The 55,461-nt window shown below is 67.4% G+C and carries 62 protein-coding genes (2 of these 62 only partly in view); 31 read left to right on the forward strand and 31 right to left on the reverse strand.

What is annotated here, in order from left to right:
- The 9 genes in view from nuoI to G6N34_RS16440 are tightly spaced (at most 40 nt apart) and all read left to right on the forward strand, a layout consistent with a single transcriptional unit that may run on beyond the window.
- Window positions 1-179, forward strand: the 3' portion of a protein-coding gene (gene nuoI, locus G6N34_RS16400) for an NADH-quinone oxidoreductase subunit NuoI (protein ID WP_085148422.1). 328 nt of this gene lie to the left of the window's left edge; 179 of the gene's 507 nt are visible here — the last part of the coding sequence; its start codon lies beyond the left edge, outside the window; it ends in the stop codon at window positions 177-179.
- The gene (locus tag G6N34_RS16405; RefSeq protein WP_085148425.1) at window positions 176-892 is read left to right on the forward strand and encodes an NADH-quinone oxidoreductase subunit J; all 717 of its coding nucleotides are present in this window, start codon (window positions 176-178) and stop codon (window positions 890-892) included. Before nuoI ends, G6N34_RS16405 begins: the two co-directional genes overlap by 4 nt.
- Window positions 879-1,178, forward strand: a complete 300-nt coding sequence (gene nuoK, locus G6N34_RS16410) for an NADH-quinone oxidoreductase subunit NuoK (RefSeq protein WP_085148428.1) — start codon at window positions 879-881, stop codon at window positions 1,176-1,178. Before G6N34_RS16405 ends, nuoK begins: the two co-directional genes overlap by 14 nt.
- Window positions 1,178-3,055 carry an NADH-quinone oxidoreductase subunit L gene (nuoL, locus tag G6N34_RS16415; protein ID WP_085148431.1) on the forward strand — a complete coding sequence of 626 codons (1,878 nt, stop codon included), beginning with the start codon at window positions 1,178-1,180 and terminating at the stop codon, window positions 3,053-3,055. The genes nuoK and nuoL overlap by 1 nt, the downstream gene beginning before the upstream one ends.
- Window positions 3,049-4,617 (forward strand): NADH-quinone oxidoreductase subunit M, encoded by a 1,569-nt coding sequence (locus G6N34_RS16420; RefSeq protein ID WP_085149955.1) that lies wholly within the window; start codon window positions 3,049-3,051, stop codon window positions 4,615-4,617. The genes nuoL and G6N34_RS16420 overlap by 7 nt, the downstream gene beginning before the upstream one ends.
- Window positions 4,614-6,185 (forward strand): NADH-quinone oxidoreductase subunit NuoN, encoded by a 1,572-nt coding sequence (gene nuoN, locus G6N34_RS16425; protein WP_085148435.1) that lies wholly within the window; start codon window positions 4,614-4,616, stop codon window positions 6,183-6,185. Before G6N34_RS16420 ends, nuoN begins: the two co-directional genes overlap by 4 nt.
- Window positions 6,186-6,220: 35 nt before the next feature.
- A complete protein-coding gene (locus G6N34_RS16430) occupies window positions 6,221-6,628 on the forward strand; it encodes a nitroreductase/quinone reductase family protein (RefSeq protein WP_085148438.1) in 408 nt (135 codons plus the stop codon).
- Window positions 6,629-6,646: 18 nt separating this feature from the next.
- Entirely contained in the window at window positions 6,647-7,411 is a 765-nt protein-coding gene (locus G6N34_RS16435) for an enoyl-CoA hydratase (RefSeq protein ID WP_085148441.1), read from the forward strand.
- A gap of 40 nt (window positions 7,412-7,451) precedes the next feature.
- Entirely contained in the window at window positions 7,452-8,252 is an 801-nt protein-coding gene (locus G6N34_RS16440) for an acyl-CoA thioesterase domain-containing protein (RefSeq protein ID WP_085149957.1), read from the forward strand.
- A gap of 11 nt (window positions 8,253-8,263) precedes the next feature.
- Here G6N34_RS16440 and G6N34_RS16445 read toward each other — a convergent pair whose 3' ends face one another.
- Together G6N34_RS16445 and G6N34_RS16450 are read right to left on the reverse strand one after the other, a co-directional pair.
- On the reverse strand, window positions 8,264-9,142 hold the full coding sequence (locus tag G6N34_RS16445; RefSeq protein ID WP_407663236.1) for an SDR family NAD(P)-dependent oxidoreductase: 879 nt from the start codon (window positions 9,140-9,142) through the stop codon (window positions 8,264-8,266).
- A 2-nt stretch (window positions 9,143-9,144) separates the two neighbouring features.
- Entirely contained in the window at window positions 9,145-9,747 is a 603-nt protein-coding gene (locus G6N34_RS16450) for a TetR/AcrR family transcriptional regulator (protein WP_085148447.1), read from the reverse strand.
- A 45-nt stretch (window positions 9,748-9,792) separates the two neighbouring features.
- Here G6N34_RS16450 and G6N34_RS16455 point away from each other — a divergent pair, with 45 nt between their 5' ends.
- The 10 genes from G6N34_RS16455 (at window position 9,793) to G6N34_RS28305 (ending at window position 18,061) form a co-directional block, all read left to right on the forward strand.
- Complete coding sequence (locus G6N34_RS16455; protein WP_085148450.1) at window positions 9,793-10,935, forward strand: phosphotransferase family protein; 1,143 nt, start codon at window positions 9,793-9,795, stop codon at window positions 10,933-10,935.
- A complete protein-coding gene (locus G6N34_RS16460; protein ID WP_085148453.1) occupies window positions 10,935-12,050 on the forward strand; it encodes an Rv3169 family protein in 1,116 nt (371 codons plus the stop codon). The genes G6N34_RS16455 and G6N34_RS16460 overlap by 1 nt, the downstream gene beginning before the upstream one ends.
- Before the next feature lie 69 nt (window positions 12,051-12,119).
- Window positions 12,120-13,085: an NADPH:quinone oxidoreductase family protein gene (locus tag G6N34_RS16465; RefSeq protein WP_085148456.1), complete on the forward strand. Its 966-nt coding sequence runs from the start codon at window positions 12,120-12,122 to the stop codon at window positions 13,083-13,085.
- A 252-nt stretch (window positions 13,086-13,337) separates the two neighbouring features.
- The gene (locus G6N34_RS16470; RefSeq protein WP_234812723.1) at window positions 13,338-14,492 is read left to right on the forward strand and encodes a glycosyltransferase; all 1,155 of its coding nucleotides are present in this window, start codon (window positions 13,338-13,340) and stop codon (window positions 14,490-14,492) included.
- 16 nt (window positions 14,493-14,508) lie between these two features.
- Complete coding sequence (locus tag G6N34_RS16475; protein WP_085149959.1) at window positions 14,509-15,312, forward strand: transglutaminase-like domain-containing protein; 804 nt, start codon at window positions 14,509-14,511, stop codon at window positions 15,310-15,312.
- A complete protein-coding gene (locus G6N34_RS16480; RefSeq protein ID WP_085148462.1) occupies window positions 15,309-16,484 on the forward strand; it encodes a N(5)-(carboxyethyl)ornithine synthase in 1,176 nt (391 codons plus the stop codon). Before G6N34_RS16475 ends, G6N34_RS16480 begins: the two co-directional genes overlap by 4 nt.
- A 76-nt stretch (window positions 16,485-16,560) precedes the next feature.
- Window positions 16,561-16,719 carry a DUF6307 family protein gene (locus G6N34_RS27615; RefSeq protein ID WP_165763627.1) on the forward strand — a complete coding sequence of 53 codons (159 nt, stop codon included), beginning with the start codon at window positions 16,561-16,563 and terminating at the stop codon, window positions 16,717-16,719.
- Between the two features lie 28 nt (window positions 16,720-16,747).
- Entirely contained in the window at window positions 16,748-16,945 is a 198-nt protein-coding gene (locus G6N34_RS16485; RefSeq protein ID WP_085148465.1) for a hypothetical protein, read from the forward strand.
- Window positions 16,946-16,975: 30 nt separating this feature from the next.
- Window positions 16,976-17,839, forward strand: a complete 864-nt coding sequence (locus G6N34_RS16490; RefSeq protein WP_179965769.1) for an NYN domain-containing protein — start codon at window positions 16,976-16,978, stop codon at window positions 17,837-17,839.
- A gap of 87 nt (window positions 17,840-17,926) precedes the next feature.
- Window positions 17,927-18,061 carry a hypothetical protein gene (locus tag G6N34_RS28305; protein ID WP_264016588.1) on the forward strand — a complete coding sequence of 45 codons (135 nt, stop codon included), beginning with the start codon at window positions 17,927-17,929 and terminating at the stop codon, window positions 18,059-18,061.
- A gap of 6 nt (window positions 18,062-18,067) precedes the next feature.
- Here the strand turns inward: G6N34_RS28305 and G6N34_RS16495 are convergent, their stop codons facing one another.
- Entirely contained in the window at window positions 18,068-19,036 is a 969-nt protein-coding gene (locus tag G6N34_RS16495) for a TIGR03617 family F420-dependent LLM class oxidoreductase (RefSeq protein WP_085149961.1), read from the reverse strand.
- Window positions 19,037-19,077: 41 nt separating this feature from the next.
- Here G6N34_RS16495 and G6N34_RS16500 point away from each other — a divergent pair, with 41 nt between their 5' ends.
- Window positions 19,078-20,421, forward strand: a complete 1,344-nt coding sequence (locus G6N34_RS16500) for a flavin monoamine oxidase family protein (RefSeq protein ID WP_234812724.1) — start codon at window positions 19,078-19,080, stop codon at window positions 20,419-20,421.
- Here the strand turns inward: G6N34_RS16500 and G6N34_RS16505 are convergent.
- The 3 genes from G6N34_RS16505 to G6N34_RS16515 form a co-directional block, all read right to left on the reverse strand.
- On the reverse strand, window positions 20,418-21,332 hold the full coding sequence (locus G6N34_RS16505; protein ID WP_234812725.1) for an alpha/beta fold hydrolase: 915 nt from the start codon (window positions 21,330-21,332) through the stop codon (window positions 20,418-20,420). The two genes, G6N34_RS16500 and G6N34_RS16505, sit on opposite strands and share 4 nt — an antisense overlap.
- 94 nt (window positions 21,333-21,426) lie before the next feature.
- Complete coding sequence (locus G6N34_RS16510) at window positions 21,427-22,260, reverse strand: glycoside hydrolase family 16 protein (protein WP_085148477.1); 834 nt, start codon at window positions 22,258-22,260, stop codon at window positions 21,427-21,429.
- 74 nt (window positions 22,261-22,334) lie between these two features.
- Window positions 22,335-23,552: a cytochrome P450 gene (locus G6N34_RS16515; protein ID WP_085148480.1), complete on the reverse strand. Its 1,218-nt coding sequence runs from the start codon at window positions 23,550-23,552 to the stop codon at window positions 22,335-22,337.
- Between the two features lie 166 nt (window positions 23,553-23,718).
- Here G6N34_RS16515 and G6N34_RS16520 point away from each other — a divergent pair, with 166 nt between their 5' ends.
- Together G6N34_RS16520 and G6N34_RS16525 are read left to right on the forward strand one after the other, a co-directional pair.
- Window positions 23,719-24,273, forward strand: coding sequence for a TetR/AcrR family transcriptional regulator (locus G6N34_RS16520; protein ID WP_085148482.1), 555 nt, complete (start codon window positions 23,719-23,721; stop codon window positions 24,271-24,273).
- A gap of 18 nt (window positions 24,274-24,291) precedes the next feature.
- A complete protein-coding gene (locus tag G6N34_RS16525) occupies window positions 24,292-24,681 on the forward strand; it encodes a DUF2237 family protein (protein ID WP_085148484.1) in 390 nt (129 codons plus the stop codon).
- On the opposite strand, the gene G6N34_RS16530 is transcribed toward G6N34_RS16525, so the two are convergent.
- The 8 genes from G6N34_RS16530 to G6N34_RS16560 form a co-directional block, all read right to left on the reverse strand.
- Window positions 24,678-25,256: a YdcF family protein gene (locus G6N34_RS16530; RefSeq protein ID WP_085148487.1), complete on the reverse strand. Its 579-nt coding sequence runs from the start codon at window positions 25,254-25,256 to the stop codon at window positions 24,678-24,680. The two genes, G6N34_RS16525 and G6N34_RS16530, sit on opposite strands and share 4 nt — an antisense overlap.
- A 44-nt stretch (window positions 25,257-25,300) precedes the next feature.
- Window positions 25,301-25,714, reverse strand: coding sequence for a hypothetical protein (locus G6N34_RS16535; protein ID WP_109788279.1), 414 nt, complete (start codon window positions 25,712-25,714; stop codon window positions 25,301-25,303).
- A 17-nt stretch (window positions 25,715-25,731) separates the two neighbouring features.
- Complete coding sequence (locus G6N34_RS16540) at window positions 25,732-26,337, reverse strand: hypothetical protein (RefSeq protein WP_234812772.1); 606 nt, start codon at window positions 26,335-26,337, stop codon at window positions 25,732-25,734.
- Window positions 26,338-26,414: 77 nt separating this feature from the next.
- Window positions 26,415-26,546, reverse strand: coding sequence for a hypothetical protein (locus G6N34_RS28310; RefSeq protein WP_264016589.1), 132 nt, complete (start codon window positions 26,544-26,546; stop codon window positions 26,415-26,417).
- 15 nt (window positions 26,547-26,561) lie between these two features.
- The gene (locus G6N34_RS16545; RefSeq protein WP_085148493.1) at window positions 26,562-27,368 is read right to left on the reverse strand and encodes a CbbQ/NirQ/NorQ/GpvN family protein; all 807 of its coding nucleotides are present in this window, start codon (window positions 27,366-27,368) and stop codon (window positions 26,562-26,564) included.
- A gap of 16 nt (window positions 27,369-27,384) precedes the next feature.
- Window positions 27,385-28,914, reverse strand: a complete 1,530-nt coding sequence (locus G6N34_RS16550) for a nitric oxide reductase activation protein NorD (protein WP_085148496.1) — start codon at window positions 28,912-28,914, stop codon at window positions 27,385-27,387.
- 172 nt (window positions 28,915-29,086) lie between these two features.
- Window positions 29,087-29,800: a hypothetical protein gene (locus tag G6N34_RS16555; RefSeq protein WP_085148499.1), complete on the reverse strand. Its 714-nt coding sequence runs from the start codon at window positions 29,798-29,800 to the stop codon at window positions 29,087-29,089.
- 125 nt (window positions 29,801-29,925) lie between these two features.
- Window positions 29,926-30,531 carry a TetR/AcrR family transcriptional regulator gene (locus tag G6N34_RS16560; protein ID WP_085148502.1) on the reverse strand — a complete coding sequence of 202 codons (606 nt, stop codon included), beginning with the start codon at window positions 30,529-30,531 and terminating at the stop codon, window positions 29,926-29,928.
- Between the two features lie 135 nt (window positions 30,532-30,666).
- On the opposite strand from G6N34_RS16560, the gene G6N34_RS16565 reads away from it, so the two are divergent.
- Complete coding sequence (locus tag G6N34_RS16565) at window positions 30,667-31,464, forward strand: enoyl-CoA hydratase/isomerase family protein (protein ID WP_085148504.1); 798 nt, start codon at window positions 30,667-30,669, stop codon at window positions 31,462-31,464.
- Window positions 31,465-31,468: 4 nt separating this feature from the next.
- On the opposite strand, the gene G6N34_RS16570 is transcribed toward G6N34_RS16565, so the two are convergent.
- Both G6N34_RS16570 and G6N34_RS16575 read right to left on the reverse strand, forming a co-directional pair.
- On the reverse strand, window positions 31,469-31,816 hold the full coding sequence (locus G6N34_RS16570) for a DoxX family protein (RefSeq protein ID WP_234812774.1): 348 nt from the start codon (window positions 31,814-31,816) through the stop codon (window positions 31,469-31,471).
- Between the two features lie 68 nt (window positions 31,817-31,884).
- Complete coding sequence (locus G6N34_RS16575; RefSeq protein ID WP_085148510.1) at window positions 31,885-32,853, reverse strand: oxygenase MpaB family protein; 969 nt, start codon at window positions 32,851-32,853, stop codon at window positions 31,885-31,887.
- Between the two features lie 117 nt (window positions 32,854-32,970).
- Between G6N34_RS16575 and G6N34_RS16580 the strand changes: the two genes are divergently transcribed.
- From G6N34_RS16580 to G6N34_RS16600, 5 genes are all read left to right on the forward strand, one after another.
- On the forward strand, window positions 32,971-33,537 hold the full coding sequence (locus tag G6N34_RS16580) for a TetR/AcrR family transcriptional regulator (protein WP_085148513.1): 567 nt from the start codon (window positions 32,971-32,973) through the stop codon (window positions 33,535-33,537).
- Window positions 33,538-33,632: 95 nt separating this feature from the next.
- Complete coding sequence (gene gabT, locus G6N34_RS16585) at window positions 33,633-34,985, forward strand: 4-aminobutyrate--2-oxoglutarate transaminase (RefSeq protein ID WP_085148516.1); 1,353 nt, start codon at window positions 33,633-33,635, stop codon at window positions 34,983-34,985.
- An 18-nt stretch (window positions 34,986-35,003) separates the two neighbouring features.
- The gene (locus G6N34_RS16590; RefSeq protein WP_085148519.1) at window positions 35,004-36,197 is read left to right on the forward strand and encodes an acyl-CoA dehydrogenase family protein; all 1,194 of its coding nucleotides are present in this window, start codon (window positions 35,004-35,006) and stop codon (window positions 36,195-36,197) included.
- On the forward strand, window positions 36,197-37,657 hold the full coding sequence (locus tag G6N34_RS16595) for an aldehyde dehydrogenase family protein (protein ID WP_085148522.1): 1,461 nt from the start codon (window positions 36,197-36,199) through the stop codon (window positions 37,655-37,657). Before G6N34_RS16590 ends, G6N34_RS16595 begins: the two co-directional genes overlap by 1 nt.
- Complete coding sequence (locus G6N34_RS16600) at window positions 37,654-38,787, forward strand: CaiB/BaiF CoA transferase family protein (protein ID WP_085148525.1); 1,134 nt, start codon at window positions 37,654-37,656, stop codon at window positions 38,785-38,787. Before G6N34_RS16595 ends, G6N34_RS16600 begins: the two co-directional genes overlap by 4 nt.
- Here G6N34_RS16600 and G6N34_RS16605 read toward each other — a convergent pair.
- The 9 genes from G6N34_RS16605 to G6N34_RS16645 all read right to left on the reverse strand — a co-directional run bounded on the left by G6N34_RS16605 (window position 38,750) and on the right by G6N34_RS16645 (window position 46,865).
- Window positions 38,750-40,231 carry a PucR family transcriptional regulator gene (locus tag G6N34_RS16605; RefSeq protein WP_085148527.1) on the reverse strand — a complete coding sequence of 494 codons (1,482 nt, stop codon included), beginning with the start codon at window positions 40,229-40,231 and terminating at the stop codon, window positions 38,750-38,752. The genes G6N34_RS16600 and G6N34_RS16605 overlap by 38 nt on opposite strands.
- A 10-nt stretch (window positions 40,232-40,241) precedes the next feature.
- A complete protein-coding gene (locus G6N34_RS16610; protein WP_085148530.1) occupies window positions 40,242-41,051 on the reverse strand; it encodes a gamma-glutamyl-gamma-aminobutyrate hydrolase family protein in 810 nt (269 codons plus the stop codon).
- Complete coding sequence (locus G6N34_RS16615) at window positions 41,048-41,761, reverse strand: gamma-glutamyl-gamma-aminobutyrate hydrolase family protein (RefSeq protein WP_085148533.1); 714 nt, start codon at window positions 41,759-41,761, stop codon at window positions 41,048-41,050. Before G6N34_RS16615 ends, G6N34_RS16610 begins: the two co-directional genes overlap by 4 nt.
- Window positions 41,762-42,469 carry an ABC transporter substrate-binding protein gene (locus tag G6N34_RS16620; protein WP_085148536.1) on the reverse strand — a complete coding sequence of 236 codons (708 nt, stop codon included), beginning with the start codon at window positions 42,467-42,469 and terminating at the stop codon, window positions 41,762-41,764.
- Complete coding sequence (locus tag G6N34_RS16625) at window positions 42,466-43,854, reverse strand: glutamine synthetase family protein (protein ID WP_085148539.1); 1,389 nt, start codon at window positions 43,852-43,854, stop codon at window positions 42,466-42,468. Before G6N34_RS16625 ends, G6N34_RS16620 begins: the two co-directional genes overlap by 4 nt.
- A complete protein-coding gene (locus tag G6N34_RS16630; protein ID WP_085148542.1) occupies window positions 43,854-44,045 on the reverse strand; it encodes a ferredoxin in 192 nt (63 codons plus the stop codon). Before G6N34_RS16630 ends, G6N34_RS16625 begins: the two co-directional genes overlap by 1 nt.
- A 27-nt stretch (window positions 44,046-44,072) precedes the next feature.
- On the reverse strand, window positions 44,073-45,275 hold the full coding sequence (locus tag G6N34_RS16635; protein WP_085148545.1) for a cytochrome P450: 1,203 nt from the start codon (window positions 45,273-45,275) through the stop codon (window positions 44,073-44,075).
- A 109-nt stretch (window positions 45,276-45,384) separates the two neighbouring features.
- The gene (locus tag G6N34_RS16640; protein ID WP_085148548.1) at window positions 45,385-46,128 is read right to left on the reverse strand and encodes a PDC sensor domain-containing protein; all 744 of its coding nucleotides are present in this window, start codon (window positions 46,126-46,128) and stop codon (window positions 45,385-45,387) included.
- On the reverse strand, window positions 46,125-46,865 hold the full coding sequence (locus tag G6N34_RS16645) for a FadR/GntR family transcriptional regulator (protein WP_085148551.1): 741 nt from the start codon (window positions 46,863-46,865) through the stop codon (window positions 46,125-46,127). Before G6N34_RS16645 ends, G6N34_RS16640 begins: the two co-directional genes overlap by 4 nt.
- 149 nt (window positions 46,866-47,014) lie before the next feature.
- On the opposite strand from G6N34_RS16645, the gene G6N34_RS16650 reads away from it, so the two are divergent.
- Window positions 47,015-48,520, forward strand: coding sequence for an APC family permease (locus G6N34_RS16650; protein WP_085148554.1), 1,506 nt, complete (start codon window positions 47,015-47,017; stop codon window positions 48,518-48,520).
- 57 nt (window positions 48,521-48,577) lie between these two features.
- Here G6N34_RS16650 and G6N34_RS16655 read toward each other — a convergent pair whose 3' ends face one another.
- Entirely contained in the window at window positions 48,578-48,958 is a 381-nt protein-coding gene (locus G6N34_RS16655; protein WP_085148557.1) for a hypothetical protein, read from the reverse strand.
- 143 nt (window positions 48,959-49,101) lie between these two features.
- Here G6N34_RS16655 and G6N34_RS16660 point away from each other — a divergent pair, with 143 nt between their 5' ends.
- The gene (locus tag G6N34_RS16660; protein WP_085148559.1) at window positions 49,102-49,281 is read left to right on the forward strand and encodes a hypothetical protein; all 180 of its coding nucleotides are present in this window, start codon (window positions 49,102-49,104) and stop codon (window positions 49,279-49,281) included.
- Window positions 49,282-49,329: 48 nt separating this feature from the next.
- A complete protein-coding gene (locus G6N34_RS16665) occupies window positions 49,330-49,653 on the forward strand; it encodes a hypothetical protein (RefSeq protein WP_085148561.1) in 324 nt (107 codons plus the stop codon).
- Here G6N34_RS16665 and G6N34_RS16670 read toward each other — a convergent pair whose 3' ends face one another.
- From G6N34_RS16670 to G6N34_RS16690, 5 genes are all read right to left on the reverse strand, one after another.
- Window positions 49,654-50,775 (reverse strand): hypothetical protein, encoded by a 1,122-nt coding sequence (locus G6N34_RS16670; RefSeq protein ID WP_179965771.1) that lies wholly within the window; start codon window positions 50,773-50,775, stop codon window positions 49,654-49,656.
- Between the two features lie 32 nt (window positions 50,776-50,807).
- Window positions 50,808-52,850, reverse strand: coding sequence for an acyltransferase family protein (locus G6N34_RS16675; RefSeq protein WP_085148564.1), 2,043 nt, complete (start codon window positions 52,848-52,850; stop codon window positions 50,808-50,810).
- A gap of 54 nt (window positions 52,851-52,904) precedes the next feature.
- Complete coding sequence (locus G6N34_RS16680; protein WP_234812726.1) at window positions 52,905-53,738, reverse strand: cytochrome c oxidase assembly protein; 834 nt, start codon at window positions 53,736-53,738, stop codon at window positions 52,905-52,907.
- Window positions 53,735-54,292 carry a DUF2243 domain-containing protein gene (locus G6N34_RS16685; RefSeq protein WP_085148567.1) on the reverse strand — a complete coding sequence of 186 codons (558 nt, stop codon included), beginning with the start codon at window positions 54,290-54,292 and terminating at the stop codon, window positions 53,735-53,737. Before G6N34_RS16685 ends, G6N34_RS16680 begins: the two co-directional genes overlap by 4 nt.
- An 82-nt stretch (window positions 54,293-54,374) precedes the next feature.
- A protein-coding gene (locus G6N34_RS16690) for an acyl--CoA ligase family protein (RefSeq protein WP_085148570.1) crosses the window boundary here: on the reverse strand, window positions 54,375-55,461 show its 3' portion. It continues 458 nt past the right edge of the window; only the last 1,087 of its 1,545 coding nucleotides appear in the window; the start codon falls outside the window, past its right edge — the gene reads right to left on this strand; its stop codon occupies window positions 54,375-54,377.

Here is a 55,461-nt window from a genome sequence, read left to right on the forward strand (position 1 = left end):
CCACCCGGGCGCTGACCATGACCAACGACTACGAGATGGCCGACGACAACCGGTCAGACCTGATCTACGACAAGGACAAGCTGCTGGCCCCCCTGCAACCGGGAATGACGCGGCCGCCGCACGCGATGGCCGAAGGCACCACCGACGACGACTACTACCTCGGCAGGGTCACGCGATGACCGCCGAGGCCGTCGCGTTCTGGGTGCTGGCCGTCATCGCGGTGGCCGGCGCGATCGGCGTGGTCGCCGCACCCAAGGCCGTGTACTCGGCGATCTTCTTGGCCACCACGATGATCAGCCTCGCCGCCCTCTATGTCGCACAAGATGCCCTGTTCCTCGGTGTGGTGCAGGTCGTGGTTTACACGGGTGCGGTGATGATGCTCTTCCTGTTCGTGCTCATGCTGATCGGCGTGGACTCCTCGGAGGCGCTGACCGAGACCCTGCGCGGTCAACGCGTCGCCGCCGTCGTCGCCGGGGTGGGTTTCGGCGGCCTTCTGATTGCCGGCATCGGGACGATCTCGACGACGGGATGGACGGGACTGGCACAGGCCAACGCCGGCGGCAACGTCCAGGGTCTGGCCGCCCTGATCTTCGTGAAGTACCTGTGGGCCTTCGAACTCACCAGCGCGCTGCTGATCACCGCGGCCCTGGGGGCGATGGTGCTCGCGCACCGAGAACGCTTCGAGCACCGAAAGACTCAGCGGGAACTGTCCCAGGAACGCTTCCGTGGCCGGGGCCACCCGACCACCTGGACCAGTTCCGGGGTGTACGCCCGACACAACGCCGTCGATGTGCCCGCCCGCCTGCCGGACGGATCTGAGGCCGCCGTGTCGGTCAGCGGCACCCTGGTGCGGCGAGGATTTGAAGGGGGTGGGCTGGATGAACCCCGATAACTACCTGTATCTCTCGGCGGTGTTGTTCACGATCGGCGCCTCCGGGGTACTGCTGCGGCGCAACGCCATCGTGATGTTCATGTGTGTCGAACTCATGCTCAACGCCTGCAACCTCGCGTTCGTGTCGTTCTCCCGGATGCACGGCCACCTCGATGGTCAGGTGGTGGCGTTCTTCACCATGGTGGTCGCCGCATGTGAGGTGGTGGTGGGCCTCGCGATCATCATGACCATCCACCGCACCCGCCATTCGGCCAACGTCGACGACGCGCACCTGCTGAGGCATTGATGACAATCCTGCCGCTGATCGCGCTGCCCCTTGCCGGTGCCCTGGTGCTGCTGCTCGGCGGTCGCCGGACCAACTCCTGGGGGCACCTGCTGGGGTGTGCCACGGTACTGGCCTCCTTCGCCTGGGGCGTGGTGCTTTTCGCTGATCTGCTGGCACGCTCCGCCGACGACCGCGTCGTCGACGAGCGGCTGTTCTCCTGGGTGCCCGTCGCGCAGTTGCAGGTGGACTTCGGCCTGCGTCTGGACGCGCTGTCGGTGTGCTTCGTGCTGCTGATCACCGGCGTGGGCGCGCTGATCCACCTGTACTCGATCGGCTATATGGCGCACGACCCCGGTCGCCGAAGGTTCTTCGCCTACCTGAACCTGTTCGTCGCGGCGATGCTGCTGCTGGTGCTGGCCGACAACTACCTCGGCCTCTACGTCGGCTGGGAGGGTGTCGGCCTGGCGTCGTACCTGCTGATCGGTTTCTGGCACCACAAACCCAGCGCGGCGACCGCGGCCAAGAAGGCTTTCGTGGTCAACCGCGTCGGCGACCTCGGCCTGGCGGTGGCGCTCATGGTGATGTTCGCCGGATTCGGAACCGTCTCGTACACCGGCGTGTTCAACGGGGCCTCGCAGGCCTCCACGGGAACGCTGACCGCGATCGGCCTGCTGCTGCTGCTCGCGGCGTGCGGCAAGAGCGCGCAGGTGCCGCTGCAGTCCTGGCTCGGCGACGCCATGGAGGGCCCGACGCCGGTGTCGGCGCTCATCCATGCGGCCACCATGGTGACCGCGGGTGTGTACCTCATCGTCCGCTCCGGCCCGGTGTTCAACCTGGCCCCTGCCGCCCAGACCGGTGTGGTGATCGTCGGCGCGGTCACGCTGCTGTTCGGCGCGGTGATCGGGTGCGCCAAGGACGAAATCAAGAAGGCGCTGGCGGCCTCGACCATGTCGCAGATCGGCTACATGGTGCTGGCCGCGGGCCTGGGCCCAGCCGGCTACGCGGTCGCCATCATGCACCTGCTGACCCACGGGTTCTTCAAAGCGGGCCTGTTCCTCGGCGCGGGTTCGGTGATGCATGCGATGGATGACGAGACCGACATGCGGCGGTACGGCGGGCTGAGATCGCTGCTGCCGGTCACGTTCGTCACGTTCGGCCTCGGCTACCTCGCGATCATCGGCGTGCCGCCGTTCGCCGGGTTCTTCTCGAAGGATGCCATCATCGAAACCGCCTTCGCCGCAGGCGGACTCCGCGGCTGGCTGCTGGGCGGCGCGGCCCTGCTCGGCGCGGGCATCACGGCGTTCTACATGACCCGGGTCATGCTGATGACGTTCTTCGGTGAGAGGCGCTGGGCGCCGGACACCCACCCGCATGAGTCGCCGCCCGTCATGACGCTGCCGATGGTGGTACTGGCCCTTGGGTCGATCGGCGCCGGTGCCCTGCTCGCGCTCGGTGGCCGGTTGGCGCACTGGCTCGAACCGGTCGTCGGCAGCCATGAGGCCCACCACGTCGTCCCTGTCTGGGTCATGACGGTCATCACCTTGTCGGTGGTCGCCGTGGGCGTCGGCGTCGCCTACCGCATGTACGCGACCCGCGCGGTACCGGAGGTCGCGCCCGAGGAGGTGTCGGCGCTGACCGTGGCCGCCCGTCGGGACCTCTACGGTGACGCGGTCAACGAGGCCGTGTTCATGCGCCCCGGTGAGCAGCTCACCCGGGATCTTGTGGTGGTTGACGACAAGGGCGTCGAGGGCGTCTCCACCGGACTGGCCGCACTCGTCGGGCGCACCTCGGACGGACTGCGGCGACTGCAGACCGGATTCGCACGCTCGTATGCGCTCTCGATGTTCGCCGGCGCCGCGTTGGTCATCGGCCTGATGTGGGTGGTGAGCGTGTGGTGAGCGTGCCTTGGTTGACGGTGCTGTGGGCGATCCCGATGATCGGCGCGGCGGTGATCATCCTGCTGCCCGCCGGGGCACGGCACGTCGCGAAGTACGCCGCAGTCGCGGTGTCGATCGCGGTGCTGGCCGTCGCACTGCTTCTGGCCGCCCGGTTCGACACCGCCGGCGCGCAGTATCAGTTCGTCGAGGACCATCCCTGGATCCCGTCGTTCGGCACCGGCTACATCCTCGGGGTGGACGGCATCGCGCTGGCGCTCGTGCTGTTGACCGCGGTCCTGGTGCCGTTGCTGCTGATCGCGGGGTGGAACGACACCCCCGATCCGACCGCACTGTCCGGACGCGCCCCGCACGCCTACGTCGCGCTGGTCCTGGCCGTCGAGGGCATGGTGCTGATCTCGCTGGTCGCCCTCGACGTGCTGCTGTTCTACGTCTTCTTCGAGGCCATGCTCATTCCGATGTACTTCCTGATCGGCGGCTTCGGCGCGGGCACGGGACGGTCCCGGGCTGCCGTGAAGTTCCTGCTGTACAACCTGTTCGGCGGTCTGGTGATGCTCGCTGCGGTGATCGGCCTGTATGTCGTGACCGCAGGCAGTGCGGCGTTCGACGGTGGCACCTTCGACTTCCGGGCCATCGTCACCGCGGTCGCCGACGGTGATCTCGCGGTCAACCCCGCGATCATGCACGCCCTGTTCCTCGGCTTCATGTTCGCCTTCGCCGTCAAGGCGCCACTGTGGCCGTTCCACCGGTGGCTGCCCGACGCCGCGGTCGAGTCCACGCCTGCCACGGCCGTGCTCATGATGGCGGTCGTCGACAAGGTCGGCACATTCGGCATGCTGCGCTACTGCCTGCCACTGTTCCCCGACTCCGCGACACTGTTCCGACCCGTGATCATCACGCTCGCGGTGATCGGCATCGTCTACGGCGCGATCGTGGCGATCGGGCAGACCGACGTCATGCGCCTGATCGCCTACACGTCGATCTCCCACTTCGGTTTCATCATCCTGGGCATCTTCGTGATGACCAGCCAGGGTCAGTCCGGGTCGACCCTGTACATGGTCAACCACGGGATCTCGACGGCCGCGCTGTTCCTGATCGCGGGATTCCTGGTGTCGCGCAGGGGGTCCCGAATGATCGCGGACTACGGCGGAGTGCAGACTGTGGCCCCGGTGCTGGCCGGTACGTTCCTGGTGGCCGGGCTGGCCACGCTGTCGCTGCCGGGCCTAGCGCCGTTCGTCAGCGAATTCCTGGTCCTGATCGGGACATTCACGCGCTACCCGGTGCTCGCGGTGTTCGCCGCCACCGCATTGGTGCTCTCGGCCGTCTACGTGTTGTGGATGTACCAGCGAATGATGACCGGGCCGGTGGCAGAAGGCAACGAGAACCTGCGCGACCTGCACAGGCGGGAACTCGTCGTGGTCGCCCCCCTGGTGGCGCTGCTGCTGGTGTTGGGCATCTATCCCAAACCCGCGTTGGACGTGATCAATCCGGCCGTCGAGCACACGCTGACCACCATCGGCCAGACCGACCCTGGGCCGGCCGTCGCGGAAGGACCGGGCAAGTGACCCTGCAGGCACCGTCAGTCGAGTACGCCCAGCTGGCACCCATGCTGATCGTGTTCGGCGTGGCCGTGGCCGGCGTGCTGGCTGAGGCATTCCTGCCCCGAGGCCGCCGATTCGGAACGCAACTGGTGCTGAGCCTGGGGGGCCTGACCGCGGCCCTGATCGCGGTGATCGCCGTGGGACGGGGTCTGCACGGCGGGCTGGGCGACGCCACGGTGTCCGGCGCGGTGGCCGTCGACGCACCGGCACTGTTCCTGCAGGGCACCATCCTGCTGATCGCGATCCTCGGTGTGCTGTTGATCGCCGAACGCAGGCTCCCCGATCCCGAATCAGAGGAGACCGCAGGCGGTCTGGACGCCTTCACCCCCCAGGCCGCGGCGGTCGCGGGCAGTGTGGCCGAGAAGCTCGCGACCCGGGCGGGGATCGTGCAGACCGAGGTCTTCCCGTTGACGATGTTCGCCGTCGGCGGACTGCTGTTGTTCCCGGCGTCCAACGATCTGCTGACGATGTTCATCGCCCTCGAGGTGCTGTCGCTGCCGCTGTACCTGATGTGTGGGCTGGCGCGCCACCGTCGTCTGCTCTCGCAGGAGGCGGCGCTGAAATACTTTCTCCTCGGGGCGTTCTCGTCCGCGTTCTTCCTGTACGGCGTCGCCCTGCTGTACGGCGCGACCGGGACGTTCTCACTGACCGGCATCGGCACGGCACTGTCGGAGAACGACCACTCAACGCTGGCGCTGTTCGGCGTCGCCCTGGTCACGGTCGGCGTGCTGTTCAAGGTCGGCGCGGTGCCGTTCCACTCCTGGATCCCCGACGTCTACCAGGGCGCGCCGACGCCGATCACCGGATTCATGGCGGCCGCGACCAAGGTCGCCGCGTTCGGCGCCATGCTGCGCATCTTCTACGTCGCGGTCCCCGAGATGCGCGGAGAGTGGCGGCCCGTGCTGTGGGCGATCGCGATCCTGACCATGGTGGTGGGCACCGTCACCGCGATCCGCCAGACCGACGTCAAGCGCATGCTGGCGTACTCGGCCGTCGCGCATGCCGGGTTCCTGCTCACGGGCGTCATCGCGCTCACCGACAGCGGCGTGTCCGGCACGCTGTTCTACCTGTTCGCGTACGGCTTCTCGACGCTGGGAGCCTTTGCGGTGGTGAGCCTGGTGCGCGACCGCACCGGCGCCGAGGAGACCGACATGGCCCGCTGGGCCGGGCTGGGGCGGCGCTCTCCCGTTGTGGGCGCGGTGTTTTCGTTGTTCCTGCTCGCGTTCGCGGGCATCCCGCTGACCAGCGGCTTCGTCAGCAAGTTCGCGGTGTTCAAGGCCGCAGGTGAAGGTGGGGCCATCCCGTTGGTGATCGTCGGCGTGCTCGCCAGCGCCGCGGCCGCCTACTTCTACGTCCGGGTGATCGTGTTGATGTTCTTCACCGACCCGCCCGCCGACGGCCCGACGGTGATCCGGCCCAGTTGGACCAGCACGGCCACCGTCACCCTGACCGCGGCGATCACGCTGGCGTTGGGCGCACTGCCACAACCCCTGCTGGACCTGGCGAACAGTTCCGTGCTGTTTGTACGCTGAGCCTGTCGGGCGGGGGAACAACCGAAAGGACTGTCATGGCCGACAACTGGAACGAGAAGATCATCGAGGAGTTCCGCGCCAACGAGGGCCACGTCGGTGGCCCGTTCGAAGGCGCGACACTGCTGCTGCTTCACACCACCGGCGCCAAGTCCGGGAAGGAGCGCGTCAACCCCGTGATGGCGTTCGACTTCGACGGACGCCTGCTGGTCGTCGGGTCCTACGCGGGCGCCGACGTCGACCCGGCGTGGCTGCACAACCTGCGCGCCCACCCGCAGGCCCACATCGAAATCGGCACAGACGCCTACGATGTGCGGGCCACCGAACTCCCACGTTCCGAGCGAGATGCCGTGTACCCCCGAATCGCCGCTCAGGCACCGGGATTCGGGGAGTACGAGACCAAGACCGACCGCGTCATCCCGGTCATCGAGTTGCAGCGGATCTGACTGCGCTAGCGTCGATGCATGGCTGACGTCCTCACCACCGATCACGACGCCGTGCGCGTGATCGCACTGAATCGCCCGCAGGCCCGAAACGCGCTCAACCGCGCGCTGATCGAGGAACTCTTCGCCGCGATGTCGGTCGCCGACGAGGCCACCGAGGTGCGGGCGGTCGTCCTGACCGGCACCGACCCCGCGTTCTGCGCGGGCGTCGACCTCAAGGAGGCCCAGCAGTTCGGACGGGAGTACTTCGCAAAGTTCCAGTCACACAACTGCATCGCCAAACCCGCCGAGATGGCCACCCCGATCATCGGCGCGGTCAATGGGCCGGTGTTCACCGGAGGCCTCGAGATGGCGCTGGCCTGTGACTTCCTGATCGCCTCCGAGCGTGCGGCCTTCGCCGACACCCACGCCCGCGTGGGCATCCTCCCAGGCGGCGGCATGACGGCCCGGCTTCCGCAGCGAGTCGGTGCGGCGATGGCGCGGCGCCTGTCGATGACCGGCGAGGTCGTCGACGCCGCGCGCGCCGAACGCATCGGTCTGGTGACCGAGGTGGTGCCGCATGACCGCCTTCTCCCCCGCGCCCTGGAGCTGGCAGCCCAGATCGCCGAGGTGCCCGGGCCCACCATGGCCGCCCTCAAGGAGATCTATCAGCGCGGCTGGGCCGGCGTCACCGATCCGGCACTGGCCGCCGAGAAGCAGATCGCGGGTGCGCAGCAGTTGGACACCAGCGATCTCGCGCAACGCCGGGAGGCCGTGATGGCCCGCAACAGAGGTCAGTTACTGTAAGTCCCTCGGTAACAGTCGGGAGGACTGCACAGTGGCCAACATGACCCCGTATTTCGTGCCCGACGTCGACGCACTCGTCCCGAACACCATCGCCCAAGGCGGTTGGGGCCCCACGCTGGGCGGACATGTACTGGGGGGCCTGCTGGCCCGCGAGATCGACTCGCTGCGGGCCGACCTCGACCTGGTGCCGGCGCGGTTGACGGTGGACATGCTGCGCCGCGTGGCCACCGCGCCCGTGCGGGTCCACGCGAACGTGTTGCGGGTCGGGGGCCGGATGCAGGCCATTGACGGCGAAATCATCCAGAACGACGAGGTGGTCGCACGGGCCTCGGCGCTGTACCTGCGGCGCAGCGACCAACCAGGGGAACGCGCCTGGAGCACGCCGATCGAATTGCCGCCCCTGCCCGTCGAACCGGCCGAATTCGACGATGCGATGCCGATGTTCGTCAAGCCCTACGGCCGTGACCCCGCCGCGGGTGGCCAGGGCATGGTGTGGCAGCACGACGGCCCGCGGTACGGGTGGGTGCGAGAGGTGCGGGAACTGGTTGCCGGCGAGAAGAACTCGCCGTTCGTACAGGCGGCCCTGGCGGTCGACGTGACCGCCTCGCTGACCGGATTCTCCACGTCGGGCCTGGGCTTCATCAACGCCGACTACACGCTGACGCTGTGCCGCCTGCCGGAGGGCCCCTACATCGGGATGGCCTCACTGGCCCACTACAGCGACGCCGGATTGGCCACCGGCACCGCGAGCCTGTTCGACACGCGCGGACCGATTGGCACCGGTGTCACCACCGCAATCGCCAACCCGCACTTCGGCGCCCGGACGTTCGTCCGGGGGTAGCGTGCGCTGCGTCACGGCGCGAACGGCGTGAATGTCCCGTCCAGCACCTCGCGGTGTCCGATGGTGCGGCCCGTCACCGCGTTGGGGTCGACCGCCGCGAGTCGCACCACGGCCTCGGCGAACTCGGCCTCCGAACCGATGTCGTCGAAGTCCGTGCGGTAGTAGGACAGTCCGGGGGTCATCATGGCCTGCGAGGGCGACAGCGCGTTGACGGAGATGTTGCGAGGCTGCAGTTCGTAGGCCGCCGAATTGGTCAGGTGTTCCAGGGCGGCCTTGGATCCGCCGTAGCCGGGCAGGATTCCGCCTCCGAAATCGGTGTAGGGCCCGTCACCGGGGATGCGCGAGGCCACCGAGGAAATGTTGATGATCGCGCCTTCACCGAGCGTCAGCATGTCCGGCACCACCAACTGCATGAGCTCGTAGGCCGCGAACACCGCGATATCGAAGTGCCGCCGGAAGGCATGCACCGGGGTGCCGATGAATGCGGGCCAATCCGCCTGCGCAGTCTGCGGTTTGGCGGGTTTGGCGGCCTTGGCCGGTGTGGCGGCGGGTGTGGCGTCGGCCTTGGGCGGGCGCCCCGGTGCGGTGAACGCGGCGTTGTTGACCAGGATGCTCACCGGCCCCAGTGCGGCACGGGCCTCCTCCACCAGGCGCGGCAGGTCGTCGCGGTCGGTGAGGTCGGCGCGGATCGGGACGGCTTTCCCACCGGCCGCCTCGATCTCGGCCACGGTGGCGCCGATGGTGCCCGGCAGACGTTCGTCCCAGACCTGTTCGGTGCGGGCGACGACGGCGACGCCGGCGCCCTCAGCGGCCAGCGCCAGGGCGATCGCGCGGCCCAGTCCACGACTGGCCCCCGTCACGATTGCGGTCCGGTTCGCCAGTCGTCCCATGGTCATCTCCTCACTCCGTGCACGACGATCGCGGTGGTCTGATCCACCCAGTCCTCGTCTAACGGTCTGGCTGGATCCAAAAGCAACCTGAGCATCGTCGCACCACCGATCACTTCCACCAGACGGTCGGGGTCGATGTCGGGATGCACCTCACCGCGCTCCATGCCCTCCAGCATCCGATCGCGGACGGCCGAGAACGTCGCGGTGAACCGATCCCTGATGCGGGCGTTGAGATGTTCATCGGCCGCCATATCGGCGATCAGCCCTGGCAGCGCGGCTCGCACGACCGGTCTGGTGTACACGTCGCGGGCACCGGCGATCATGGCGCGGATATCCGCGGTGATGTCACCGGCGGGCATCTCCAGGGCGGTCGGCGCCGCGGGGAACGCGGCCTCATGCACCAGTTCGGCTTTGCCTGCCCACCGCCGATACAGCGCGGTCTTGGTGGTGCCCGCGCGCTCCGCGATTGCGGCCATCGTGAGGTTCGAATAACCGATTTCGGCAACCAGTTCCGCGGTGGCAGCGAGTATGGCAGCGTCGATACGAGGATCACGGGGGCGGCCGGCGCCGGAACCCTTGTCAACCGCCGATGGGTCTGCTTTCATAACGCTACCCACCGTATCGTAATTCTGCCGACAAGGACGTGCTCAGTGCCGAGTGACCCCACCGTCGAGACCGACATTGACCATCTCCAGCGATCCAGCCGTGACGTGAGCACCCTGCCTGCCGTGCTGTCGCAGTGGCTCTCGACCGTGATGCCGGGCGGTGCCGCACCGGACATCACCGTCGAGAGCGGCGTGGACTCCAACGGGATGTCCTCGGAGACAATCATTCTCACGGGCCGCTGGACCGCCGACGGACAGCCTCAGGAACAGAAGTGGGTGGCCCGTGTGGCGCCCGGCGAGGACGACGTCCCGGTGTTCTCGTCGTACCGACTGGATCATCAGTTCGAGGTCATGCGCGCGGCGGCCGAACTCACCGACATCCCGGTCCCCCGTGTGCGCTGGCTGGAGGACACCGGCACGGTGCTGGGCCGCCCGTTCTTCCTGATGGACCACGTCGACGGCGTCGTACCGCCCGACGTCATGCCCTACACGTTCGGCAACAACTGGTTCGCCGACGCCAGCACCGAGCAGCAGCGCGCACTGCAGGACCGCACTGTCGAGGTCATCGCCGCGCTGCACTCGATTCCCGACGCCGAGAAGACATTCGCCTATCTCACCGAGGTCGACCCGCCCGGGCCCAATCCCCTGCGGCGCCACTTCGCCTGGCTGAAGGAATGGTACGACTTCTCGGTTCCCGGGATCGGCCGCTCACCCCTGGTGGAGCGCGCGCTGGACTGGCTCGAGGAGAACTTCCCCGACGACGTCGCGGCGGCGCCGTCCGTGCTGGCGTGGGGCGACTCGCGCATCGGCAACGTGCTCTACCGCGACTTCGCGCCGGTCGCAGTGCTCGACTGGGAGATGGCCACCGTCGGACCCCGCGAACTGGACGTCTCATGGATCATCTTCGCGCACATGGTCTTCCAGGAACTCTGCGGCCTCGCCGGGATGCCCGGCCTGCCCGACGTGCTGCGCGAGGAGGACGTGGTGGCCACCTACCGCGCCCGCACCGGCGCCGAGGTCGGTGACCTGCACTGGTTCTACGTGTACTCCGCGGTGGTGTGGTGCTGCGTGTTCATGCGCACCGGCGCGCGCCGCGTGCACTTCGGCGAACTCGAACGGCCCGACGATGTCGAATCGCTGTTCTATCACCGATCCCTGCTGGAGAAGCTGCTCGAAGGGAGCCACTGATGCTCGGACCCATGGACGAGTTCCCGGTACACCAACTGCCCCAGCCCATCGCGTGGCCGGGATCGAGCGACCGCAACTTCTACGACCGCTCGTACTTCAACGCCCACGACCGCACGGGCGACATCTTCGTCATCACCGGCATCGGCTACTACCCCAACCTCGGGGTCAAGGACGCGTTCCTGCTGGTCCGTCGCGGCGACGTCCAGACCGCGGTGCATCTCTCGGACGCCATCGACCAGAACCGGCTGCACCAGCACGTGGGCGGCTATCGGGTCGAGGTGGACGAACCTCTGCACCGCCTGCGCATCGTCCTCGAGGACACCGAAGGCATCTCCGCGGACCTGACCTGGCAGGGCCTGTTCGACGTCGTGCAGGAGCAGCGCCACGTCCTGCGCACGGGTACCCGCGTCACCCTCGATGCCCAGCGGTTCGCCCAATTGGGTTCCTGGCAAGGACATCTGGAGGTCGACGGCGAGCTCATCACGGTCGATCCCACGACCTGGATCGGCAGCCGGGACCGGTCCTGGGGTATCCGGCCGGTCGGCGAGGCCGAGCCCGCGGGCCGCCCCGCGGACCCGCCGTTCGAGGGCATGTGGTGGCTGTACGTCCCAATGGCGTTCGAGCACTTCTCGATCGTGATGATCATCCAGGAGGAGCCCGACGGTTTTCGGTCCCTCAACGACTGCACCCGCATCTGGAAGGACGGCCGCATCGAGCAGCTCGGCTGGCCGCGCGTGAAGATCCACTACACATCCGGCACCCGGATCCCGACCGGCGCCACCATCGAGGCCACCGACGCGACCGGTGCCGCGCTGCGCTTCGACGTGGAGTCCAAGCTGGCCTGCCCGATCCACGTCGGCGGCGGGTACGGCGGTGACTCGGACTGGATCCACGGCACGTGGAAGGGCGAGAACTTCACCGAACGCCTGACCTACGACATGACCGACCCGGCGATCATCGGGCGGGCCGGATTCGGCGTCATCGACCACGTCGGCCGCGCGGTCTGCCACGGCCCGGACGGCACCGCCAGCGAGGGCTGGGGGCTGTTCGAGCACGGCGCGCTGGGACGGCACGACCCGTCGGGGTTCGCCGACTGGCTGACCGTAGCCCCCTGAGTCGCGATTTCGGCGCGCTTTCCGGCGCCCCGCGCCGGGAAGCGCGCCGAAATCGCTAAGGTGACGGGCATGCGTGCGGTACAGATCACCAGGCTCGACGGTCCCGAGGCGATCGAGGTCAATGACGTCGCCGAACCCGACGGCGACATCGTGATCGACGTGCACGCCGCGGGCGTGGCCTTCCCCGATGCACTGCTGAGCCGAGGCCTCTACCAGTACAAACCCGAACTCCCCTTCACTCCCGGTGGCGAGGTCGCCGGCGTCGTGCGCAGCGCGCCTGAGGGTGCCCACGTGCGCGCCGGTGATCGGGTGCTGGGCCTGACGATGATCACCGGCGGCATGGCCGAGGTGGTGGCCCTGTCGGCCGACCGCGTCTTCGCGCTGCCCGACAACATCCCCTTCGAGGCGGGCGCGGGCATCCTGTTCAACGACCTGACCGTGCATTTCGCGTTGCGCACCCGAGGACGGCTCATGCCGGGTGAGACCGTGCTGGTGCACGGCGCCGCGGGCGGCATCGGCACCTCGACCCTGCGCCTGGCGCCCGCCCTCGGCGCGGCCCGCACGATCGCCGTGGTGTCGACCGAGGACAAGATCGCGGTGGCCAAGGCGGCCGGGGCGTCCGATGTCGTACTCGCCGACGGGTTCAAGGACGCCGTCGCGGAACTGACCGGCGGTCGCGGGGTCGACATCGTGCTGGACCCCGTCGGCGGTGACCGGTTCACCGACTCGCTGCGATCGCTGGCCCCCGCGGGCCGACTGCTCGTCGTCGGCTTCACCGGCGGTGACATCCCGACGATCAAGGTGAATCGACTGCTGCTCAACAACGTCGACGCCGTCGGTGTCGGTTGGGGCGCATGGGCTATGTCGCACCCCGGTTATCTCGCCGAGCAGTGGGACGAACTCGGGGCGCTGCTCGCATCGGGGAAGGTTCCCGCGCCTGCGCCCCAGGTCTATCCCGCCGAGCGGGCCGGCGAGGCGATCGCCGCCCTCGAGAACCGCAGCGCGCGCGGCAAAGTCGTACTCACGTTCCGCTAGGCCGAGCCCTGCCCTTCGGGTCAGGCCACCGATCCGCCCAGGCCACAGACACTCTCGGCACTGTGACAGCGCAGCGACGTCATGTAAAGCGCTCGATGCGCTGTAAGCAGGTCAGCGGATACGCCTCCGGGGTGTAGGCTGGCACCCAGTTGGAAATCCAACCAGTCTGGGATGAGGCAGTTCTTCGGTCACTGCTTGTGCCGAGCAGTCCTTCACACCGGTGTATCCGGCGACATCCCGAACGGGGATTCCATGAAAACCCACCCCTCGCGCCCCAACGGAATGACCAGTATGCCGCGTGTCGGCGTGCTCGGCCCCTACCCTCCAACCCGTTGCGGTCTTGCGGCCTTCGGCGCGGGACTCGCCGACGGCCTCACAGCGCTGGGCGCCGAGGTCGGAGTCGTCCAGACCGCCGCTGACGAGCGTTCGACGGCGCCGCAGGTGATCGCGCACCTGACCGACGGTTCACCCGCGTCAATCGCGACGTGCACCGCGCTGCTGAATCAGCACGACGTGGCCATCATCCAGCACGACTACGACAGCTATGGCGGCCCCGATGGGGCAGATGTCCTGGAGGTCGTGGAGGCACTGCAGGTTCCGTCCATCATCACGGTGCACACCGTCCTCAGCGCACCCACGTCACGGCAACGCTCGATCCTCGAGGCGCTCGTGCGGGTTGCCGATCAGGTGACCGTCATGTCGGATGCCGCCAGGCGGCGCATGGGCGAGGTGTACGACGTCGACCTCCACAAGATCTCAGTGGTTCCGCACGGCGCACCCACGCTGCCGAAGACTCGCCCGTCGGGGCGATTCGGCAGACCGACGATGCTCACGTGGGGCTTCCTCCGCCCCGGCAAGGGCGCCGAGAGCGTCATCGACGTCGTGGACTCGATGCGCGACGTTGCCGGCCACCCGCGCTACATGGTGGCCGGCCGTACCCACCCGAGTGTGCTGGCGCAGGAGGGCGAGGCGTACCGCGAGTCCCTCGTGGCCCGAGCGCAGGGCGCCGGCGTGGCCAATTCGGTTGTGGTGGACGGCAATTACCGCGGCACCGCAGCATTGACGGAACTGATCCAGTCCTCAGCGGTCGTTGTGCTGGCGAACGACTCGGCCGAACAGGTGACCTCCGGCGTGCTCGCCGGGTCCATCGCCCGAGGCCGTCCGGTGGTGGCCACCGCGTTTCCGCATGCCGTGGAACTCCTCGGCACCGGAGCGGGAATCGTGGTCGGCCACGACGATCCCGACGCCCTCACCGCAGCACTGCGCCAGGTGCTCACGCAGCCAAGACTGGCCGGCGCTATGGCCGCCGAAGCACGCAGGCTGGCGCCCAGCATGGGCTGGCCGGCGGTCGCCGAGGCGTATCTGAACCTGGCCCGACGTCTGACCGCACGCCGGTCCGCCGCATGACGAGTCATTGATGGACATGCGTCGAAACGTCGGATCCCAACTCGACGTTGAGATCACCGCGGCCTCCACACTCGAATTCCAGATTGCGGTTGCGCCGCATCCCGGCGCCGAAGTCTGGGAGTCGCTGTCGTTCACCTTGGACGGCGCACCCGTGGCGGCGAAGGAGATCACCGGGTCACACGGCAACCGCATCCACAAACTCGCCGTCGAATCGGGCCTGCTGCGCGTCAACTACACGGCGACGATCATCGGCCAGGCGGACGTCGCCCCAGTCACCGACTACGACCTTTCGAGGTATCTGCGCCCCAGCCGGTACGCCGAAGCCGACAAGTTCTTCGGCTTCGCGGCAAAGGAATTCGGCAGCTATGCCAACTCGGCGGCGCTGCTGGAGACGGTGTCGTCGTGGGTCGGCACACGGTTGGACTACGTCGCGGGTTCCAGCGACCCGATTGACGGAGCTGTCGACACGCTGCTGTCGGGCGCCGGAGTGTGCCGCGACTTCGTTCACCTGGTGGTGGCGCTGCTGCGGGCGGTCAACGTTCCCGCCCGCGCCGTATCGGTGTACGCGCCGGGTCTGTATCCCATGGACTTCCACGCGATCGCCGAGGCCTTCATCGACGGACAGTGGCGCGTTGTCGATGCCACTCTGTTGGCGCCCCGTCAGTCCGTCGTGCGCATCGCGACCGGACGCGACGCGGCCGACATCGCGTTCCTCGACAGTCACGACGGAAACATCACCCTGACCGGCCTGAATGTGTCTGCCGTGGTCGATGGCGAGCTGCCGCGCGACTCGGTGGACCAGCTGGTGTCGATCAGATGAGCGTCGCCCCACTTTCCCCGCAGCTGCGGCTTGGCGTGATCGGCCGCACCAACAAAGAGAACGAGCGCAGGCTGCCGATCCACCCCGATCATCTCGACCGGATCGACGCCGACCTGCGGTCCCAGATCTACTTGGAGCAGGGCTACGGTGCACACTTCGGCGTGGACGACACCGAACTGTCGGCTCATGTGGCCGGAGTGCGTTCCAGAGAATCGCTGATTGCCGACTGCGACGTCATCCTGCTGACGAAACCCGATTCCCGCGACCTGGCCGGACTTCGACCCGGCCAGGTGTTGTGGGGTTGGCCGCACTGTGTTCAGGACCGGGAACTGACTCAGCAGGCGATCGACCGCAGACTCACCCTCATCGCCTTCGAGGCGATGAACCTCTGGACCCGCGACGGCGCCTACCGACTGCACGTGTTTCACAAGAACAACGAGATGGCCGGCTGCTGCTCGGTGCTGCACGCCTTGGCGATCATCGGCACGACCGGAACCTACGGCCGCCGACTGCGAGCCGCCGTGCTGGGGTTCGGCGCCACCGCACGCGGAGCCGTGACGGCACTCAACGCCCACGGCGTCCACGACATCGACATCCTGACCAACCGCAATGTGACCGAGGTGGCCTCTCCGATTCACTCGGCACGGATCGTCCAGTTCGACCACGACTCGCACGACGCGGACGGCCTGACATCTGTCGCACACACCGACTCGGGTCCGGTCCCCCTTGCCGACTTCCTCGCCGAGCACGATGTCGTGGTGAACTGTGTTCTGCAGGACCCCAACGCGCCCTTGACATTCCTCGACCTCGACGATCTGGAGGCATTCCGGCCGGGAAGCCTGATCGTGGACGTATCCTGCGATGTGGCAATGGGTTTCAGCTGGGCAAAACCGACTTCCTTTGCCCACCCCGCGATCACAGTCGGTGACAACATCACGTACTACGCAGTCGACCACAGCCCGTCTTATCTGTGGAACTCCGCCACGTGGGAGATCAGTGAAGCACTCATTCCCCACCTGCGCCCGGTGCTGGCGGGGCGGGAGGCTTGGGAAGCCAACCAGACGGTGCGGCGAGCCATCGAGATCATCGACGGCACCGTCCGCAACCCCGACATTCTGACGTTCCAACACCGCCGGCAAGAGCACCCACATAGCGTGATCCAGCCGAGTTGAGCCCGACCGGCGTATCGTCACAAGCAGCGAGCTGCTCAAGTCACGAGCCAACACGTTCGCCCGAAAAGGACCCGCAATGACTGCGCCAACCACGTTCTCGACTCCCTACCAACAACGGCTCGAACTCGTCAGCGACACCATCCAGGCCAACTCCACACTGAACGCGGCCGCGTCCGATGATTTGGCTGTGCACGTCCTGCTGGTCCTGAATTCAATCCCAGAGAAGATCCGCTGAGCGCCCTGCGCTCGGGTGGAGGCGTGAGATGACAGTCACCGTGAAACTCAAGGACCGCGGCAGCGACGAGTACATGCGATTCGGCGACAGCTACCACAAATGCCACGACGGCTCGCTCGAAGTGGTGCGCACCGGCGCCAAGACACCATTCCGTTATCCGCCGGGCGAGTGGACAGATGTCAGCGGAGACCAGCGTAAGAGCGCGAAATCCCGCTTCTGGCACTGATCGGCAGTCGCGGTGGGTGAAACTGGAACGATGTCGGAGACAAGCACATCTCGGGTGGCGGTGTACCTCGACTTCGACAACATCGTGATCTCACGGTATGACCAGGTGAACGGCCGAAACTCGTTCCAACGGGACAAGTCGAAACCCCCCGATGACGGCGCGGACCGATTGAAGCGGGCCACCGTCGACGTCGGAGCCATCATCGATTTCGCGTCCTCGTTCGGCACGCTGGTCCTCACCCGGGCCTACGCCGACTGGTCGGCCGACGTCAACGCCGACTACCGCGGCCAACTGGTGGGCCGTGCGGTCGACCTGGTGCAGCTGTTCCCCGCCGCGGCATACGGTAAGAACGGCGCCGACATTCGGCTGGCGGTCGATGCGGTCGAGGACATGTTCCGGCTGCCGGACCTCACCCATGTCGTGATCGTCGCTGGCGACTCCGACTACATCGCGCTGGCGCAACGTTGCAAACGCCTGGGCCGGTATGTGGTCGGCATCGGTATGGCCGGATCATCGAGTCGAACACTGGCTGCGGCCTGTGACGAGTTCGTCATCTACGACACCCTGCCCAGCGTCCCTGCGTATCCCACTGCGGCTGATGATGATTCACCTCCGAAGCGGCGATCCAAGCGTGCCGAGCAGGTGGACCCCGAGCCGTCCGATCCCCAGGCGGAGGCGACGGGTCTGCTGACCCGCGCCATCCGGATCGGCATGGACAAGGACGACACCGACTGGCTGCATAATTCGATGGTCAAGGCTCAGATGAAGCGTATGGACCCCTCATTCAGCGAAAAGTCTTTGGGATTCCGTTCTTTCAGCGACTTCCTGCGTTCACGGTCGGATCTGGTGGAACTCGACGAGAGCTCGACGACTCGTCTGGTTCGACTCAGATAGCAGACGAACCGTAAACCATCTGCGCGACAAGGGCGTACACTTCGGCTATCGGGACCAGGGCAGGCCCCCATATCAAAGGGGCAGCTGATGTCCGACAAGTCACCGCGCCAGAACATGAGCAAGAAGTCGGCGAAATCCCTCAAGGAGAAACGCGCCGACAAGCGCGCCAAGAGCGAGAACACCGGGCACGTCGAAGACATGTCGACGGGCAGGAAGCGTTAGGGGCGTTCACCCCAGCGCGTCGATGATCTCGCCCACCGCGTCCACTGACAGCGCGCCACCGGAGTAGACGCACACGGTGTCGGCGACGCCGTCCACCCGGTCTCTGATGTGCGCCGCGATGTCCTGCGGGCTGCCGACGGCCGCGATCGTGCTGAGCACATCGTCGTCGATCAGGTTCCCCATCTCCTGCCAGCGGCCCTGTTTGGACAGCGCGTGCAGTTCGGGCTGCAGATCACCCCACCCGTGCGCGTCGAGGACCGGCTTGTAGGCCGGCGTCGACCCGTAGAACGCCAGCAGGCGGCGAGTCCCCGAGTGGTCCTCCCCCGGCGACACGATGATCTCCGGCACCACCGTGAACTGATCCGGGCTCCGTCCTGAGGCCGCGACGCCCTCGCGCACCGCGGGCATGGTGTGTTCGTGCAGAAAGCGCTTGGTGCCGAACGGCATCACCAGCAACCCGTCGGCGTGCTCGGCCGTCGCCCGCGTCAGCCGGGGTCCAAGGGCGCCAACGTAAATCGGTGGAGGACCATACGGCAGGCCGGGCGGGCTGAAGTTGGGTGTCATCAGCGTGTGGGAGTAGAACTCACCGCGGAACGTCAGCCGCTCACCCGTCGACCAGGTGTGGAAGATCGCCCGCAGCGCCGCGATCAACTCCGTCATCCGCGCCACCGGACGGTCGAACTCGGCCCCGAACCGCTTCTCGATCTGGGTGCGGATCTGGGTCCCCAATCCCAGCACGAACCGTCCGCCGGACAGCTGCTGATGGTCGGCTGCCTGGTGCGCGAGGTGAATCGGATTGCGAGGGAAGGCGATCGCTACGTTGGTCATCAGGTCCAGACCGCCGACGGTGCTGGCCAGCGTCAGCGGCGCGAACACGTCGTGCGGGCCCTCGAAGGTGAAGACGCCCGCGGCGCCGGCCTCCTTGAGCGCGTGGGTGCGCTCGATCGCGTCGGTGGGACCGGATAACGCTGTCAAGATCTTCACGCGCCGCAGCCTAATGCGCTTGACTGGACCCCGTGCGTGCTCAGACAGATGTCGTGGTGATCGGTGCCGGATTCGCGGGGTTGACCGCTGCGCGGGAACTCAATCGGCGGGGCCTTCAAGTCCTGGTGCTCGAGGGACGCGACCGGGTCGGCGGCCGGTCCTACACCGGTGCGGTGGCGGGCCTGCCCGTCGACCTCGGTGCCACCTTCGTGGGGCCCACCCAGGACGCGGTGCTGGCGCTCGCGGCCGAACTCGGCTGCCCCACCACGCCGACGTTCTGCGAGGGGAAGAACCTGATCAACTGGCGCGGCAGTGTCCGGGCGTACTCGGGAACCGTCCCCGCGCTGTCGATGGGAGGACTGCTCAACATCGCGCGCGTGCGCTGGCAGTTCACCCGCGTGGCCCGCGGAGTCCCCGTGGACAGGCCGGGCGCGGCCCTGCATGCGCACGAACTCGACTCGATGTCGCTGCAGGATTGGCTCACGAAGAAGCGCGCATCCTCGACGACGCTGGACCTGATGGCGATCATGTCGCGGGTCACCTGGGGGGCGGAACCCTCCGAGGTCTCGATGCTGCACGCCGCGCGCTATGTCGCGGCCGCGGGCGGACTGGACCGCATGCTCGACGTGACCGATGGCGCGCAGCAGGACCGGTTCGCGGCAGGCACCCAGTCGATCGCGCTGCGGATGGCCGAGGAACTCGGGGATGCCGTGGTGCTGGGCGCCGCGGTTCACGGTGTCGAGCACACCGATGACGGCGCGACGGTGCATTCCGCGGCGGGATCGGTGAGCGCGCGGGCTGTCGTGGTCGCGGTGCCTCCACAGCACCGCGCGGCCATCGAGTTCAGCCCCGCACTACCGGACGGGCACGCCGAACTGCCGTCGCGCTGGCCGCAGGGCAGACTCAGCAAGGCCTACGCGGCGTATGAGACGCCGTTCTGGCGCGCCGACGGGTGCTCGGGTGAGGCACTGTCGGACACCGGTCCGGTGTTCATCACGTTCGACGTCAGTCCCCGCAAAGACGGGCCCGGCATCCTGCTGGGGTTCGTCGATCCCCGCGAGTTCGACACGCAGACACCCGGGCAGCGCCGAGAGCACGCCCTGCGCGGGTTCGCCGCCCTGTTCGGCGACGCCGCGCTGCAGCCCATCGACTATCTCGACTTCAGTTGGGGCACAGAGCCTTTTTCACCAGGAGGCCCCACCGCGGCCGTGCCGCCCGGCTCGTGGACCACTGTGGGTCGGGCGCTGCATGAACCGGTGGGCGCACTGTTCTGGGCGGGCACCGAAACCGCCGACGCGTGGACCGGCTTCCTCGACGGCGCGGTCCGTTCGGGACTGCGTGCGGCCGACGAGGTCGAAATCGCGCTGACGGGTTAGGCCCGCACCGAGTCCACCAGCGACCGCAGTCGGCCGTTGACCGTCTCGGGGTGCTCCAGGATGCCGCAGTGCCCGCCCGGCAGTTCGACGAAGTCGACCAGGTGGGGCACTTCCTCGGCGATGCGGCGCTGCGCGGCGATCGGCAGCAGGCGGTCATGCGTGCTGCCGATGACCAGGGCGGGCACCGTCAACCCGTCGAGCGGGATGTGCCGCTTCTCGACGGAGTCCATCAGCATCCGTGCGCAGCCCCCGCGACCCGCGGGAGGTGTGGTGGCGAACAGTTCGTAGACGAAGTCGGTGATCGCCGGATCCGCATCCCGACCGACCGCGAGCCGCGCGACGACGCCGCGCCCCGGGCGCTTCACCGCGCCCAGCGCCGGGATCCCGCCAAAATTGCGGATCACCTGAGTCGCCACCACAGCGCGCGGGTTGGCCAGGCGCGGAGACAACGCCAGGAACTTGACCTGCCGGACGAGCTCACCCGTGGTGGTGTTGATCAGGGCCACGGCGTCGGCACGATCGGCCACCTTGTGCCGGTACCGCTCGGACCACGCCTCGATCGCGATGCCGCCCATCGAGTGGCCCGCGATCACAGCACGCTCGCCAGGCGCCAGCGTGGCCTCCAGGACGGCGTCGAGATCGCCGGCCAGGTGGTTGAGGCTGTAGTGACCACGGGGCGGGACGCCGCTGCGTCCGTGCCCGCGGTGGTCGAACGCGATGACTCGGTGATCCTGGGCCAGGTCTTTGATCTGCTCGCGCCAGACCCGAATCGCGCAGGTGATTCCGTGTGCCAGCACGACCGGATAGCCGTCCTCGGGGCCGAAGACCTCGGTGTGCAGTCGGGTGCCGTCGGAACCTCGAACGATAACCGGTCGACTGGGCGGAAGCTCGGTGGCGGTGCGTGTACTCAAGGGACCCTCCTCGACGACGGCTTCTTTGCCGTACTTGCCGAGCATAACCCCTGTGATGGCCGAGCCGATGCACCTACCTGGATTAAGTGCGCGGCTAAAACACCCGCACGTAATCGACGATCATTTGCGCAGGATAGGAGCCCCCGGCTGGGTCGCCGCCGCCCGAGCCGGCGACCGCGACGTTGAGAACCGGGACGAAGGTGTAGCCGGGGTTGTTGAACGGCCACGGATCCATCGAGAAGGCGGGCACACGGAAGAACGGCTCCATACCGGGCGCGTAGTCCTTCCAGAAGTAGATGCCGTTCTGGTCCCAGGTGGCACGCCAGGTGTGCCAGTTGCCGTCGACGGCCATCGGCTGGGTGACGTGCGACGTGCCGTCGAGCTTGGAGTGCACCGTGGTTCCCGACGGCCACTCACCGTTGCCGTACCACTCCATGAGGTCGATCTCGCCGCCATCGACCGGGTTGTCGTTGAGAATCCACCACGCCGGCCAGCAGCCCGCGGTCAGGCACTCGAGCTTGATCCGGGCTTCCCACGTGCTTCCGATGCCCACCGGCTGGGTGCCGACGATCTTGGCGCCGAAGTACTTGTCCCCCTCCTTGGTGGCGCGGATGACGAGGTTGCCCTTGCCGTCCAGGAACAGGTTCTCGCGGCTGTCGCGGTATTCGCCCATGTTCTCGGGACGATCCCAGAACACCGGGTTCTTGATCCGCTCGCGGGCCGGCATCACGCGCCACTTCGAGTAGTCGATGCTCGACCCCGCCGGACCGTCGAAATCGTCGGCGAACAGCATCCCGGCCTGCGCCTGCCCCTGCGGGCCAGGTGCCGGGGCATCCGGCTGCGGAGGCTCGGCCAACGCATTGGGTAGGGGAAGAGCGGCGGCGGCCACGCCGAGACCCGCCATCATCATCAAGCTCCGACGATCCATCTGAGGCACAGCGAGACCTTAAGGTACAGACTGCCAAAATCGCCCGGTACTGCCGCGGACCGCGCGCCGCGGGCTCAGTCCTGCACCGTCAGACGCAGTCGCTCGAGGCGCCGGACGAGGACACTGGGCACCCATTCCCCCACGTCATCGGCCTCGATCCAGCCGGTGCTGGCCAACAGCTCGCCGAGCACGATCTTGGCCTCCAGGCGTGCGAGCGCGGCCCCGACGCAGAAGTGCGCGCCCTTGCCGAAGGTCAGGTGCCCCTTCGCCGACGGGCGGTCGAGCCGAAACTCGTTCGGCGCGTCGAACTGGCGAGGATCCCGGTTGGCCGCCCCCCACAACAGCAGCAGCCGCGAGTGCGCGGGCAGCGCAACCCCGGCCAGTTCGGTGTCACGCCGGACGTGGCGGTAGTGCCCACGGAACGGCGCCTCGTACCGCAGGGCCTCCTCGATGAACGGCCCGACGAGTGCGGGGTCCTCGCGCACCGCCCGCTGAATGTCGGGACGCGACACCAGAATCCAGGCCGCGCTGCCCAGCAGGGACGCCGTCGACTCTCCCGCAGCGCTGAACAGCGTGATCATCATGGCCAGCGCGGCGATCTCCTCGACCTCACCGAGGACGCACCGCGACGCCAGGTCGCTGATCAGTCCCTCACCGGGCGCCTGTGTGGCGGCGTGGAAGTGCTCGAGCACGTACCCGGACAGCTCCATGGCGGCCATGCCTGCGCTCTCCATGTGCTCGGCGGTCCCAACGCCGTCGAGCAGGCTCGCGGCGCGGTAGCCCAGGTCGACCAGCCGATCGGCGTCGTCCTCGGGCAGGCCCAGGAGCCGGGTGACGACCATCATCGGCACCCGGTTGGCGATGGTGTCCATCCAGTCGATCCGGTTGTCGGACAGGCTCTCTGAAAGCAGCCGCCTCGTGGTCTGCTGGGCGTACTCACTGATGATCTGAATCCGTCGGGCTGACAGGTGCGGCACCAGGATCCGCCGGTGCACGGCGTGCAACGGGTCGTCGGCCGTGGCGATGGCGTGGATCGGTCCATCGAGCTCGCCGGTGGGGAACGGGGTCACCTCACCGTGCTCGCCGAACACCATCACCGCGGTGAGGTTGGACGAGAAGTCGTCGACGCGGCGCACGGCGTCCTGCACGGCGTCCCAGGAACACACGGTGAAGAACTCGGAGTCGCCGACGCGGTGCACGGGAGCCTCGGCGCGCATCCGGTCGTAGACCGGATAGGGGTCCCGCACGCCTGCGGGACCGAACAGGGCCATCGAGTCATCGAGAACCGGCATGCACTGAGGCTGCTGCCGGCACTGCGGTGAGGTCAATGACCTGCGGCGAAGTCGCGACGCGCGGCATTGCCCGGGACGAGAAGTCCTTCTCAGCGCAGATCCCCCACCTGCGGGGCAGTGTGAGATTTTCGTGCTGATTTCTCTCATCATGAGAGACACTGCCTCAATGTCACGCAACGACTGGCTGGTCGGTGGGGATCGCGCGGACGCGGCCGCGGAGCGGATCTACGCCGGTGCGGCGGACCTCATCGCCCGCGAGGGCTACGACGCCTTCACCATCGACGCGTTGGCGGCCGCGGTGCACTGTTCACCGGCGACCATCTATCGGCACACCGGCGGCAAGACCGCGATCAGAGAGGCCGTCGTCGCCCGTCAGGCGCTGCTGGTGGTTGAGGAGGTGCGCACGGCGATCGAGGGCCTGACCGGAACAGAGCGGGCGGTGGCGGCCACCGTCGTTGCGCTACAGCGCATGCGGTCCGACCCCATTCGGCGCATCATGCGGACGTTGCCGCCTGGAAGCGACTGGTTGACCACGTCGCCGATCGTCACCGCACTGGCCGCCGAGATGCTCGGCCAGGACTCGCCCGACTCGGTGGACGCCCAGATGCTCATTCGCGTGTTCATGGCGTTGTGGTTCTGGCCGGTCAAAGATCCGGCGCAGGAGCGCGCCGTGGTGGAACGCCTGCTGGGCTCGGCGTTCGATCCCAGCCTGAGGCGCTGAGACTGCGATACTCGATGAATGCCTGACCGCAACGTGCTGGGCGGCCCACTGCAAGAGTGCGGAACCGACCCGATGACAGGGTTCTACCGGGACGGCTGCTGTTCGAGTGGTCCCGAGGACGTCGGCCTGCACACCATCTGCGCGGTGGTCACCGCCGAGTTCCTGGCGCACCAGCGCGAGATCGGCAACGACCTGTCCACACCCATGCCGGCCTACCGCTTCCCCGGCCTAGTCCCGGGTGACCGTTGGTGCGTGACCGCGGCCAACTGGCTGCGCGCGCATGAGGACGGCCGCGCCGCACCGGTGGTCTTGGCCTGCACGCACGAGCGCACCCTGGACGTCGTGCCGTTGGAGGTGCTGCGTGAGCACGCGGTGGACGTGCCCGACGATGCGGGCTCGCTGGGCTAGCCGAAGTTGGTGAAGGGGCTGACGGCGTCACGGGCGAACTGCACGATGTTGACCATCGGGTTGCCGTCCGGGTAGCTGACCGTGGCGAGCAGATTGCCGCCCGCGTCGACGAAGTTGCTGTCGGCCCGGCCCTGGTGGGTCGACGAGGTCACCAGGATGATGCCGGTGGCACCCGCGTTCTTGGCCAACGGCACGGAGAATCTCGCGTTCTGAACGGTGCTGTTGGCCTTGGGTTCGACGATGATCCGTCGACTCGGAAACCCAAGGGAGGTGAGCATTCTGCGCATCTGTTCGGCCTCTGTGATGCCGTTGCGCGGATTGCCGCCGGTGACGATGATGGGCGACTGCGGGAAGAACTGCGCGACCGCCAGGCCGGTGAGCACACGGCGACGCAGGATGGTCTGCATCGTGCCGTCAGCATTCAATCCGTAGCCCAGGATCACGATGGCCGGCTTGGTGAAGTCCTTGGCCGCGGGCGTGGGCGCCGCGACCGCGGGCGCCGGGGCGATCTGGCCGAGAGTTGCCGCCATCGCGAGCGCCATTGCGGCGACCGCACCCTTCCATCGACTGCGCATGCCGGTGTAGTCGTTGCGGAAGTGTCAATTGTTACCGACGGGACTCACCCGCCCGCGGCCTGACGCGCCTCACGCTCCTCGTGGATGCGGACGAGCTCGCGGAATCCGAGGCGGTGGTACTTCGGAACGGGCTGAATGCCCCACTCGTCCTGCGCGGTGTCCTTACCCTCAGCGCCCTCGGGCGGCCCGAGGGGCGGATAGGGGTACTTGCACTCCAACGTGTCGTCGGAGTACCGCACCTTGAGCAGCTCACTGCAGACCTCGGTCAGGCTCAACGTCGGGTAGCCGTAGTAGACCGCCATGAACGGCAGCGTGAAGGCGCCTTCGATCACCAGCGCGACCAGGCAGACCAGCACGGCCCGCTTGATCCACTTGTGCATGCGCGCGTAGTAGGGCGTGGTGCCGGGCGGCAGGTCGGCGGCCGCGTCCTGCTCCTCGATTCCTGACGGCGTGCTCACAGTGTTCTCCTTGCCACTCAGTCGGTGAAGATCTCGCGGTTGACCGTGTGCAGATACGGGATCGCGAGGAACGGCGTGATGTAGAAGATGTCGTAGAGCCACCACCCGATGACCGGGAAAACCACACCGGCGTAGCGGATGTCGGCGAACATCGTCATGTTGGTGATGTAGGCGACCCAGATGACCACGCCCATCCAGCACGTCACGACCATCCACTGATGGCCCCACCGCTTCATCTGCAGGAAACCGATCGCCGCCGCGACGCGCATCGCGAACACCGTGAAGATCAGCCCCACGACGTAGGACTTCTCCCCCGGGGCCGCCGATCCGCCGACCCAGAGTTCGTTGTAGTGCCAGAAGTAGCCGGCGTCGAACATGTTGCCCCACCCGATCATCAGCACGCGATTGATCAGGGTGTGGTTGGCCACCAGGTCCAGTGCCCAGCCGAGGCTGTTGAGCATGCCGTCGATCAGCACCAGATAGCCGATCAGCGTGACGATCATGGGCCGCACCGACAGCCCGGACTTCAGCGCCTGCCGCTGCAGCCAGACGCCGCGCATGAAGATGGGAAACCCGATCAGACCCGGCGCCCACATCCCCATGAGCGCGGCCCCGGTGATCATCCACTTGTCGGCCCTGCGCTGCGCGAGTCTCGACTCGTCGTGGTGATCCTCGAGGCTGCCGGCCTGCACTGGGACACTCACAGGTCCCACCAACCCCTGGTGAACGACATGTACAGCTGGATGAGGAACATCGTCAGCAGATAGCCGTAGATGACGATCTGGAAGACGATGAGCGCCCTCTTGCGCTTGCGCTCCTTCTGGTCGACCATGTCCCGAACTCCTCCCTAATGTGGCTGTGCACCTGCGGCGTCGGCTCCGAGCAGGCTTGCGGCGGCGACCTCGCGAAGGCCGTCCGTGATGGCCCCGTCGCCGCTCAGCGGAGCCAGGATGCAGGCGTCCGCTGCCTCCAATTCGGTTGCGCCCGCGCTGATGAGCTGCGCAGCCGTGACGAGGACGCGCGTCGACGGTGGCTCGAAGTGGAAGGCCCGGTCGGCCGTGCGGATCGCGGTCGCGCACTGCACCAGACGCTGGGCCGTGGCCGTGTCGACGCCCGACTCCGAGACCACCACCTGCGCCTCGCGGTCGGCCGGCAGGTAGGTCATCGGCAGTGTGACGAACCGCTGCCGAAACGACGGCTTGAGTTCCTTCAGCGAGCTGCGGTAGGCCGGGTTGTACGAGCACACCAGCATGAATTCGGTTGGTGCGTGGACGACTTCGTCGGCGCGATCCAGGTACAGCGCGCGCCGGTGATCGGTCAGCGAGTGCAGGATGGCCAGCGAGTCATGGCGGGCCTCCACCACCTCGTCGAGGTAGCAGATCGCACCGGACTTGACGGCCCGGGTCAGCGGTCCGTCGGTCCAGATGACGTCGCCGCCGGTCACCATGAAGCGCCCGACCAGATCCGAGCTCGTGAGGTCGTCGTGGCAGCTGATGGTCACCACAGGCCGCCCCAGCAGTGAGCCCATGTGCTCGACGAAACGTGTCTTCCCGCACCCCGTCGGGCCCGTGAGCATCACCGGGAGGTTGCGCTGATACGCCTGCTCGAACAGGCTGACCTCGGCGCCGTTCGCGAAGTAGGTGTCGGACGTCATCGCTTCCTCCCTCTGGTTACGCGCTGACCAGTTCGCGGTGGACATGGGCCAGGACCCGCGGCAGTTCCTCGACCCGCCGAATCCGTTGTGACCGGCGCGATCCGAAGACCTCCGGCAGCGGGTCCACGCGGGCCGGACCGACCCCGACGTAGTAGACCGAGACGCCTGCGTCGTTGGCCTCCTCCACGGCGTGTGCGGTGTCGGCCCAGGCGTAGCGACCCTCATACCCCTCGTCGGAGATCATGCCGTCGCCGATCGCGATGATCAGCCGCCTCTCGGCGGGCTCGTCGAGCAGTCGGCTGGTCAGGTGGCGGATGGGGGCGCCGAGGCGCGTGTACCCGCCGGTGGACAATCCCAGCCCGCTCGGCGGGACGAAACCCAGATCTCCGAAGTCCTTGAGACAGCGCACTTCCACTCGGTGCCGGGTGTTGCCGGTGAACACGAAGATGCCGTGCCTCTCGCGGGCTCGGGTCATGGCCTGCGACAGCGCGTCCGCGCACGCCAACTCCAGCCGGAACACCCGCCCGCCGTGTACGCCGAGTGATGAACTGCCGTCGAGCAGCAGTGCGGTGCTCACGTCGCGGCAGGCCGGGAGCAGGTCGCGGAACACTCGAGGTTCTCCTGCCTCCCCGGTGCGCAGGTCGACGTAGTGCCGCACATACTGGTCGACGTCAAGGTCCGCGCCGTCCTCGAGGCGGTTGGTCATCGCCCGGTGTGTGTGCTCCTCGAACCACTTCCGCAGATCCGCCGGCGTGGTCTGCGATTCACCGACGTGCGCGTCGCGCGCCAGTTCGAGCACCGCGACGTGGTCGGGCAGGAAGCGTCTGGTCCAGGCATTCCATTCCGGATAGGGGATGCCGGGCCGATGCTCGGGTGTGGAGTCCATGTCGTTGTCCTGCGGCCGACTCGGCGGCGGCAGGTTGGGGTTGCGCACTCCCCCGTCACCGCCGACGGGAACCGAGTACGGGCGCGGCATCCGCTTCTGCGACGTGGTCCACGGCATCCGGCCGAACTGCCTGCGCAGCCGGTCGGTGAGTCGCGCGGATTCCGTGTAGGCCAACGGAAGCCGCCCCAGCAGCGGATCGGTTGGGGCAGGCCGCCCGGCCGCGGCCCAGGCGATCGCCCGCGCCAGCATCTCCTCGGCATCCATGTCGGCCTCGAGGATCTCCACGGCGGGCAGCAGGCGGTGGAACTCGCCGAGCAGGCCCGGCCAGTGCGCCGCCGCCCACCCGATCGCGACGCCGGCCTCCACGAGCGTCAACGCCGACAGTTCGCGCCCGCTCAACTCGCCCAGGCGGTAGCCGACGATGCGCTCCTTCGACGGCGAACACTGCAACGCCACGGCGCATGTCACATCCCGCCGGGACCACATGCGCGCCAACGGGTACGGGACGTGCACGAACGTCAACGCACTGTTGAGGCCGAAGGCGCGGTGGTCTCCGGTGACCAATCGCGCACCCTCCCTGCGGTTTCCGCTCAGCGCAACCGCGGTCAGGGCGCAGGCGCGCTCGAGGTCGGAGGCATGCCCGGTGACGACGTCGGTCATCGTTTCAGAAGGTGCCGATGTTGGAGAACATCCAGTACCAGAACCAGATGATCAGCCCGGTGCCGCCCCACGCTCCCACGTAGCGCAGCAGTTCCCAGAGCATGTCCATGACCTGATCCTCCCCGTCGTCGACGCGCTGCTCTTTTGTAGTCGAGTCACTGATTTAAGTCAATCAATCGGTGAAGATCTCGCGGTTCACCGAGTGCAGATACGGGATCGCGAGGAACGGCGCGATGTAGAAGATGTCGTAGAGCCACCACCCGATGACCGGGAAAACCACACCGGCGTAGCGGACGTCGGCGAACATCGTCATGTTGAACACGTAGCCGACCCAGATGATCACGCCCATCCAGCACGTCACGACCATCCACTGGTGCCCCCACCGCTTCATCTGCAGGAAACCGATACCCGCGGCGATGCGCATCGTGAAGACCGTGAGGATCAGGGCCACCTCCCAGGACTTCTCCCCCGGCCCGGCCGCGCCGCCGACCCACAGTTCGTTGTAGTGCCAGAAGTAGCCGGCGTCGAACATGTTCCCCCAGCCGTTCAACAGAACTCGGGCCAGCAGCGTGTGGTTGCCGACGAGGTCCAGCGCCCAGCCGACGGTGTTGATCGCGGCGTCGATGATCACCAGGTAGCCCAGCAGCGTGACCATCATCGGCCGCACCGAGAGGCCGTCACGCTGGGCGCGGCGCAGCAGCCAGACCCCGCGCAGGAAGATCGGCAGACCGAAGATGCCCAGCGCCGCCGTACCGATCAGCAGTGAACCCGAGATCAACCACTTGTCGGCCTGGCGCTGTGCGCGCCGCGACTGCTCGTGGTGGTCCTCGAGTGACACCTCGGCCACCCCGCCGTCGCGCCCGTCCCCGAAAGTCGGCACGTCCACTCCTCCCACTCGGGAGTCATCGTGACTGACTTTAGTCATCGATGCAATGGGCTGTGCGAGTTCGACGCCGGGGTCGTTGCACGCGCCATTTCACAGCCCTGGTGTCGAACTGGGCGTGCGGTGGGCTAAGGGCGGGCCTCGATACTGCGCAGGGTGCGCGCGACGTAGTCGTCGAGCAGAGCATCGCGGGTGGGCCAGTCGCTGGTGGTGATCATCAGCGCGTAGAAGCCCAGCAGGTAGAACACCGCGCTGTTGACCGGGTTGACCTCGGGGTCCACCTCACCGCGCTGTTGGGCCCGCTCGATCTCGTGGGCCACCGACACGATCAGCGGGTGGTCCTGCCCGTCTTCGGCCAGCACCCGGGACTGTGAGAAGTGCAGCGCCAGAAAGTCTTTGAACAAGAGCTTGCCCAGTCTGCGCTCGAGTGCGAGCACCACCCGCACCGCCTCCCGCAGTGCGCCGAGCAGGTCATGTGGTTTGGCGACGAACTGATCGAACTGCTTGGTGATGCGCTGCTCCTCGCGGCGCTCCAGTTCGAACAACACGTGCTCTTTGGTCGGGAAGTGGAAGAAGAAGGTGCCGTGCGCGACTCCGGCGGCCGCGACGATCGTGCCGACCTCGGCCTCGGCCATGCCGGATCGCTTGAACTCCGCGATGGCAGCGCCGAGCAGCCGCTCCCTGGTCTGCAGCCTCTTGGCCTCCCGTGCCGACAGCCCGTCCGCCACCGCCATGTCACTCCTTCGCCTCGAACCGACCACGACACTAGCCCCTGACGCGGCGGGCTGACTCCGGTCAGCGCAGATCCGCCCGCACAGAGAGGCCGCCATCCCCTACCGTGAGCAGGGTCCGACGCGAAGGAGCCACCCGTGAGTTTCGACGACTACGAGCAGTTGACGCTGACCCGCCGCGACAACGGCGTCCTGCTGATCACTCTCGACCGCCCGGAGAAGTACAACGCGGCCGACGAGCAGATGCACACCGAACTGGCCCGGATCTGGCGGGACGTGGCCGCGGACCCCGAGACCCGCGTCGCGGTCATCACCGGTGCGGGCAAGGCCTTCTCGGCCGGTGGCGACCTCGCGATGGTCGAGCGCATGGCCGGCGACTACGACCGCGTCTCGCACATGCTCTCCGAGATGAGCGATCTGGTCTACAACATCATCAACTGCGACAAGCCCATCGTCTCGGCCATCAACGGCGTGGCCGTCGGGGCGGGCACCGTGGCGGCCCTGCTCGCCGACGTCGCGATCGCCGCCGAGGATGCCCGCATCGGCGACGGTCACGTCAAACTCGGTGTCGCCGCGGGCGATCACGCCGCGATCATCTGGCCGCTGCTGATCGGCATGGCCAAGGCCCGCTACTACCTGCTCACCGGCGAGATGATCACCGGCGCCGAAGCCGAACGCATCGGCCTGGTGGCCAAGGCCCTGCCGCGAGACCAGGTCCTCGACGAGGCCCTGCGCGTCGCCGACGCCCTGGCCACCGGAGCCCAGCAGGCCATCCGGTTGACCAAACGCAGCCTCAACAACTGGTTGCGCACCGCCGGACCGACTTTCGAGCAGTCCGCGGCCTACGAGATGCTGACCTTCCTGGGCCCCGACGTCGTCGAGGGGTACACCGCGCTGCGCGAGAAGCGTGCCCCCCGATTTCCCTCCGCCCAGTGAGGGCTCAGCGCTGGCCCCGGGGTATGCCCGTCGACCACAGTGCCCACGCGATCAGCACCGGCTGAAAGAACAGGCGGATCAGACGACTGGTGTCGCTGTTGAGGCCGAAGGCGTCCGTATGGTTGAGGAACTGCGCGAGATTCCCCGGGAAGATCAGCACGAAGAACACCGCCAGCAGGCGGCCCACCAGCACGCGGTCCCGGGTCAGCAGCGCAAGCCCCACGCCGAGGGTGATCTCGACTCCACCCGAGGCCATCACGACGCCGTCGGCGTCCATCGGCACCCACCCGGGCACCTGCGCCTGAAACTCCGCGCGCGCCCAGAAGAGATGACTCAGCCCGGCGAACACCATCGCACCCGCCAAAGCGAGGCGGGCGATGGTGCGCGGGAGTGTGGTCGGCGGCGCTGGAGGCAGCGGACTCACTCGCCGGTGCCTGCCGGAAGGTGGTAGGCGAAGGACTTCTCCTGGCGCTTCGCCATCTTCTGCAGGCATTCATGGTGCTTGCGCGCGTGGTACGCCAGCGGGAAGTAGGTGAGCCGGTCGGGCAGGACGCGGTACGCGCCCCGAATCGTCGCGTAGATGCGATGGAGTTGACGCTCTTCGGCGTCGCTCCAGGTGACGCCGAGCTTGGCGCGCAGACGCGGGTCCAGCAGGCCCACGATCGACAGGTAGTTGAACCGCAGCATGGGGCGCAGTCCCCGCTTCGCGACGGGATGCAGCGCCTTGGGCACCGACGACAGCAGGTCCACCTGGCCGGTGATCATCTCCTCGACCAACTGCAGCGCCTGGGGCGTGCCCTCCAATTGGTCGATCATGGCCTCGTAGTAGTCGTCCATCTCCGCGCGCGTCGTCGGGTAGTCCCGCATCGGCACATGCAGCAGGTTCGCCAGTCGGCGATTGTCCCGCAGCAGTTCGTCCTTCTCGGAGTCGGTGAAGTCGCGGCCGATCAGCAGACGCCCGCCCCGCGCGGTGACGATGTAGCCGGTCGCGATGACCCACTGGTAGGCCCCGGGGTTGAGCGCACTGATCTGCTTCCCGGTCTCGGCGCTCTTCATCGTGATCGGCTTGTGCAGGGCCCGGACCCGGTCCCCCTCGGCCAGGGCCTCGGTGCCGCCGTAGGTCCACCGCAACACCGAGTCGATCGAACGGATCGCGCGGCCACCCGCATCACCGTGGAAGGCCGCCGAGTAGCGCCCGGTGATCTCGGCGATGACCGGGTGCATGGCCTGCATCATGAAGGCGGCGCCGTCGACGATCAGGAATGTCCACCGCCCGGTGTGCTCGGCGGTCAGGGAGTCCAGCGGCACCAGGTCACGCGGGCCGGCGTCGTACGCATCGGACAGGTCCCCGAGTTCGGGGGCGGCGGTGCGTTCCGGGGTGGCGGTCATCTCCCGACGCTAATGTGACCTCAAGGTCGCATTCAAGTCGCATTAGGAGTCCCCGTGGCCATCGATCACCCCAGGTCAGCCCGCCGGAAGTTGCCGAGGCAGGAGCGCTCTCGCGAGATGGTCGCAAAAATTGTGTCCACCACGGCGGTGCTGATGCACACCACCGGACCCGACGAGATCACCACCAACGCGATCGCGGAGAAGGCCGGCATCAGCAAGGGTTCGATCTACCAGTACTTCTCCAACAAGGAGGAGATCATCAACGCGGCCATCGAGCAGGTGGCCGCGCAGCAGGCGCCCGCGATCGAGGAGATGCTGCGCAAGATCACGATGGACGAACCGGAGACCGCGATGCAGTCGTCGATCGACATCCTGATCGACGTCACGATCGCCAACCGCAGGCTGATCCGCTACCTCGCCGAACGGCCCGATCACGTGCGCACGTTCGAGAACATCTCGGGACTCAACGCCACTCTGCTCGCGATGGCCACGCTGCATATGGGCCACTACCGCGATCAGTACCGCCACGAACTGAGCCCGCGGGCGCTGGCCTGGCTGTTCTTCAACATGGCCGTCGCCACCACCATGCGCTACATCGAGAGCGACGATCCGATCGACATCGATGAGCTGCGCAGCGGCCTCAAGTTCGCCTCGTCGGGACTGCTCGCGGGTGGTCGCCCCTGAAACCCACGACGCGTTCGCCGTAATGGATAGACGAAGGCGTGTCTTTGTCCGAATGGGCCATGCACTGGCCGCGTCGGCGAACCTAGTCTGAGGCCATGACAGCGACACTGACCGGCGGCCCCGACCTCGAGCAGGTGCGCCGGCTGATCACCGAGATCCCCGGCCCCCGCTCTCGCGAACTCGCTGAACGCCGCAAGGCCGCGCTGCCCACGGGTCTCGCCAGCGCCGCGGAGGTGTACATCGCCAGCGCCGGCGGTGGCGTCGTCGTCGACGTGGACGGCAACTCGTTGATCGACCTCGGCAGCGGGATCGCGGTCACCACGGTCGGCAACTCGGCGCCCGCGGTCGTCGCACGTGCCGCCGACCAGCTGACCCAGTACACGCACACCTGCTTCCTCAACGTTCCCTACGAGCCGTACATCGAAGTCGCCGAGCGCCTCAACGCGCTGACCCCCGGCGACCATGAGAAACGCACCGCGCTGTTCAGCACCGGCGCCGAGGCCGTCGAAAACGCCGTCAAGTACGCGCGCGCCGCCACCGGCCGCGACGCGGTCGTGGTGTTCGATCACGCCTTCCACGGCCGGTCGCTGCTGACCATGACGATGACCGCGAAGAACCAGCCCTACAAGCACGGCTTCGGCCCGTTCGCGCCCGAGGTGTACCGCGCGCCCATGGCCTACCCGTATCGCTGGCCGTCGGGTCCCGAGAACTGCGCGGACGAGGCATTCAGTCAGTTCGCCACCCTCATCGACGCCCAGATCGGCGCCGACCAGGTGGCCTGCGTCGTGGTCGAGCCCCTCCAGGGTGAGGGCGGCTTCATCGTCCCGGCCGAAGGCTTCCTGCAGAAGGTCGCGGAATTCTGCCGCGAGCGCGCAATCCTGCTGGTGGCCGACGAGGTGCAGACCGGCATCGCCCGCACCGGCGCATGGTTCGCATCCGAGCACGAAGGCCTGGTGCCCGACCTGATCACCACCGCAAAGGGATTGGGCGGCGGCCTGCCGCTCGCCGCGGTCACCGGCCGGGCCGACATCATGGACGTCGCACACGCCGGCGGCATCGGCGGCACCTACGCCGGCAACCCGGTCGCGTGCGCGGCCGCACTCGGAGTGTTCGACGAGATCGAGAACGGTGGCCTCATCGAGCGCGCCAAGGCCATCGGCGATCTCATCGTGCGGGAACTGCGCGGCATCGCCGAAACCACCGACATCATCGGCGAGATCCGCGGCCGCGGCGCGATGATCGCCGTCGAGTTGGTCAAGCCCGGCACCCGCGAGCCCAACAAGGAGGCAGTGGCCAAGCTGGCCAAGCACTGCCACGACAACGGCGTATTGACCCTGACGGCAGGAACTTTCGGCAACGTGCTGCGTTTCCTGCCGCCCCTGACCATCTCCGACGAACTGCTCACCGAGGCGTTCGCGGTGATCCGCGACGGCTTCGCCGCCCTCTAACCCACAGGAGTCCATGCCATGACCCTCACCGCACCCCCCGCCAAGAAGGCCACCTACGCGCCGCTGGAACTGTTCGAAATCGACCGCCTGCTCGACCAGGACGAGCGCGACATCGCCAGCACCGTGCGACAGTTCGTCGACACCCGGCTGCGGCCCAACGTCGAGGGCTGGTTCGAGTCGGCGACCCTGCCGCGCGAACTCGCCAAGGAGTTCGGCAATCTCGGTGTGCTGGGCATGCACCTGCAGGGCTACGGCTGTGCGGGCACCAGCGCCGTGAGCTACGGCCTGGCCTGCCTGGAACTCGAGGCCGGCGACAGCGGGTTCCGCAGCTTCGTGTCGGTGCAGGGCTCGCTGTCGATGTTCTCGATCTACCGCTACGGCTCCGAGGAGCAGAAGAGCGAATGGCTGCCGCGCCTGGCCGCCGGTGACGCCATCGGCTGCTTTGGCCTGACCGAACCCGACTTCGGCTCCAACCCGGCGGGCATGCGCACCCGCGCAAGGCGCGACGGCAGCGACTGGGTGCTCAACGGCACCAAGATGTGGATCACCAACGGCAACCTCGCCGACGTCGCGACCGTGTGGGCCCAAACCGACGAGGGCATCAGGGGCTTCCTGGTGCCCACCGACACACCGGGATTCACGGCCAACGAGATCCACCGCAAGCTCTCGCTGCGCGCCTCGGTGACCTCCGAACTGGTGCTCGACAACGTCCGCCTGCCCGCGTCGGCTCAGCTTCCGCTCGCCGAGGGACTGTCCGCTCCGCTGTCCTGCCTCAACGAGGCCCGCTTCGGCATCGTCTTCGGCGCCCTCGGCGCGGCCCGCGACAGCCTCGAGACCACGATCGCGTACACGCAGTCGCGTGACGTCTTCGACAAGCCGCTGTCGAGTTACCAGCTGACGCAGGAGAAGCTGGCCAACATGACGCTCGAACTGGGCAAGGGCGTGCTGCTGGCGCTGCACCTCGGTCGCATCAAGGACGCCGAGGGTGTGCGCCCCGAGCAGGTCAGCCTGGGCAAGCTCAACAACGTCCGCGAGGCCATCGCGATCGCCCGCGAATGCCGAACCCTGTTGGGCGGCAGCGGCATCACGCTGGAGTACTCGCCGCTGCGGCACGCCAACAACCTGGAGTCGGTGCTGACCTACGAGGGCACCTCCGAGATGCACCTGCTGTCCATCGGCAAGGCGCTCACCGGACAGGCGGCATTCCGCTGATGACCGCGAGCATCCAGCACCTCGTCGGTGGCGCGTGGTTCGACGGCAGCGGCGACGCCGTGCGCAGCGTGAACCCCACGCGGCCAAGCGTTGTCGTCGCCGAGGGCGCGGCGGCAACCGTGTCCGACGTCGACGCCGCGGTGAAGGCCGCCTCCGAGGCCTTCGCCGCGTGGGCCGCCACGCCACTGCATCAGCGCGGCGCCGTGCTCCTCGCGGCCGCCGACGTGGTGGACCGCAATGCCGAGGCCTGGGGCCTGGAACTGGCCACCGAAGAGGGCAAGACCCGGGCCGAGGGTGTCGGCGAGGTGCGCCGGGCCGCCCAGATCCTGCGCTACTACGGCAACGAGGGTGACCGCCAGACCGGCGAGATCTACGCCTCGCCCCGCGCCGGTGAGCAGATCCTGGTGACGCGCAGGCCCGTCGGCGTCGTCGGCATCATCACGCCGTTCAACTTCCCGATCGCGATTCCGGCCTGGAAGATCGCGCCAGCCCTGGTGTACGGCAACGCCGTGGTGTGGAAGCCCGCGAGCACCGTCCCCCTGTTGGCGCTGCGCCTGGCGCAGGCGTTGACCGAGGCGGGTCTGCCCCCGGGCGTGCTCAACCTGCTCGTCGGCGGGTCGGCCCTCGGTGACGCGATCGTCGGCCATGCCGGGATCGACGCCCTGACCTTCACCGGGTCGACCGGGGTGGGCCGTCGTATCGCCGCCGCCGCGGCATCGCGCGGCGTTCCCGCGCAGGCCGAGATGGGCGGCAAGAACGCCGCCGTGGTTCTCGACGACGCCGACTTCGACCTCGCGCTCGAGCAGGTGCTGTTGGGCGCGTTCCGCTCGACCGGCCAGAAGTGCACCGCGACATCGCGTCTGGTGGTCACCGACGGCATCGCCGACGAGTTCCTGGCCGCACTGGTGGCACGGGCGCAGGCCCTGGTGGTCGGTGATCCCACCGACGATGCCACGCAGATGGGTCCCGTGGTGAGCGAGTCGGCGAGGGAGTCCATCACCGCCGGGATCGAGACGGCCGCGAGGCAGGGTGCGAACCTGCTCACCGGTGGTGCGCCCTACACCGACGGCGTGCGCGGCGAGGGATACTTCGTGGCCCCCACCGTCGTCGAGATCGGTGACACGCCCGCCGATGTGTGGACCGAGGAACTGTTCGGCCCGGTGGTCGCGGTCCGGCGCGCCGCCGATCCCGAGGAGGCGTTCCGGCTGGCCGAGGACAGTGAATTCGGTTTGTCGGCAGCAGTTTTCACCCAGGATCTGACCCGGGCGCTGCAGGCCGTCGAGACCCTGGACGTCGGCGTCCTGCACGTGAATTCCGAATCGGCCGGCGCGGACCCCCACGTGCCTTTCGGCGGCGCCAAGAAGAGCGGGTTGGGCCCCAAGGAACAGGGTGGCGCAGCACGCGAGTTCTTCACCCACACCACCACGGTCTACCTGCGGGGCGGAGCACCCCGAGCATGACCGCACGCGCACTCGACGGAGTCGTCGTCGTCGATTTCAGCCGTGTGCTGGCCGGGCCGTACGCGACGATGATGCTCGGTGACTTCGGTGCCGAGATCATCAAAATCGAACGTCCCGGCACCGGCGACGACACCCGAGCTTGGGGTCCCCCGTACGACTCCCAGGGTGTCGCAACATATTTCAACTCCGTCAACCGCAACAAGCGCTCGGTCGTGCTGGACCTGACCGATCCGCAGGGCCGCGACGAGGCTCGTCGTCTCGTCGCGGGCGCCGACATCGTGGTGGAGAACTTTCGCCCGGGGACCATGGAGAAGCTCGGCCTGGGCTACGAGGATCTTCGCGAGCTCAAGCCCGACCTGATCTACTGCTCCATCACGGGTTTCGGCCGCGACAAGGGTGCGGCGCTGCCCGGCTACGACCTGCTGGTGCAGGCCGTCGGCGGCCTGATGAGCGTGACCGGAACCGAACCCGGCGATCCCACCAAGGCCGGTGTGGCCCTGGTCGACGTGCTGGCCGGCCTGCACGCCCTGTCCGGAATCCTGGCGGCACTGGCGCACCGAGACCGCACCGGAGAGGGCCAGCGAGTCGACACCAGTCTGCTTGCGGTGCTGCTGTCCTCGATGGTGAACCAGGCCTCCGGCTACCTCGGCGCAGGCGCGGTGCCGGGCATCATGGGCAACCGTCATCCCAGCATTGCGCCCTACCAGACGTTCGACACCGCGGACCGTCCCATCGCCGTGGCGGTCGGCAACGACAAGCAGTTCCGGGCCTTCGCCGGGGCGCTGGGCCGGCCCGAACTCGCCGACGATCCGCGATTCGTCACCAACCCCGCACGCGTGGCCAATCGAGATGAGCTGTGCGCGCTGCTGGAAACCGAGTTGAAGACCGAGGGCGCCGACCATTGGTATGAGCTCTTCAGTTCCGTCGGAGTGCCCGCCGGACCGATCAACGATCTGGCGGAGGCATTCGCGTTCGCGCAGCGCCTGGGCATCGAGGCGACGGTGTCTGTGCCGGACAGTCCCACTCCACAGGTGGCCAACCCCATCAGCCTGTCGGCCACTCCCGTGACCTATCGCAGCGGCCCGCCGAGACTCAGCGACGACGCTCGCCCAGAAGCCGATCGGCCTTGACCGCCAGCCACAGCTGAGTGCGCATATCGGCGGACTCCAGATCGTCGCCCAGCAGCGCCATGATGCGGCGCAACCGATTACGCAGCGTGTGCCGGTGCACGTCGAGGTCGGCGGCCGCAGCCTCGACCTGACCGTTGTACCGAAGGAACGCGGTGAGCGTCGCGATCAGTTCCCGGTCGTCGCCCAGCGCCTGCAGGGGCGCGGCCAGCATCTGGAGTTCGGCGGTGCTGCGACCGCCCAGCAGCGCGCCGAATCCCCCGAGTTGGCCGAACTCGACCAGTCCTTCGCCGCCGCTGTGGGCCGCGAGTCGGGCCTGCTCCAGACCGACCGCAGCATCGCCGATCCGCACGGGCGGACTCACTCCGGCGGCTGAATCGGCCCCGAGCGCGCTCAACACGCCTTCGATGCGGCGCCGGCTTCGCGCGGCGGGCAGCACCAGCACGACGTCATCGCCGATCGGCACCATCAGATGGGGACCCGAGCCGAGTGCCTCCGAGGTTCGATGCTGCGCGGACAGCACTGGCCCGACGTCCGCGCACACCGCGACCACGACCTCGGAGTTGGGCTCGAACCCGAAGTGACGCAGCACGCCGTCGTCCACAATTCCTGAGCCGCAGAGCATTTCACGAGCCACCGCGGCACGGAACATCTGCTCGGCCTCGACCATGCTGGCCGGTTTCTCGACGGCGATGGAGATCAGGGACACCGCGTGCGCGACGAGCAGCCGATCCGCATTGGACATCGGCCACTCGGTGCGCACCGCGAGATGGCCCCGCACGGGCCGAGCCGCGCGCAGTGCCTGAACCGTCACGTAGGCGGATCCGTCGGCCAGGACGGATGCCGCATGGCGCCGGGTCAGGTCGGTGTCGGCCAGCACCGCGGTGAGGCGGTCCTGGTCGGCGCCGACGGCCGCCAGCACCGCGCCATCCGTGCCGACCACCACGACCGTCGCCCCCAGGCAGTCCGCCAGGGCGTCGACGACGCCGGGGATGCCGCCCCGCAGTGTGGCGCGGGCCAGCACCTCCTGCTGGTCGACCACGCGCTGCACCGAACGCAGTTCGTCGGCCCGCAGCGCATCGATGACCACCCGGGTGATCGCGATGAACGGTGTCTTGGCCGGCACCTTGAGCACGGGCAGGCCGAGCGCGTCGCCCGCGGCCAACACACCCGGCGGCACCTCGGACAGGGTCGTGCCCGTGTCGACGGCCAACGCCGCGATTCCCGCCTTCGCCAATCGCTGGACATAGGCGAACTGCGCCGCATCGTCGGCGCCGATGTTGATACCCGTGGTCATCACCAACTCGGCGCCCGACAGATGAGGAGTGGGGTCGGCCAACTCGATCGCGTGTGCCCACGAAATCTCCCGGTCGGCGGCCTGTGCGCCGGCGGCCAGGGTCAGGCCGAGGCGCTCCACCGCGGCCAGACCCCGCGCCGTGATAGCCACGCGAGAAGTCTTACCTTCCCAACGCCGCCGCGGGCGCGTTTTCCTGGCGGCACTGTTCGGCCGCCGCGATGAACGCCTCGAACAAGCGCAGTCGATCCTCGACGGGGGCGTCCGGTTCCTCGGGATGCCACTGCACACCGAGGTAGAACTTGGTGGGGTCCTCGACGCTCTCGACGATGCCGTCGAGGGCACGCCCGGCGACCACCAGGCCCTCACCCACCTGATCGACGGCCTGATGGTGACCGTTGCGGACGATGGCCCGCTCCTTCTGCAGGATCGAGTGCAGCCGCGTGCCGGGGGTGATGTCGACCGGTTCATCGAGGAACACCGGCGCACCGGGGGCACCGTGGTGCAGCGTGTAGTCCTCGATGTCGCCGATCAGGGTGCCGCCGCGGGCCACATTGAGCAGCTGGTTGCCACGGCAGATGCCCAGGATGGGTCGCTGCGCGGCCTCGGCCGACCGGATCGCGGTCAGGGCATCGAGGTCGGCACGCTTGTCGATGCCGTAGGACTTCGGGTGGGGTGTGGTGCCGCCGTAGCAGGTGCAGTCGACGTCGCCGCCGCCGAGCATCAGCAGACCGTCGAAATCGGCGGTCGCCGACGGGTTGTGCAGCGGGGTCGTGCTGTCCCACAGGTCGAACGAGGCACCGAGCTCGATCAGCGTGCTCAACGCCCGGCGGGTGAAGCTCTTGACCAGCTCCGCTTCTTTGTCATCCATATCCGGGTAGTTCAGCGACAGTACGACGCACACATGCGCCCGAGGGTTCGACGGCACCGGCAGGTTCGGGATGACGTCCTCACGACGTACCCGAGCGGTCATTGGGATTCCTTCCTTTTTCGCGCTCGATCGATCAGGTCGGCGAAGAGCGCGGCATCAGTGGTCGAGGTCGCGTGCCGATCCTCGGGATGCCATTGGACCGCGACGACGTCGGCACGATCATGTTCGACCGCTTCGACCACCCCGTCGGCGGCGGTCGCGCTGACCGTCAGGCCGGGGGCCAGGCGGTCGATGGCCTGATGATGATACGACGACACATCGATGGTCTCGGTGCCGACCATGGCGTGCAGCCGCGTCCCTGAGATCACGAACACATCGTGGATCGCGTTGTGATGCAACGGGTCTGTCTCGGTGATGTGCTGATGCAGGGTGCCGCCCAGGGCGACGTTGAGCACCTGCATACCCCGGCAGATCGCCAGCGTGGGCAGGTCGAGATTGAGCACCGCACGCGTCACGCCCAGGTCGAAGTCGTCCTGGAACGCGACGGTGCCGGTGGTCTCCCGCGCGGGTTCGGCGCCGTAGCGCTGAGGTTCGACGTCGGCGCCACCGGGAAGCAGCACACCGTCGAAAGCCGTCAGACGGCTCTCGAGTTCGGCCAAGGGGTCGGCCGCGGGGCCGTGCAGGACGACCGGCTCACCGCCGGCCGCCCACACGGCCTCGCACACCGCCTCGGCGGCCAGGGTCGCCGAGAACCGAAGAATCGGTACCTGCGCACCCCGCCGCCCGATCACGGCCACCAGTGGACGAGGCACTCAGGCCTCGTCGAACGGGTAGTCGAGGGTCGGCAGCCATTCCTTCCAGACGTCCCGAAGACGGCCGGACTCGATGAGTCTGCCCAGCGCACCGTCGATCTCGGCCAGGGTGTCCGGCCGGTCCTTGGACACCGCGATCCCCCACCTGTTGGCGGTCTGCACGGTGAACGCGAGTTCGTAGTCGGGATGGGTGGCGCCCAACGGCACGAACACGACGTCGTCGTCGACGACGGCGTCGACGTCCTTGGCCAGCAGCGCGGCCAGCATGTCGGCGTAGACGTCGTCCGATCCCGCACCGAAGGGCACCGGGATGGCACCGGTGAAGGTCTCCACCAGCGTCATGTTGGTGCTGTTCTCGATCGCGGCGACCTTGCGGCCCACCAGATCCTCCGGGCTGCTGATCCCGGTGCCGCGCCTGATCAGCACGCCCTCGTGGAAGACCGCGTAGGGCCTGGTGAAGTCCACCTGGGCCTGGCGTTCGGCCGTGATGCCCTGACCGCACAGCACCGCGTCGGCGTCGCCGCGCTGCACCGCGGGGATCATGTCGACCCAGGGCACCCGAACCCACTCGACGGGCCGGCCGAGTTCGGCGCCCAGCGCCTCGGCGACGCCCGGTTCGTAACCCTGGCGGCCCTCTTCGGAGGTCCACAGTGAGAACAGCGGCGGTGCCTCAGCATCGAGACAGGCCAGCCTCAGCGCCGCGGTCACGGCGTGTCATCCCAGTACATATCGCGCTCCCAATCAGTGACATATCCACAGAATCTCGCCCACTCATCGGCGTGGAAGTCGATGAGAAGGTTCGACAGCTCAGGTCCGAATGCCTGAGTCAGCACATCGTCGGCGCGGAAGGCCTCGATGGCCGCGCCGAGCGTCAACGGCAGAGCCGGGAACCGATCGTCGACCGGGGCGTCGTAGGACGAGCCCTGCGTCGGCGCTCCGGGGTCCGTGGCGTTCTTGATGCCGTCTTCACAGGCGGCCAGGATCACCGCATGCGACAGGTAGGGGTTGACCGCGGCGTCGGGCAGCTTGTACTCGAGGCGGCCCACGGCTGACAAACGCACCGTGCAGGTCTTGTTGTCCAGGCCCCAGTTGATCCGGGACGGCGCGAACTGCCCTGCGTCCCAATACCGTTTGTAGGAGTTCACGGTCGAACCGTTGATCAGCATGGCTCCGGCCGAATGCGCAAGCAGACCGCCAAGCGCGTGCTGACCCAGGTCGGTCAGGTGCAGTTCGGTGCGGCCCGGTTCGGCCAGAACGTTGACGTCACCTTCGTTCCACAGGCTGAAGTTGTGGTGGCAGCCGTTGCCCATCATGCCGGTCGCGGGTTTGGGCATGAAGCTGGCCTCGATGCCGAGTTCACGGGCCACCTGCTTGCAGATCTGCCGGTAGGTGGTGAGCCGGTCCGCGGTCAGATCGGCCCTGTCGTACATGAAGTTGAGCTCGACCTGGTACTCGTCCTCGTAGTCACCCTCGACCATGTCGAGGCCCAGCGCCTGGGCGTACTCGACGACCTTCTTGACGATCGGACGGTTCCGCTCGAGGTGCTCGATGTGATAGGCCGGGCTGGATCCGGGCCGGAAGCTGGCCTGCAGTCCCTCGCCCTTCCAGGTCATCTCGGGCTCACACCCGGTGCGCAGTTCCAAACCGGTGCGGTCGGTGAACCCGGCCTGCAGACGAAGCAGCAGTCCGCGAGTGTCGCAGGCGAATTCGGTGCCGGCACGCTCGAGCAGGTGGTCCGGCTCATAGAGGCGGCAGAAGACGCGGGCGAACGTGGTGTCCCACGGCAGGATCGCGAAGGTGTCCAGATCCGGCACCGCGGTGTACTCGGGTGCATTGACGCCACCGGCCAGCAGCACGCCCTCGCGGGTGCCCTGCAGGTTGGCGACCGCGGTCTGGTGCTGCTGCACACCCTTGACCGCCAGGCGCTCGAAGTGTTTGGCCGGCACCACCTTCCCCACCACACGACCGGTGATCGTGATGGCCTGGAAGTAGACGAACTCCACGCCGCGTTCGGCGATGGTCGAGAGCGCCTCGGCCAGATGCGGACTGCTGGCGTTGACCTCCCGATGCGCGTCGAGCGCTGTGGTGCTCATCAGTTCTCCTCGATGAAGATGGCCTGCGCTGGGCACACGTCCGCGGCGTCCATCACGTAGTCACGCTCCGAATCGGCTGGATTGCCGTCGAATTCGAGATTTCCCTCGTCGTTGATCAGGAACACCGCGGGCGCGGCGATGGCGCACTGCCCGTGGTCCTGGCACTTGGCCATATCGACGGTGACACGCATGGGAAGTCCTTTCTGGGCTGCTGAGAATCAGGGGGCTGGGGTGAATGCGATGGGCAGTTCGATGGGCCCGGTGTTGCCCGAGTCGGGCAGCCAGGTCGCGCCGGGAAGTTCGCGCGGATCGCGCAGGCGCCGGGCCAGAAGTGGCAGCGCCTCGCTCATGTCCGAGCGCGCCACGAAGTGGCCCAGGCAGTGGTGGGCACCGCCACCGAAACCGAAGTGCGGCTTGCGTTCTGCAGTGATGTCGAAGCCGCCCTCGAACACCCGCGGATCGGTGCCCGCCGACTCGCTGTAGAGATGGACGGTGGTGCCGGACTTCAGCAGCAGACCCTCGTATTCGAAGTCCTCGATCACCTCACGGGTCACCCACCGCACGGTCGGGTTGACCCGCATGACCTCTTCGACGGCCGCACCGCCGAGTTCGGGCCGCTCGGCGAGCAGTCGCCACTGGTCGGGGTTGGCCATGAAGCTCTGCATCGCCAGCCCGAGCTGGTTTCTGGTGGTGTCGAACCCGCCGAAGATCAGCAACACCATGGCATCGCGCAGCTCGGTGTCGGACAGTCGGCCATCCTCGGGACGCGACGCGTTGACCAGCGCGGTGACGAAGTCATCAGTCGGGTTCGCGCGGCGGTCGGCGATCAGGGCATCGCAGTATTCGTACAGCCGCTGCAGCGCCGCCTCGATCTTCGGCAGGTCCTCCTTGATCGTCACCCCGAGGGCCAGGCCGATGGTGGTCGACTCTGTGGAGATGACCTTCCACTCCTCTTCGGGAAGGCCCAGCATGATCGCGATGACGCGCGCGGCGTACGGTTCGGCGAACTCGCCGACGAATTCGCAGCGGTCCGGTTCGGCGAAGTTGTCGATCAGTTCGCTGGCCAGCGCCTGGAACCGGGGCACCAGATCACCGATGAGCTTCGGGGAGAACGCCGGGTTCATCAGGCGGCGCAGGCGATGGTGCTCCTCGCCCTCCTTGTTGAGGATCCAGCTGCGGAACCACTCGGCGAACGGCCCCTCGGTGACACCGTTGTGCGCGGGCCACGCGATGCTGCCCTGGCGCAGGTTTCTGTGCTTGAGCAGCTTGTTCACCTGCTCGTAGCGCAGCACGGCGATGCCGTACGGGGTTGTTGCGTACCAGTTGCGCTCCCGGGCCTCGTGCACCTCAGGCGACGTGATGGAGAACGCGGGATCGGTGACATCGAACACAGGAACGGGGTGAAGTGTCACAGGCGACATTCGGGCTACCTCCGTGAGCTATGACCTAAATCTAGATAAATCCTCTAGAACTAGAGCCTTCGTGTCAACAGCTGGAGGCACCGCGTAACACAACGTTTTCACTCGCCGGTCAGCGCGAGTTCGCTGAATCAGCCTCCGGCCAGGCGATCGCGAGCACCCAACCAGTGCCCAGCGGCATCTCTGCGACCTCGCGAAACGCGGTCGGGTCGGTTGCCGGACCCTCCTCCGGCATTCCGGCCAATCGCGAGCCCACCAACCACCGCGGGGTGTTGGCCGCGATCACGCGACGCTCGGTGCTGACCACGACGGCGTCTTCACCCGCACCGCGCAGCACCTCGAGCAGACGGTGTTCGACGTCGCCGACGACCAGATCGGCACCGACGATCCCGAGGAACTCCTCGCCCGCGAGGACGGGGATCGTGACGGTGATCGTGTACATATCCGATCCCGCGTAGTCGACGTATGGCCCGTAGGCGACACGCGACTGACCGTTTTGGGCCAGTTGATACCAGTCCATCTGCAGGTAGTCGTAGACGTCGATGCTGTTGGGGTCGAAGTTCAGCCGCAACCGCGAGATCCGCCCGTTGCTCCGCTGCCACCAGGGCAGACAGCGTTCCAAACCGTCGACGAGCCCGGGCGCGGCAGCAAATCCCATGCCCCACACGCCAGGTTCTTCGTTGAGCAGATCGGTGATGATGCGCTGCAGTCCGCCGAAGTGGGTCTCCGTCAGCGTGGCCCGCGGAGGCCGGCAGCGCACCACTTCGTCAGCCATGCGGCCGAGGTGACTGTAGATGAGCTCCAAGGTCTGCGAAGCCTTCTCGGCCAGTTCAGAGGCCAGCACGTTGGACGTCATGGGTCGGCTCCCGCGGTCGACAGATCCAGATGGACGACGGTCAGCCGGGCGAGTTGACCCATGACGTGATCTTCTGCCAGGCGGCGCGCTTCGTCCGGCTTTTCGGCCGAAACCGCCGCGGCGATCGCGTGTTTCTCCTCCACGTAGGCGGCGATGTCGAGCGCGGGACCGACCGGAAGCCACACCAGCCCGGACACCTCGGCCTGAAGGTTGGCCTCCCGGCGCGCGAGGCGGGCCGACTGCGAGGCGACGGCGACCTCGATGTGGAACCGACTGTCGGCGCGGATGCGGTCCCCCAACGTCGTCGCCGTACCCAGTTGGTCGGTCAGCACGAACAGGCGTCGGACCACGTAGGGCGCCGCGCGTTCGGCGGCCAACCGCGCGGCCTGACCGGCGATCGCGGTGTGCTCGTCGAAGAGGTCACGCAGGTCGGAGGCGCTCATCGCGGCAAGGCGGGCAGCCAACTGCTCCACCGGCGGCCCGGCGGGTCGGCGCACGAAGGACCCGCCGCTGCGCCCGCGCCGGGTCACGACAAGTCCCTCTTCGCGCAGCGTCGCGAGTGCCTCGCGCACGGTCATCGGCGCCACCCCGAACTGGGCCGCCAGGTCGATCTCGACAGGAAGGCGCTCGTTGTCGTCGAGCAGGCCGAGGTGGATGGCCTCGGTGATGCGCTGCACGATCTCGTCGGCCCGACCGACCGGAGCGTCGGGTGCCACCAACGGGGTCAGAGACGACACCAGCCGTTTCTCCCCTCAGTCCGGCCGAAAGCGGTACGGATCGGGAATCTACCCGACTTTCAACGAATTCTGCCGTTCCTATTGCCGCTTAAACAATAGGACTGTAGTTTTTCGCTCACTCGGACCCCCGTTCTGCAGAAAGCAGCCCCATGACCACTTCCAAGTCCGGCACAGCCCCTGAAGACGAGGGCTACTACGGATTTCACGACCAGGACGATGCGGCGCATTTACACGCCCTGGGCTACAAGTCAGAGTTCAAGCGTGAAATGAGCCCGTGGGCGAACTTCTCGCTGGGCTTCACCTACCTCTCGCCCGTCGTCGGCATCTACACGCTGTTCGCGTTCGCCCTGGCGACCGGCGGTCCGCCGATGATCTGGAGCCTTGTGATCGTCGGCATAGGCCAGCTTCTGGTCGCGCTGATCTTCAGTGAGGTCGTCGCGCAGTTCCCCGTCGCCGGCGGTGTCTACCCCTGGGCGCGCCGACTGTGGGGGCGCCGATACGCCTGGATGACCGGATGGGTCTACCTGGTGGCGATTCTGGTGACCATCGCCTCGGTGTCCTACGGTTCCGGTCCGTTCATCGCGGCCACCTTCGGCATCGACAGCACGGTGAACAACACCATCGCCTTCGCGTTGGCACTCCTCGCACTGGCCACCGTCATCAACTTCATGGGCACGAAAGTCCTTGCCAAGGCGGCGATCATCGGCTTCACCGCAGAGATCATCGGCGCACTGGTGGTGGGCATCTGGCTGCTGGTCGCGCACCGCGAGCACAATCTCGGTGTCCTGTTCGACAGCTTCGGCGCGGGCGGTGACGGCAGCTACATGTGGGCGTTCGCCGCGGCGGCGCTGATCGGTGTCTACCAGTACTACGGGTTCGAGGCCTGCGGCGACGTCGCCGAAGAGGTCCAGGATCCGGGTCGTCTGATCCCCAAGGCCATGCGTCGCACCATCTACATCGGCGGTGCCGCAGCGACTTTCGTCTGCCTGGCCCTGGTTCTCGCGGTCGCCGACATCCCCGCCGTCATCGCCGGCGAGGACACCGATCCGGTGAGCACCGTCCTGACCGAGGCCTTCGGCCCGATCGGCTCGAAGGTCATCCTGGTGATCGTCCTGATCTCGTTCCTGTCCTGCGCCATGAGCCTGCAGGCCGCGGCGAGCCGACTGGCCTACTCGTACGGGCGTGACGGCATGATCATGGGCAGCAGCCTGCTCAAGAAGTTCTCGGCGACACGGCATGTGCCGCCGTACGCGCTGGTCGTGGCGGCCATCGTCCCGGCGCTGATCATCATCGGATCAAAGATCTCCACCGACGCGATCACCAAGATCATCAGCTTCGCCGCGTTCGGCATCTATCTCGGATTCCAGATGGTGGTGCTGGCCGCACTGCGCGCCCGACTCAAGGGCTGGGTCCCCAGCGGCAAGTACAGCCTGGGCAGGTGGGGACTGCCGGTCAACATCGCGGCGCTGATCTACGGCATCATCGCGATGATCAACATGGCGTGGCCGCGCACGCCCGACGCCCCGTGGTTCGACAACTGGATCGTCGCGTTGTCGGCGGCTGTGGTCGTCGGAATCGGGTTGATCTACATGACGGTCCATCCGCTGCACGACAGCAGCTCCGGTCCGTACGCGGACGCGATTCCGCAGAAGTAGCGGTGACGAACTTGGCCCCCGGTGACGTGTCCCGGGGGCCATTTTCGTTGGAGTGGCCTACGGCGCTGGCGGGCCGTAGATGAGGTCGGTGGGGACGCCGTTGTGGAACTGGCCCCACAGATCGCCGAGATATCCGCCCTGGTCGAAGGTGCTCAGCGTGCCGTCCTGGTTCACGATGGGCGGAATGTAGGGGGCCTGTCCGGGCGCCGGAAACGCGTCCCCGGTTGCGGGCGCATCCGGAGCGGCCGGCAGTGGCGCAGATTTCGGAAAGGGCGCAGGCACCTGGTCGGGGCACGACAGCACGGGCTGTGGCGACATTGCCATGGTCTCCGGAAGACACGGCGACTCTGCGGTGGCCAGCGGCGTCACCATGACGCCCACACCGAGGCATCCCACCCCGGCGATGCTGGTCACGGCGATTCTGACCGAATTCTTCATGAACTCAGATTAGTGGGTTTGGCGGCGTCGTTCAGCGGGCATTCCTCAGCAAGTTCACGGGTTACGTGAGGTCCTCCGCTCAGCCGCAGGTGGCACGCTGGTTTCTAGTCCAGCCGTTTCGGTGAACACTGCAGGAGGCCGTCATGGCAGAAGAACTCGCGACCGTCGTCGTCGACCTGAGACCTCGCCTGTCTCGGAGGTCGGCGGAGAAGCATTCGCGCGAGTTCGTCGAGGCCATGCGCAGGCATCCCTCGTTCCAGGCCGACACCATTGATCTGCTCGACCGCCGAGCCTGCGTCGTCACTCCCCTTCGCCTGCGCTAGTCCACCGCTGGTCCACGATGTCAGACCCCGGCAGCACAATGTCGGACCATGTATGACTCCGCGCCCTACATCGATCCCACTCCGCGCGTACCCGGCTATCACGACGCCTCCTGCGTGGTGGTGTGGCGCCCCGCAGGGGACGCGGCCGCACAGCGACGCATCGTCGGCGACTTCCTCGACGGTGACTCCCCCGACGGTGCCGTCACCCTCGGGTGCGGCATCGAGGAGGCCCTGAGCAGACTCGAGATCGACCTCGACTACGACCATCTGCTGACAGTCTGCGATCTGGTCAACCGCCAACTGGCCCAGCGGCCGTGGGCCGAGGTGAAGTGTCCGCAGGGCAGCGCGCGGATCTCGCTGGTGCCACGCTGATCAGGGGCTCGGCTCGTCGAGGACGGCCAGTGCTTCCGCGGTGAGCTCGTCACGAATTCCGCTGCGCGCGTGGGCGAACGGGACGAACGCCCGGAGCAGATCGGGCAGGTCCAACAGGCACTGCGTCGAGACACCGCTGTCGGTGTCGGTCGGCCGGTTCAGCACCTCTTCGATACGGCCGGCGCTCCACCGCAGCGGATCCCCCGTCCCGGTGTCGAAGGCGATGTCCTCCAACAACTCACGGTGATCCTGGTCCGCGAACTTCGTGGCGTGACCTGAGAAGAACTCGTCGAACAGTTCCGCAGCCTGCCCGCCGCTCAGGCGCGGTGGCTGATACCGCTGTCCGCCTTCGGGCATGTGATGCAGCAGCCACCGCAGCAGCGGACGACAGGCCGGCCAGGTGTCGGATCGTTTGAGCACCATGATCTTTTCGGCCTGCTCGATGCCGTACTCCACCCACGCCCTGGCGTCGGCGGGGTCCATCTCGACGAACGTCGTGTCGGGATCGGTGTTGTGTTCCTGTGCGACGGCGACCATCTCGTCGATCGACACCGGCAGGATGAACGCGTCGCTCACCTGCGAACTCCATGTGTGGTCGACGTGGACCGCACAGGTCAGTTCCGCGCCGTCGGCCAGACGTGCCCCAATCACCACCTCATCGCCCTCGCCCAGCACATGCGTCATGCGCGTGACCCGACGGATCTCCACCTCCGGCAGACGGGTCACCCACTCCGGTGGAGCGTCCTCACGCGCGGCCAACTCTTCGCGGCACCGGGTCGCCAGAGCAGCGTCGTCGAGAAGTTCGACCAGCACCCCGAGCAGGGCCGTGGTCTCGGGGATCTGCACGCCGATGAAACCCGTGATCAGGTCGTCGATGTTCACCGATTCGGGTGCGTCGGGGTTCGCGAACGCCAACGGGTCCTGCGTTGTCGCCTCGAGCAGCACGCCGACGAGCGCGAGAAGGTCCAGAGGGTGATCTGTGGCCAGGGCGTGGCGCACCTCGTCGATCAGAGGCGTCTCCTCGGGGACCTCCTCGAAGGCCTCCTCCTGCTGCGCCCGGATGCGCCGCGCGTCGCGTCGCGCCTGCTTGGCCCTGCGGCGCCTGCGCGCGTCGTCACTCATGGCCGGACCCTACCGCGCGAATCAGAGGAGTCTCACCACCATGAGGTGGCCTCGGCCAGTTGCCGGCCCAGTTCGTCGACCAGGGTGCGCACATACGTCGCGGAGAGATGGTGTGCGTCGTGGTAGACCAGCACATTGCCCTCCACCGCGCGGCACGTGTCGGGCCGGCACACCGCGTCACTGAGGTCCAGTGGCGCCATCGTCGGATAGTTCGGCAGGTGCCTCAGCGTGGGATTCCGGTCGGACAGGGCTTCGCGACGAGTCAGCCCGCAGGTCTCGGCGTCACCACCGGCGGACAGACAGTCGACGGGTGAGAAGAACATGCCGTCCCGCACCATCCACGGGGTGTCCCGCATCCCCAGGATTGGAATACCGTTGTCCGACAACTGATCCCAGATGCCCAGGTAGTAGTCGGGCACGTAGTCACCGGGTCCGTTGAGGATCGGACGCGTGGTGGTGAAGAACACGTAGTCGGGCCGGTCGGCGATGATGCGCGCCAACGCGTTGTCCGACCACGTGCGGCAGGCGGGGTAGGGCTTGAACGCGCCCGCAAGCACCGGCACCTCCTTGGTGGTCAACGGACACCCCATCTTCAGATAGGTAGCCACCTTGAATCCGTGCTGACGGCCGAGCAGATGCAGTGCGGTGAGCCAGTGCTCGGAATGCGATCCTCCGGCCAGCGCGATGGTCCGCTCGGCCTTCGGGTCGCCGTACACGCACGTGACGACGTCCTCGCCGGCGAAGTCGGCCAGGCACTCGTCAACCGTCGCGGGCGGCACATCGTCGGACGCCTCCAGCGCGGTGGGACGCATCGGCAGCTTCGGGACCTTCCGGTCCTCGACCAGCGCAAGCGCCCCCGGATAGTCGCGGAGCGGCAGCGTGCTCAACTCGGCGCCGGTGGCCCTGGCTGCGGCGACGTGACCGCGCCACGCGAACGACGACAGGGTGAGCATCACGATCAACACCGCGATCGTCGGCACGGCCAGCGCACGCCGGAGGCCGGGGTGATGCGGCACCCGCCACGGAGTCTCGATCAATCGCCACATCAGAGCGGCAGCGATGACCGCGGCCAGAACCACCAGGCCACCGTCGACAGGTCCGACGGCGTCGTCGTTGATATGCGCGAGCCAGAAGATCAACAGGGGCCAGTGCCACAGGTACAGCCCGTAGGCGAGCGTGCCCGCCACCACCAGCGGAGGCGCGGCCAGCATCCGGTGCGCGGGCGTTTCTCCCTGCGCTCCGCTGAGGATGACCAACAGCGTCGCCACCACCGGGACCAGGGCCCACACGCCCGGGAACTCCAGGGAGCCCTCGATCAACGGCCCGCACGCCAGAATCGCCGCGAGGCCGACGACCGCCGACACCGTCCGAAGCCAGGTCGGCCAGTGCACGCGCGCGACGATCGCCGCGGCCAGCACGCCCGCCAGCAGTTCCCAGGCCCGGGACACGCTGCTGTAGTAGGCCAGCAGTTGGTTGCTGGACTGCATCGTGACGGCGTAGGCGAACGAGGCCGCCATCGCCACCGCGGCCAAGGCGACGAACACAGTGCGACGCGCCCGGCCCGCGCGGGTCAGCATCGTGACCAGAGCTGCCAGCACGAGAAGGAACACGAAGAATTGGCCGAGCACCGAGACCACCCACAGATGCTGCAGGGGGGTCACCGCCTCGCTGGCCTGCAGAAGGTCCGCCGCGGAGTTGACCAGCTGAAAGTTCTGATAGAAGCCGAGGCTGGCCAGCGTCTGATCGGCGAAGGTCTCCCAGCGGGTCTGGGGCTGCACGACGACGGTCAGCGCGGTGCAGATCGTGAGCACCACCACCAGCGGCGGCAGCAGTCGGCGGGCCAGCCACGACAGTTCGGCCCGCAAGCCCGGCGCATCGAGATGACGCAGCATGCGGGCACCGAACACGAACCCGACCACCACCAGCAGGACGTCGACGCCGCCGGAGACCCGTTCGGAGAAGATGTCGTAGCCGATCACCAGCGCGATGCCCAGCCCCATCAACCCGATCAGGTCGACCCGGAATCGGCGGCCGACGGGCGCGACGAGGATCGGGACGGGTTGGAGTGTCTGCACGTGAGGTTCCTGGGCCGGCGGCGGGGGCGCTGACGAGACAGTCCTGCGGACGCGTCAATCGCCGGACAGAGGATATCGGATTCTGCCGACCAACCCGATTCGGCGATCAGCGCTTGGCGACCGCACGGTGCGTCGCGCGGACCGCCATGTGAGCAGCATCGCCAGCGCCAGCAGGATTTCGGCGATGTCGCCCCAGTAGTACATCAGGGTGCCGGCAGCGCGCAGTTCGTGGGGCGATGCCGGCACGTGTACGTAGAGGCCCGCGTAGATCAGCTGCGACAGAATCGCGTGGCCAGCCACCGCCACCCCGAGCACGACGATGCGCGCTGGGACCGAGGGTCGGTGGGGGCCCGGGTCTGGGCCCGCGATCATCCACGCGAACAGGTAGCCGGCGACGAAGAAGTGCACGTGGATCAGCACGTGAAACGCCTCGTTCGTGGTGGTGACCTCGTAGAACGGTGTGAAGTACAAGGCCACCAGTCCGCCGAGGTTGGCAAGCAGCAGGACGATGGGATTCGTCAGTATCCGCGACGGACGCGAGCGCAACACCGCCACGATCGCTCTGCCGCGCGCAGGCGTGACCGATCGCAGAATCAGCGTGACCGGCGCGCTCATGACGAGCGCCAGCGGGGCGAACATCCCGATCAGAAGGTGTCCGAGCATATGGTTGCCGAAGTCGCCAGACCCCGACGGAGGCAACCCCAGGATCAGCAGGACCGAACCGGCGACACACGCCGTCATCCGCCACAGACTCCAACCCCGCGCCTCACGTCTGCGTTTTACCGCCAGAACGATGTAGATCGTCGCGATGCCCAGCACGCTTGCCACCGCAATGAAGAGGCCGATGGAGCCGGCGGGCTCAGACGAGTCGTGGGCGAGCAGGATCACCGCGGCGCGGGATCCCTGACAACACTGCGTTCACGAGGTACTGCACCGCGCTGCAGCATCCATCCCACCACCACCAGAAGGAGTCCAAACGCCAGGAACCCCAAGTCCCAAATCGTTTGGTGCTCGCCGGCGCGGACGTGGTGGATCGCAAGAATGTGATGGTCGATGACTCCCTCGACCAGATTGAACAGTCCCCAACCCACGAGCAGCCAGCCCCACAGCGCTCGCGAGGTCCAGACACTCCCGCGGGACCCGATGAGTCGGTGATACAGCAGAAAGAGTCCAGTGAGCACCGCCAACCATGTGACCGTGTGGAACAGCCCATCCCACACGGTGTTGATCTGCAGGCCGTGCACCGTATCGGCGGGGAAGGCGCCGATGTCGATCCGTGCAGTGTCTGCGCTGGTGAGCATGTGATGCCACTGCAGAATCTGGTGGAGCAGGATGCCGTCGATGAAACCGCCGAGGCCAACACCCAAGACGATGCCGGGCAACATCAGCGACGGAGCACCTGCGCCGGTCGTGCCGGTTCGCTCAAGCTCCGCGTGGTCCATCGCACCTCCCGGATGTGAACCTCACACGGGACTACTACCCCACTCGCGCGAACCTAACCACGCGTCCACGGCTCCCTCTGAGTCACGCCTGATCGCGCGCGTGGGCTCGCAGCACGTTCTTCTGGATCTTGCCGGTCGAGGTCTTCGGCAACTCGGCGAACACCATGGTGCGGGGAACCTTGAACCCGGCCAGACGCTCACGCAGGAAGCCCTTCAGTTCCTCAACGGTGACGGTGGATCCGTCGCGCGGTGTGATGTAGGCGACCGGCACCTCGCCCCACTTCTCGTCGGCCACGCCGATCACCGCGGATTCCACCACTTCGGGGTGGCTGTCGATCGCCTTCTCCACCTCGACGGAGGCGATGTTCTCGCCACCGGAGATGATCACGTCCTTCGCTCGGTCCCGGATCTCCACGTAGCCGTCGGCGTGCATCACACCGAGGTCTCCGGTCAGGAGGTGCCTGTCGATGGTGACGGCGGCGGTCGCCTCGTCATCGTTGTAGTAGCCGAGCATGACGTCGTTGCCGCGCACCGCGATCTCGCCGATGGTCTCGCCGTCGGGGGGCACGTCCACGCCGGAGAGGTCCACGACCCGCAGCGGGCAGGCGATGATGTTGGCGATGCCCTGCCGGGCGCGCAGTCTCGCGACCTCGTCCGGCGGCAACTCGTCCCACTCGGGCTGCCACACGTTCACCGCGACCGGCCCGTAGGTCTCGGTCAGCCCGTACAGGTGGGTGACGTCGAATCCGAGTGGGGTGAGCCGGCTCAGCAGCGCGGGCGACGGAGGCGCACCGCCGGTGTCGACGTGGACCCGTTCGGCCAGCGGTTGGGCCGCCGGGTCCTCGGCGATCATGGTCAGAACCGTCGGCGCTGCGCTGAAATGCGTGACACCGCCGGCGCGCAGCAGTCGCCAGATCTCGGCCGAGTCGATCCTGCGAAGGCACACGTGTGTGCCACCCGCCGCGCCGACCGCCCAGGTGAAACACCATCCGTTGCAATGGAACATCGGCAGGGTCCACAGATAACCCGTCGAGGGGGCGAGGCGGGCGTGATAGGCCATCGCGACGGCCTGCAGGTAGGCCCCGCGGTGGTGGTACATCACGCCTTTGGGACGCCCCGTGGTGCCTGAGGTGTAGTTGATCGCGAGCAGGTCGCGTTCGTCGACGGTG

It is taken from the genome of Mycolicibacterium confluentis, from assembly GCF_010729895.1.
Lineage (GTDB): Bacteria > Actinomycetota > Actinomycetes > Mycobacteriales > Mycobacteriaceae > Mycobacterium > Mycobacterium confluentis.

Coding starts and splice junctions, on each gene's coding strand:
- G6N34_RS27615 (WP_165763627.1), top strand. CDS start 16,561: ATGACTGCGCCAACCACGTTCTCGACTCCCTACCAACAACGGCTCGAA.
- G6N34_RS16440 (WP_085149957.1), top strand. CDS start 7,452: ATGACCCCGTATTTCGTGCCCGACGTCGACGCACTCGTCCCGAACACC.
- G6N34_RS16630 (WP_085148542.1), bottom strand. CDS start 44,045: ATGCGTGTCACCGTCGATATGGCCAAGTGCCAGGACCACGGGCAGTGC.
- G6N34_RS16580 (WP_085148513.1), top strand. CDS start 32,971: ATGGTCGCAAAAATTGTGTCCACCACGGCGGTGCTGATGCACACCACC.
- G6N34_RS16635 (WP_085148545.1), bottom strand. CDS start 45,275: ATGTCGCCTGTGACACTTCACCCCGTTCCTGTGTTCGATGTCACCGAT.
- G6N34_RS16685 (WP_085148567.1), bottom strand. CDS start 54,292: ATGGACCACGCGGAGCTTGAGCGAACCGGCACGACCGGCGCAGGTGCT.
- G6N34_RS16490 (WP_179965769.1), top strand. CDS start 16,976: ATGTCGGAGACAAGCACATCTCGGGTGGCGGTGTACCTCGACTTCGAC.
- G6N34_RS16525 (WP_085148484.1), top strand. CDS start 24,292: ATGCCTGACCGCAACGTGCTGGGCGGCCCACTGCAAGAGTGCGGAACC.
- G6N34_RS16515 (WP_085148480.1), bottom strand. CDS start 23,552: ATGCCGGTTCTCGATGACTCGATGGCCCTGTTCGGTCCCGCAGGCGTG.
- G6N34_RS16655 (WP_085148557.1), bottom strand. CDS start 48,958: ATGAAGAATTCGGTCAGAATCGCCGTGACCAGCATCGCCGGGGTGGGA.
- G6N34_RS16485 (WP_085148465.1), top strand. CDS start 16,748: ATGACAGTCACCGTGAAACTCAAGGACCGCGGCAGCGACGAGTACATG.
- G6N34_RS28310 (WP_264016589.1), bottom strand. CDS start 26,546: ATGGTCGACCAGAAGGAGCGCAAGCGCAAGAGGGCGCTCATCGTCTTC.
- G6N34_RS16480 (WP_085148462.1), top strand. CDS start 15,309: ATGAGCGTCGCCCCACTTTCCCCGCAGCTGCGGCTTGGCGTGATCGGC.
- nuoK (WP_085148428.1), top strand. CDS start 879: ATGAACCCCGATAACTACCTGTATCTCTCGGCGGTGTTGTTCACGATC.
- G6N34_RS16560 (WP_085148502.1), bottom strand. CDS start 30,531: ATGGCGGTGGCGGACGGGCTGTCGGCACGGGAGGCCAAGAGGCTGCAG.
- G6N34_RS16575 (WP_085148510.1), bottom strand. CDS start 32,853: ATGACCGCCACCCCGGAACGCACCGCCGCCCCCGAACTCGGGGACCTG.
- G6N34_RS16640 (WP_085148548.1), bottom strand. CDS start 46,128: ATGACGTCCAACGTGCTGGCCTCTGAACTGGCCGAGAAGGCTTCGCAG.
- G6N34_RS16470 (WP_234812723.1), top strand. CDS start 13,338: ATGAAAACCCACCCCTCGCGCCCCAACGGAATGACCAGTATGCCGCGT.
- G6N34_RS16475 (WP_085149959.1), top strand. CDS start 14,509: ATGCGTCGAAACGTCGGATCCCAACTCGACGTTGAGATCACCGCGGCC.
- G6N34_RS16665 (WP_085148561.1), top strand. CDS start 49,330: ATGTATGACTCCGCGCCCTACATCGATCCCACTCCGCGCGTACCCGGC.
- G6N34_RS16465 (WP_085148456.1), top strand. CDS start 12,120: ATGCGTGCGGTACAGATCACCAGGCTCGACGGTCCCGAGGCGATCGAG.
- nuoL (WP_085148431.1), top strand. CDS start 1,178: ATGACAATCCTGCCGCTGATCGCGCTGCCCCTTGCCGGTGCCCTGGTG.
- G6N34_RS16610 (WP_085148530.1), bottom strand. CDS start 41,051: ATGACCGCTCGGGTACGTCGTGAGGACGTCATCCCGAACCTGCCGGTG.
- gabT (WP_085148516.1), top strand. CDS start 33,633: ATGACAGCGACACTGACCGGCGGCCCCGACCTCGAGCAGGTGCGCCGG.
- G6N34_RS16520 (WP_085148482.1), top strand. CDS start 23,719: ATGTCACGCAACGACTGGCTGGTCGGTGGGGATCGCGCGGACGCGGCC.
- G6N34_RS16650 (WP_085148554.1), top strand. CDS start 47,015: ATGACCACTTCCAAGTCCGGCACAGCCCCTGAAGACGAGGGCTACTAC.
- G6N34_RS16430 (WP_085148438.1), top strand. CDS start 6,221: ATGGCCGACAACTGGAACGAGAAGATCATCGAGGAGTTCCGCGCCAAC.
- G6N34_RS16435 (WP_085148441.1), top strand. CDS start 6,647: ATGGCTGACGTCCTCACCACCGATCACGACGCCGTGCGCGTGATCGCA.
- G6N34_RS16450 (WP_085148447.1), bottom strand. CDS start 9,747: ATGAAAGCAGACCCATCGGCGGTTGACAAGGGTTCCGGCGCCGGCCGC.
- G6N34_RS16550 (WP_085148496.1), bottom strand. CDS start 28,914: ATGACCGACGTCGTCACCGGGCATGCCTCCGACCTCGAGCGCGCCTGC.
- G6N34_RS16600 (WP_085148525.1), top strand. CDS start 37,654: ATGACCGCACGCGCACTCGACGGAGTCGTCGTCGTCGATTTCAGCCGT.
- G6N34_RS16660 (WP_085148559.1), top strand. CDS start 49,102: ATGGCAGAAGAACTCGCGACCGTCGTCGTCGACCTGAGACCTCGCCTG.
- G6N34_RS16460 (WP_085148453.1), top strand. CDS start 10,935: ATGCTCGGACCCATGGACGAGTTCCCGGTACACCAACTGCCCCAGCCC.
- G6N34_RS16530 (WP_085148487.1), bottom strand. CDS start 25,256: ATGCGCAGTCGATGGAAGGGTGCGGTCGCCGCAATGGCGCTCGCGATG.
- G6N34_RS16405 (WP_085148425.1), top strand. CDS start 176: ATGACCGCCGAGGCCGTCGCGTTCTGGGTGCTGGCCGTCATCGCGGTG.
- G6N34_RS28305 (WP_264016588.1), top strand. CDS start 17,927: ATGTCCGACAAGTCACCGCGCCAGAACATGAGCAAGAAGTCGGCGAAA.
- G6N34_RS16590 (WP_085148519.1), top strand. CDS start 35,004: ATGACCCTCACCGCACCCCCCGCCAAGAAGGCCACCTACGCGCCGCTG.
- G6N34_RS16540 (WP_234812772.1), bottom strand. CDS start 26,337: ATGATCACCGGGGCCGCGCTCATGGGGATGTGGGCGCCGGGTCTGATC.
- G6N34_RS16445 (WP_407663236.1), bottom strand. CDS start 9,142: ATGGGACGACTGGCGAACCGGACCGCAATCGTGACGGGGGCCAGTCGT.
- G6N34_RS16510 (WP_085148477.1), bottom strand. CDS start 22,260: ATGGATCGTCGGAGCTTGATGATGATGGCGGGTCTCGGCGTGGCCGCC.
- G6N34_RS16570 (WP_234812774.1), bottom strand. CDS start 31,816: ATGGTGTTCGCCGGGCTGAGTCATCTCTTCTGGGCGCGCGCGGAGTTT.
- G6N34_RS16595 (WP_085148522.1), top strand. CDS start 36,197: ATGACCGCGAGCATCCAGCACCTCGTCGGTGGCGCGTGGTTCGACGGC.
- G6N34_RS16545 (WP_085148493.1), bottom strand. CDS start 27,368: ATGACGTCCGACACCTACTTCGCGAACGGCGCCGAGGTCAGCCTGTTC.
- G6N34_RS16670 (WP_179965771.1), bottom strand. CDS start 50,775: ATGAGTGACGACGCGCGCAGGCGCCGCAGGGCCAAGCAGGCGCGACGC.
- G6N34_RS16625 (WP_085148539.1), bottom strand. CDS start 43,854: ATGAGCACCACAGCGCTCGACGCGCATCGGGAGGTCAACGCCAGCAGT.